Annotated in this window: 43 protein-coding genes; 9 read left to right on the top strand and 34 right to left on the bottom strand. The window is 62.1% G+C overall.

Annotated elements, in window-relative coordinates:
• Positions 1–76 precede the first annotated feature (76 nt).
• The 14 genes from rpoS to rlmD form a co-directional block, all read right to left on the bottom strand.
• Positions 77–1,054, bottom strand: coding sequence for an RNA polymerase sigma factor RpoS (rpoS, locus tag BN1119_RS06210; RefSeq protein WP_041995364.1), 978 nt, complete (start codon positions 1,052–1,054; stop codon positions 77–79).
• Positions 1,055–1,100: 46 nt separating this feature from the next.
• Positions 1,101–2,162: a peptidoglycan DD-metalloendopeptidase family protein gene (locus BN1119_RS06205; protein ID WP_041995362.1), complete on the bottom strand. Its 1,062-nt coding sequence runs from the start codon at positions 2,160–2,162 to the stop codon at positions 1,101–1,103.
• A gap of 10 nt (positions 2,163–2,172) precedes the next feature.
• Positions 2,173–2,754, bottom strand: coding sequence for a YqaA family protein (locus BN1119_RS06200; protein ID WP_041995360.1), 582 nt, complete (start codon positions 2,752–2,754; stop codon positions 2,173–2,175).
• The gene (locus BN1119_RS06195) at positions 2,751–3,368 is read right to left on the bottom strand and encodes a protein-L-isoaspartate(D-aspartate) O-methyltransferase (protein ID WP_041995358.1); all 618 of its coding nucleotides are present in this window, start codon (positions 3,366–3,368) and stop codon (positions 2,751–2,753) included. The genes BN1119_RS06200 and BN1119_RS06195 overlap by 4 nt, the downstream gene beginning before the upstream one ends.
• Positions 3,369–3,372: 4 nt before the next feature.
• Complete coding sequence (gene surE / locus BN1119_RS06190) at positions 3,373–4,119, bottom strand: 5'/3'-nucleotidase SurE (protein WP_041995356.1); 747 nt, start codon at positions 4,117–4,119, stop codon at positions 3,373–3,375.
• 44 nt (positions 4,120–4,163) lie between these two features.
• A complete protein-coding gene (gene truD, locus BN1119_RS06185; RefSeq protein ID WP_041995354.1) occupies positions 4,164–5,234 on the bottom strand; it encodes a tRNA pseudouridine(13) synthase TruD in 1,071 nt (356 codons plus the stop codon).
• On the bottom strand, positions 5,234–5,710 hold the full coding sequence (gene ispF, locus BN1119_RS06180) for a 2-C-methyl-D-erythritol 2,4-cyclodiphosphate synthase (protein ID WP_041995352.1): 477 nt from the start codon (positions 5,708–5,710) through the stop codon (positions 5,234–5,236). Before ispF ends, truD begins: the two co-directional genes overlap by 1 nt.
• Before the next feature lie 79 nt (positions 5,711–5,789).
• Complete coding sequence (gene ispD, locus BN1119_RS06175; protein WP_041995350.1) at positions 5,790–6,503, bottom strand: 2-C-methyl-D-erythritol 4-phosphate cytidylyltransferase; 714 nt, start codon at positions 6,501–6,503, stop codon at positions 5,790–5,792.
• Positions 6,496–6,804, bottom strand: coding sequence for a cell division protein FtsB (ftsB, locus tag BN1119_RS06170; protein WP_041995347.1), 309 nt, complete (start codon positions 6,802–6,804; stop codon positions 6,496–6,498). The genes ispD and ftsB overlap by 8 nt, the downstream gene beginning before the upstream one ends.
• Before the next feature lie 167 nt (positions 6,805–6,971).
• A complete protein-coding gene (gene eno, locus BN1119_RS06165) occupies positions 6,972–8,273 on the bottom strand; it encodes a phosphopyruvate hydratase (RefSeq protein ID WP_041995345.1) in 1,302 nt (433 codons plus the stop codon).
• A gap of 89 nt (positions 8,274–8,362) precedes the next feature.
• Positions 8,363–10,000 carry a glutamine hydrolyzing CTP synthase gene (pyrG, locus tag BN1119_RS06160; protein WP_041995343.1) on the bottom strand — a complete coding sequence of 546 codons (1,638 nt, stop codon included), beginning with the start codon at positions 9,998–10,000 and terminating at the stop codon, positions 8,363–8,365.
• 141 nt (positions 10,001–10,141) lie between these two features.
• A complete protein-coding gene (mazG, locus tag BN1119_RS06155; protein WP_041995341.1) occupies positions 10,142–10,939 on the bottom strand; it encodes a nucleoside triphosphate pyrophosphohydrolase in 798 nt (265 codons plus the stop codon).
• Positions 10,940–11,018: 79 nt separating this feature from the next.
• On the bottom strand, positions 11,019–13,226 hold the full coding sequence (gene relA / locus BN1119_RS06150; protein ID WP_041995340.1) for a GTP diphosphokinase: 2,208 nt from the start codon (positions 13,224–13,226) through the stop codon (positions 11,019–11,021).
• A 152-nt stretch (positions 13,227–13,378) separates the two neighbouring features.
• A complete protein-coding gene (gene rlmD, locus BN1119_RS06145) occupies positions 13,379–14,701 on the bottom strand; it encodes a 23S rRNA (uracil(1939)-C(5))-methyltransferase RlmD (protein ID WP_041995338.1) in 1,323 nt (440 codons plus the stop codon).
• A 153-nt stretch (positions 14,702–14,854) separates the two neighbouring features.
• On the opposite strand from rlmD, the gene barA reads away from it, so the two are divergent.
• From barA to BN1119_RS06130, 3 genes are all read left to right on the top strand, one after another.
• Entirely contained in the window at positions 14,855–17,563 is a 2,709-nt protein-coding gene (gene barA, locus BN1119_RS06140; protein WP_041995336.1) for a two-component sensor histidine kinase BarA, read from the top strand.
• A gap of 79 nt (positions 17,564–17,642) precedes the next feature.
• Positions 17,643–18,122: a YehS family protein gene (locus BN1119_RS06135; protein ID WP_041995334.1), complete on the top strand. Its 480-nt coding sequence runs from the start codon at positions 17,643–17,645 to the stop codon at positions 18,120–18,122.
• A gap of 3 nt (positions 18,123–18,125) precedes the next feature.
• Entirely contained in the window at positions 18,126–19,034 is a 909-nt protein-coding gene (locus BN1119_RS06130) for a peptidoglycan recognition protein family protein (RefSeq protein ID WP_084205319.1), read from the top strand.
• 130 nt (positions 19,035–19,164) lie between these two features.
• Here BN1119_RS06130 and pdxJ read toward each other — a convergent pair whose 3' ends face one another.
• The 10 genes from pdxJ to rpoE all read right to left on the bottom strand — a co-directional run bounded on the left by pdxJ (position 19,165) and on the right by rpoE (position 28,050).
• Positions 19,165–19,902 carry a pyridoxine 5'-phosphate synthase gene (pdxJ, locus tag BN1119_RS06125; RefSeq protein ID WP_041995330.1) on the bottom strand — a complete coding sequence of 246 codons (738 nt, stop codon included), beginning with the start codon at positions 19,900–19,902 and terminating at the stop codon, positions 19,165–19,167.
• A gap of 172 nt (positions 19,903–20,074) precedes the next feature.
• The gene (recO, locus tag BN1119_RS06120; RefSeq protein WP_041995328.1) at positions 20,075–20,773 is read right to left on the bottom strand and encodes a DNA repair protein RecO; all 699 of its coding nucleotides are present in this window, start codon (positions 20,771–20,773) and stop codon (positions 20,075–20,077) included.
• The gene (gene era, locus BN1119_RS06115; protein WP_041995326.1) at positions 20,774–21,679 is read right to left on the bottom strand and encodes a GTPase Era; all 906 of its coding nucleotides are present in this window, start codon (positions 21,677–21,679) and stop codon (positions 20,774–20,776) included.
• 126 nt (positions 21,680–21,805) lie between these two features.
• Complete coding sequence (gene rnc / locus BN1119_RS06110; protein ID WP_041995324.1) at positions 21,806–22,477, bottom strand: ribonuclease III; 672 nt, start codon at positions 22,475–22,477, stop codon at positions 21,806–21,808.
• Between the two features lie 2 nt (positions 22,478–22,479).
• Complete coding sequence (gene lepB / locus BN1119_RS06105) at positions 22,480–23,403, bottom strand: signal peptidase I (RefSeq protein ID WP_041995322.1); 924 nt, start codon at positions 23,401–23,403, stop codon at positions 22,480–22,482.
• A gap of 4 nt (positions 23,404–23,407) precedes the next feature.
• On the bottom strand, positions 23,408–25,201 hold the full coding sequence (lepA, locus tag BN1119_RS06100; protein ID WP_041995320.1) for a translation elongation factor 4: 1,794 nt from the start codon (positions 25,199–25,201) through the stop codon (positions 23,408–23,410).
• A 115-nt stretch (positions 25,202–25,316) separates the two neighbouring features.
• On the bottom strand, positions 25,317–25,778 hold the full coding sequence (locus BN1119_RS06095) for a SoxR reducing system RseC family protein (RefSeq protein WP_041995318.1): 462 nt from the start codon (positions 25,776–25,778) through the stop codon (positions 25,317–25,319).
• A 60-nt stretch (positions 25,779–25,838) separates the two neighbouring features.
• Complete coding sequence (locus BN1119_RS06090) at positions 25,839–26,819, bottom strand: MucB/RseB C-terminal domain-containing protein (RefSeq protein WP_041995316.1); 981 nt, start codon at positions 26,817–26,819, stop codon at positions 25,839–25,841.
• Between the two features lie 36 nt (positions 26,820–26,855).
• Entirely contained in the window at positions 26,856–27,446 is a 591-nt protein-coding gene (locus tag BN1119_RS06085) for a sigma-E factor negative regulatory protein (protein WP_041995314.1), read from the bottom strand.
• A gap of 22 nt (positions 27,447–27,468) precedes the next feature.
• Positions 27,469–28,050, bottom strand: coding sequence for an RNA polymerase sigma factor RpoE (gene rpoE / locus BN1119_RS06080; protein WP_041995312.1), 582 nt, complete (start codon positions 28,048–28,050; stop codon positions 27,469–27,471).
• Between the two features lie 182 nt (positions 28,051–28,232).
• Here rpoE and nadB point away from each other — a divergent pair, with 182 nt between their 5' ends.
• Entirely contained in the window at positions 28,233–29,840 is a 1,608-nt protein-coding gene (nadB, locus tag BN1119_RS06075; protein ID WP_041995310.1) for an L-aspartate oxidase, read from the top strand.
• Between the two features lie 56 nt (positions 29,841–29,896).
• On the opposite strand, the gene BN1119_RS06070 is transcribed toward nadB, so the two are convergent.
• Together BN1119_RS06070 and BN1119_RS06065 are read right to left on the bottom strand one after the other, a co-directional pair.
• Positions 29,897–30,283: a protein YgfX gene (locus BN1119_RS06070; RefSeq protein WP_041995432.1), complete on the bottom strand. Its 387-nt coding sequence runs from the start codon at positions 30,281–30,283 to the stop codon at positions 29,897–29,899.
• 13 nt (positions 30,284–30,296) lie between these two features.
• Positions 30,297–30,566 (bottom strand): FAD assembly factor SdhE, encoded by a 270-nt coding sequence (locus BN1119_RS06065; RefSeq protein WP_041995309.1) that lies wholly within the window; start codon positions 30,564–30,566, stop codon positions 30,297–30,299.
• A 118-nt stretch (positions 30,567–30,684) separates the two neighbouring features.
• On the opposite strand from BN1119_RS06065, the gene ygfZ reads away from it, so the two are divergent.
• On the top strand, positions 30,685–31,590 hold the full coding sequence (gene ygfZ, locus BN1119_RS06060; RefSeq protein WP_409337744.1) for a tRNA-modifying protein YgfZ: 906 nt from the start codon (positions 30,685–30,687) through the stop codon (positions 31,588–31,590).
• A gap of 72 nt (positions 31,591–31,662) precedes the next feature.
• Here the strand turns inward: ygfZ and BN1119_RS06055 are convergent, their stop codons facing one another.
• Positions 31,663–32,559, bottom strand: a complete 897-nt coding sequence (locus BN1119_RS06055) for a LysR family transcriptional regulator (protein WP_041995305.1) — start codon at positions 32,557–32,559, stop codon at positions 31,663–31,665.
• Between the two features lie 135 nt (positions 32,560–32,694).
• Between BN1119_RS06055 and BN1119_RS06050 the strand changes: the two genes are divergently transcribed.
• The gene (locus BN1119_RS06050; RefSeq protein WP_041995303.1) at positions 32,695–33,126 is read left to right on the top strand and encodes a PACE efflux transporter; all 432 of its coding nucleotides are present in this window, start codon (positions 32,695–32,697) and stop codon (positions 33,124–33,126) included.
• A gap of 87 nt (positions 33,127–33,213) precedes the next feature.
• Here BN1119_RS06050 and BN1119_RS06045 read toward each other — a convergent pair whose 3' ends face one another.
• Both BN1119_RS06045 and BN1119_RS06040 read right to left on the bottom strand, forming a co-directional pair.
• Complete coding sequence (locus tag BN1119_RS06045; RefSeq protein ID WP_041995301.1) at positions 33,214–34,476, bottom strand: dicarboxylate/amino acid:cation symporter; 1,263 nt, start codon at positions 34,474–34,476, stop codon at positions 33,214–33,216.
• 612 nt (positions 34,477–35,088) lie between these two features.
• Positions 35,089–35,430 carry a hypothetical protein gene (locus tag BN1119_RS06040; protein WP_041995299.1) on the bottom strand — a complete coding sequence of 114 codons (342 nt, stop codon included), beginning with the start codon at positions 35,428–35,430 and terminating at the stop codon, positions 35,089–35,091.
• A 186-nt stretch (positions 35,431–35,616) separates the two neighbouring features.
• Here BN1119_RS06040 and cutA point away from each other — a divergent pair, with 186 nt between their 5' ends.
• The 3 genes from cutA to BN1119_RS06025 all read left to right on the top strand — a co-directional run bounded on the left by cutA (position 35,617) and on the right by BN1119_RS06025 (position 38,280).
• Positions 35,617–35,934: a divalent-cation tolerance protein CutA gene (gene cutA, locus BN1119_RS06035; protein ID WP_041995297.1), complete on the top strand. Its 318-nt coding sequence runs from the start codon at positions 35,617–35,619 to the stop codon at positions 35,932–35,934.
• A complete protein-coding gene (locus tag BN1119_RS06030; RefSeq protein WP_041995295.1) occupies positions 35,931–37,712 on the top strand; it encodes a protein-disulfide reductase DsbD in 1,782 nt (593 codons plus the stop codon). The genes cutA and BN1119_RS06030 overlap by 4 nt, the downstream gene beginning before the upstream one ends.
• A gap of 133 nt (positions 37,713–37,845) precedes the next feature.
• Positions 37,846–38,280, top strand: coding sequence for a hypothetical protein (locus tag BN1119_RS06025; RefSeq protein ID WP_041995293.1), 435 nt, complete (start codon positions 37,846–37,848; stop codon positions 38,278–38,280).
• Between the two features lies 1 nt (position 38,281).
• On the opposite strand, the gene BN1119_RS06020 is transcribed toward BN1119_RS06025, so the two are convergent.
• The 5 genes from BN1119_RS06020 to BN1119_RS06000 all read right to left on the bottom strand — a co-directional run.
• Positions 38,282–39,583, bottom strand: coding sequence for an NAD(P)/FAD-dependent oxidoreductase (locus tag BN1119_RS06020; RefSeq protein WP_041995291.1), 1,302 nt, complete (start codon positions 39,581–39,583; stop codon positions 38,282–38,284).
• 153 nt (positions 39,584–39,736) lie between these two features.
• Complete coding sequence (gene fbaA / locus BN1119_RS06015) at positions 39,737–40,816, bottom strand: class II fructose-bisphosphate aldolase (RefSeq protein ID WP_041995289.1); 1,080 nt, start codon at positions 40,814–40,816, stop codon at positions 39,737–39,739.
• A 115-nt stretch (positions 40,817–40,931) separates the two neighbouring features.
• Positions 40,932–42,095, bottom strand: coding sequence for a phosphoglycerate kinase (locus tag BN1119_RS06010; protein WP_041995287.1), 1,164 nt, complete (start codon positions 42,093–42,095; stop codon positions 40,932–40,934).
• A gap of 66 nt (positions 42,096–42,161) precedes the next feature.
• Positions 42,162–43,172 carry an erythrose-4-phosphate dehydrogenase gene (epd, locus tag BN1119_RS06005; protein ID WP_041995285.1) on the bottom strand — a complete coding sequence of 337 codons (1,011 nt, stop codon included), beginning with the start codon at positions 43,170–43,172 and terminating at the stop codon, positions 42,162–42,164.
• A gap of 46 nt (positions 43,173–43,218) precedes the next feature.
• A partial coding sequence (locus BN1119_RS06000; RefSeq protein WP_041995282.1) for an ROK family protein occupies positions 43,219–44,032 on the bottom strand: 814 nt, incomplete at its 5' end.

Genomic DNA, 44,032 nt, shown 5'->3' with positions numbered 1-44,032 from the left:
GGCCCGCGGGCCCCTTCTTGCATCCGCCCATCTGACGATGGCAACGGCACAGCATAGTCCTGTTACGGTGCAAGCATCAGCTGCTGCGAAACAGGGCCTCGATGGAGAGCCCCTGGCCCACCATGATTTCCCGCAGACGACGCAGCCCCTCGACCTGGATCTGGCGTACCCGCTCCCGGGTCAGGCCTATCTCTGCACCGACATCTTCCAGGGTGGCGGGCTCGTAGCCAAGCAAGCCGAAACGACGTGCCAGCACCTCGCGCTGCTTGGGATTGAGCTCCTCCAGCCAGTGGACAATGCTGCTGCGCATGTCATCTTCCTGAGACTCCAGCTCGGGGCCCATGCCGCGCTCGTCCGAGAGCACATCCAGCAGGGCCTTGTCGCGATCGCCCCCGATCGGCGTATCGACCGAGGTGATCTTCTCGTTGAGCTTGAGCATGCGGTTGACGTCATCGACCGAACGATCCAGCGCGAAGGCGATGTCTTCGGCGGTCGGCTCATGGTCGAGGCGATGGGACAATTCACGGGCGGTACGCAGGTAAACGTTGAGTTCCTTGACCACGTGAATGGGCAGGCGAATGGTACGCGTCTGATTCATGATGGCTCGCTCTATGGTCTGGCGGATCCACCAGGTCGCATAGGTCGAGAAGCGAAACCCTCGTTCCGGGTCGAACTTTTCCACGGCGCGGATGAGGCCGAGGTTACCCTCTTCAATCAAATCGAGCAGCACCAGACCGCGATTGTTGTAGCGTCTGGCAATCTTGACCACGAGACGCAGATTGGATTCAATCATGCGCTTGCGTGCCGCCTTGTCGCCACGCAGGGCGCGGCGGGCGTAGTAGACCTCTTCCTCGGCGGTGAGCAAGGGAGAGAATCCTATCTCTCCCAGATAGAGCTGGGTCGCATCCATCACCTTGTGCAGATCCGGTGCCAACAGCTCCTCGGAGATGACCTCCTCGGGCTCGGCTGCGACCGCCTCGACTACCTCCGCCTCTTCAACCTCCAGTTCCTCATCGAACTCTGCATCCTGCATAACCAGTTCTTCTTGGCTCATGGTGTGTCTCCCTGACCTGAACCAGAGTTAGCACTACGCTCTGGGGTTAACGCTTTGGCAAGTATCCCATGGGATTGATTGACTTGCCTCGGTACCGGATTTCAAAGTGCAAGCGCACATCCGGCGCATCCGTGCTTCCCATATCGGCAATGACGGCTCCTCCCTTGACCACATCCCCTTCCCGTACCCGCAGCGCATCGTTGTGCGCATAGGCCGAGAGGTAATCGTCGTCATGTTTGAGGATCACGAGCTTGCCGTAGCCTCTCAAGGCACTTCCGGCATAGACCACTTTACCGCCGCTGGCCGCGTAGACGGGTTGCCCCTTGGTACCAGCTATGTCTATGCCCTTGTTCCCCTGCTCCGCAACAGAGAAGCCTTCCACAATGCGGCCCTTTGCGGGCCAATGCCAGGCGAGGTGCGATGAGGAGGCATTGTTATTGTTCTGTATGACACTGTTGTTATTTTGTACTGCCGTGCCAGCGTATGCTTTTGACGCAGGCTGGGCAACGCTTTTATTGGTGACGAACGCACTGGTCGTACCTGAACTGGCCGTGGTCAGGGGGCGGCTGGTCGACGCCGTCACCATAGGCATGCTGGTCGCGGCCGCCCCGCCCACATTGAGGGTCTGGCCCACATTCAGGTTGTAGGGGGCGCTCAGATTGTTGCGCTGAGCCAGGGTCTGATTGGACACGCCAAACTGGCGACCAATGCTGCTCAGGGTATCACCACGGCGGACCTGATAGGTACGGGCGGCCCCGCTGCTCATGCTGCTGGCGCTGATCGGCGCCATGGCAGCGCCCCCGTCCAGGCGCAACACCTGACCAGGGTAGATCCCGTAGGGGGGGCTGATGCCATTGAGCCTGGCCAGGGAGGGCACATCGTTGCCCGAGTTGAAGGCGATGGAGTAGAGGGTATCGCCGCGCTTGACCGTGTAGCTGCGTCCCTGGATGCTCGGCTTGCTCGCACCACTCTGCCGGCTTGGCACACCACGGACGAAACCATCATTGGACAGGCCCTGCACCGGGGCCGGCGTCGTGCTGGAGGAACAGGCCGCCAGCAAACCGGATAAGAGGGTGGCGGCGCACCCTCGCCATATGTGCCCATTCATAGAGACATCCTCAACGACTAAACCAGAAATAGGCAGCCACGGCCAGGACGATACAGATCCATCCGAGCACATCCACATAGTGCATCAGCTTGCGCTCCATCTTCTCCCCTCCCCAGCGCATCAGACCCGCCACCAGGAAGAAGCGCATGCCCCGCCCTATGATGGAGGTCACGATGAAGGGAAGGAGCGCCATATGGAGCAAACCTGCCGTGACGGTAAAGACCTTGTAGGGGATGGGGGTGAAGCTGGCGATGAAAATCACCCAGATGCCCCATTGCTCGAACCAGTGCTGGGCCAGGGCTATCTTGTCCTCATAGCCGACGGAGACCACCAGGGGTTGCACCACCGGCTCCCAGAGCGCATAGCCCAGACCATAACCGACCACGGCCCCCAGCACGGAGAACAGGGTCGCCAGGGTCGCATAACGCCAGGCCTTCTCCGGCTTGGCCAGCGCCATGGGCGCCAGCATGACATCGACCGGAATGGGCCAGAATACCGACTCGATGAAGGCGGTGATCGAGAGGTAATAGGGGGCATATTTATGGCGGGCCCACTGCATCACCAACACATACAGGCGAGAAAACAACTTCACTCAACATCTCCATCGACAAGGGGGACGAAACGCACCGGCTCCAGGACTCGACTGGTCAACTGGGAACCATTGCGCTCGATGAGTTGCAGGGTCTGATGACTGTCCCCCACGGGTAATATCATGCGGCCGCCATCGGCCAGTTGATCCGTCAGCGCGGTCGGTACTTCGCTTGCCGCCGCCGTGACCAGGATGGCATCGAAAGGACCCTTGCTGGGCCAGCCGAGCCAGCCGTTGCCGTGCTTGGCCGACACATTGTGCAGATCCAGCTGCCTGAGTCTGCGCCTGGCCTGGAATTGCAGTAATTTTATCCGCTCCACCGTATAGACCCGCTCCACCAGATTGGCGAGCACGGCGGTCTGATAGCCGGAGCCCGTGCCGATCTCCAGTACGTGGGCGGGATCGTTTTGCATCAGCAGCTCTGTCATCCGCGCCACTATGTAGGGCTGGGAGATGGTCTGACCCTGGCCGATGGGCAGGGCGGTATTGTCCCAGGCCTTGTGGGCCATGGCCTCATCCACGAACAGCTGACGCGGTACCTTGGCCAGGGCCGCGAGCACACGAAAATCGCTGATCCCCTGGGCGATGAGTTGATTTAAAAGGCGTTGCACTATCACACCTTCATCCCTGCAGATCCAGCCATGCCCCCAGACCCGCCAGACTGTCGTAGGCAGTCATATCTATGGTCAGAGGGGTAATGGAGACATATCCCTGCTCGATGGCAGCGAAATCCGTGCCCTCCCCCGCATCCTGCTGGGAGCCGGGCGGTCCTATCCAGTAGATGGGCTGACCCCGGGGATCCTCGGTGCGGATCACCGCCTCGGCCCGATGACGGTTGCCGAGCCGGGTGATCTTGATCCCCTTGATCTCGTCAAGAGGCAGGTCGGGCACATTGACGTTGAGGATCTGGTTGGCCGGCAGGGGAAACTGCATCAGGCCCTTCACCAGCTGCACCGCATAATGGGCCGCCGAGGCGAAATGGGTCTTGCCCACCAGGGAGATGGCGATGGAGGGGAAGCCGAGGTGGCGCCCCTCGGTCGCCGCGGCGACCGTGCCCGAATAGATGACATCATCCCCCAGGTTGGCGCCATGATTGATCCCCGCCACCACCATGTCGGGCTCAGGGCTCAGCAGCTCGTTGACCGCCAGGTGCACGCAGTCGGTCGGCGTGCCCTTGACCGAGTGATAGCCGGTTTGCGGGATGCGGCTGACCCGCAGCGGCACCTCCAGGGTCAGGGAGTGGCTCGCCCCGCTGCGGTTGCGATCCGGCGCCACCACCGTCACCTCGCCACAGGCGCGCAGCGCCTCGCTCAAGGCGTGGATCCCCTCGGCATGCACGCCGTCGTCATTACTCACCAGAATGCGCATCTATGCCCTTCCTGAAACCATAAACAAGGCTGCCTGCTGCATCGTCATGACTGCGCAGGTTGCAGATCATTGCCATCCGCCTGACCCTTGAAGCCATGGTCGGCCTCTTCGGCCAGCATCAGCTCGCGTACCAGGCTGGTGGCAAACGCCCCGGCCGGCAGGAAGAACGACAGGGTCAGCGCCGCATCATCCAGCTGCCAGCTCATCTGCTCCGGCTTGAGCAGCAGCGGACGCCTGTCCTGATCCAGCCCGGCCTTCTCCAGCCCCTCGCACCACTCGCCGTAAGGGGCCAGCACCCCTTGTTCGAACTCGGCGGCGGCGCCCTGGCTCGCCAGTCGGCCACGGCCCCACTGGGGGGCGGTGAGCTGCACGTCGCCGGAGGCGAGCCGCGCCTCCAGCTCGGGGGTCACACTCTCTTCGCTGAAGATGGAGTGGCTGCCCCTCAGCATCAGGCAGTCGCCGGCCAGCAGCTGGCTGGCCAGCCCCTGCTCGATGCGGGCGCTGACGATGGCGTTGAACAACATGCTGCGGGCGGCGGAGAGATAGAGGGAGCGCTTGTTGCGATCCTTGATGCGCTTGCCGGCGAACATCGCCTTGGCCGCCTCCAGGTTGTTGCCGCCGCGGCCAAAGCGCTGCTCGCCATAGTAGTTCGGCACCCCCTGGGTGGCGATGGCCTGCAGCCGGGCCTCCAGCCCCTCGGACTGTTCGAGCCCGGTGAGGCGCAGGCGGAAGTGGTTGCCCTTGAGATAACCGACCCGCAGCTTCTTGTTGTGGCGTCTGGTCTGCAGGACCTGGATGCTGTCGCTCTCGATGACCGACAGATCCGGTTCACCCTTGCCCGGCAGGTGGATCCCGAACCACTGTTCAGTCACCGCGTGGCGATCTTTGAGCCCAGCCCAGGTCACCGCATTGCGGGCAACCCCGGCCGCATCGGCCAGCAAGCCGGCGACCCAGGCGGTATTCTCGCCGGTTTTGCGCACCCGGACGAAGATATGCTCCCCCTCGCCGCAGGGTTCGAAGCCCAGATCCTCGACCACCATGAAATCAGCGGCCTCGGCCTTGAGGATGCCACGGGCGGTGGGGGCGCCGTGCAGGTATGCGAGTTGTTGCAGCATTATGTTCTTACCAATAAGACGACGGCTTCGGTGGCAATGCCTTCCTTGCGCCCCGTAAACCCGAGTTGTTCTGTGGTGGTCGCCTTGACGTTCACCCGGTTCAAATCACATTGCAGATCGGTGGCCAGTACCGCGCACATGGCATCGATATGGGGCGCCATCTTGGGGGCCTGGGCTATGATGGTCACGTCCAGGTTGCCGATGGCGTAGCCCGCCTCTTGTACTCGGGCAAACACGTCCCGCAGCAGGATCCGGCTGTCGATATCCTTGAATTGCGCGGCAGTATCGGGGAAATGGCGGCCGATGTCACCGGCCCCTATGGCCCCGAGCAGGGCATCGCTCACCGCATGCAGCACCACATCCCCATCGGAGTGGGCCAGCAGTCCCTGTTCGTAGGGAACAGCGACCCCACCCAGCATACAGGGGCCCACGCCCCCGAACTTGTGCACGTCAAAACCATGTCCAATTCGCATCATGCCTGATCCCCCCTCAATACACAGAAATCTGTCTCATCAAAATCATGTCCAATGCGGATCATGCGGGCCCCTCTGCGGGTCAATCGGGTCGCGCCTGCTGGCGCGCACTCTGTTGCTGTAAAAAGAGCTCGGCCAGGGAGAGATCTTCCGGGCGGGTCACCTTGATGTTGTCGGCACGCCCCTCCACCATCTTCACGGTAAAACCGGCGCGCTCCATGGCGGAGGCTTCGTCCGTGATGAGGGCGCCCAGGGCCAGTCCCTCTTCCAGCGCCCGCTTCAGGGTGCCGGTGGGAAACATCTGCGGCGTCAGGGCATGCCACAAGCCGTCGCGATCGACGGTCGCCACTATGTTGCCTGCCCCGTCGGTGCGTTTCATGGTGTCGCGCACCCGGCTGCCGAGGATGGCGCCGCCACTGCCCATGGCGGCGGCGATCAACTCATCGAGGTCGCCATGGGTCAGGCAGGGGCGCGCCGCATCATGGACCAGCACCCACGGTCCCGTCGTCACATGAAGGGCGTTGAGCACAGAGTAAGCGCGCTCCGCGCCGCCCTGAACCCGCAGGATACGCGGATCCCTCGCCACGGACAGGGTCTCGAACCAGGTATCATTAGGCGCCAGTGCGACTATGACCTGGGCAATGGCCGAGTGGCTCAGAAGAGCGTCCAGGGTGTGTTCCAAAATCGTCTTGCCTGCCAACGGCAGGTACTGCTTGGGGCAGGAGGCTCCCATGCGGCTGCCGATGCCGGCGGCAGGCACCACGGCCGTCAGACCCGGTGAGGCGGCTTCACTCATCCGTGTCACCGTCGGCAGGCTCATCCTGCTTATTCGGGATGATCCGGTAGAAGGTCTCCCCCTGCTTGATATAACCGAGATCGTTGCGCGCCAGCTCTTCGATCGCCTCAAGGCCGGATGTCAGATCGTCTATCTCGCGGTAAATCAAATTATTACGTTCCTTGAGCGCCTGATTGTCCTGCTCTTGCCGAGCAATGGCATCGGACCTCTCTTGGTAATCGGACAGGCCGTTTTTCCCCAGCCAGAGGTGGTATTGCAGGCCTCCCAGCAGGAGGAACAGGATCAGGGTGAATAGCCGCATGCACTAGGTCTCCATCAAGCGGCTTAGTTTCCCATATTCGCGGGAAAGACAAAAGAAAGCAGACACATCCGCGCACCGACCGGCACAGAAAAGCCGTGCGGTGCCCCCGGGAATGAAAAAACCCCGCCGAGGTGGCGGGGTTTTGAGCGGTGGAAGGACGGCTGGAATTACGCCTGGCCTTTCACTTCTTTCAGGCCGTTGAACGGCGCCTTGGCACCCAGGGCTTCTTCGATACGGATCAGCTGGTTGTACTTGGCGACACGGTCAGAGCGGCTCATGGAACCGGTCTTGATCTGGCCAGCAGCGGTACCCACAGCCAGGTCGGCGATGGTGGCGTCTTCGGTCTCACCGGAGCGGTGGGAGATGACGGCGGTGTAGCCGGCGTCCTTGGCCATCTTGATGGCAGCCAGGGTTTCGGTCAGGGAACCGATCTGGTTGAACTTGATCAGGATGGAGTTGGCGATGCCGTTGTCGATACCGCGCTTGAGGATCTTGGTGTTGGTTACGAACAGGTCGTCACCCACGATCTGGATCTTCTTGCCCAGCTCGGCAGTCTGGTAGGCGAAGCCTTCCCAGTCAGATTCGTCCAGGCCATCTTCGATGGAGACGATCGGGAACTTGGTGGTCAGGTCGGCCAGGAAGTCGGTGAAACCGTTGGAGGTGAAGATGCGACCTTCGCCTTTCAGGTTGTACTCTTTCTTCTCGGCGTCGTAGAACTCGGACGCGGCGCAGTCCATGGCCAGGGTGATGTCGGTGCCCAGCTTGTAACCGGCAGCGGCAACGGCCTCGGCGATCACTTCCAGCGCTTCGGCGTTGGATTTCAGGTTGGGAGCGAAGCCACCCTCATCACCGACGGCAGTGTTGTAGCCCTTGGACTTCAGCACCTTGGCCAGGTTGTGGAACACTTCGGCGCCCATGCGGACGGCTTCTTTCAGGGTCTTGGCGCCAACCGGCTGGATCATGAACTCCTGGATGTCGACGTTGTTGTCGGCGTGCTCACCACCGTTGATGATGTTCATCATGGGCAGCGGCATGGAGTAGACACCCGGGGTGCCGTTCAGCTCGGCGATGTGAGCGTACAGCGGCAGGCCTTTGGCAGCAGCGGCGGCTTTGGCGTTGGCCAGGGACACGGCCAGGATGGCGTTGGCGCCAAACTTGGATTTGTTCTCGGTGCCGTCGAGGTCGATCATGATCTGGTCGATAGCGGCCTGGTCCTTGGCATCTTTACCCAGCAGAGCCTGAGCGATCGGGCCGTTGACGGCTTCGAGGGCTTTGAGCACGCCTTTACCCAGGAAACGACTCTTGTCGCCGTCACGCAGTTCCAGCGCTTCGCGGGAACCGGTGGACGCGCCAGACGGAGCGGCTGCCATACCAACAAAACCACCTTCCAGGTGAACTTCGGCCTCAACGGTCGGGTTACCACGGGAGTCGATGATTTCACGACCGATCACTTTAACGATCTTGGACATGTGTATTTCCTCAGGTTTCGTAAAAAAACAACAAAAATATGCCAAAAAAAGCGGCTGTGGCCCAGAGCCCCAACCGCATTTATTTTCAATTACTTCAGATTACGCTTCTGATACTCGCCCGCCGCCTTCACAAAACCGGCGAACAGGGCGTGGCCATCACGGGGAGTCGAGGTGAACTCCGGGTGGAACTGCGCGGCCACGAACCAGGGGTGATCCGGGATCTCGATGATTTCCACCAACTTCTTGTCGGCGGAGAGACCGGTCACCTTCAGACCTGCCGCCTCGATCTGCGGCAGCAGCTTGTTGTTCACTTCATAGCGATGACGGTGGCGCTCGTAAATGGTCGGGCTGCCGTACATCTGACGCACCTTGGAATCGTCGACCAGGTGGCAGAGCTGGGAACCCAGGCGCATGGTGCCGCCCAGATCGGACTTCTCGGTCCGGGTCTCCACGTTGCCTTCTTCATCCACCCACTCGGTGATGAGGCCGACCACAGGATAGGTGCAGTCTTTCTTGAATTCGGAGGAGTGAGCCCCTTCCAGACCCGCCACGTTGCGAGCGAACTCGATCAACGCCACCTGCATGCCGAGACAGATGCCGAGGTAGGGGATCTTGTTCTCGCGGGCATAACGGGCCGCCAGGATCTTGCCTTCCACGCCACGCTCGCCGAAGCCACCCGGGACCAGGATGGCATCCAGCCCTTCCAGCAGCTCTTCACCGCGGGTTTCGATGTCCTGGGAATCGATGTACTTGATGTGGACGGAGAGACGATTCTTCAGGCCGCCGTGCTTGAGCGCCTCGTTGACGGACTTGTAGGCATCCGGCAGGGAGACATACTTGCCCACCATGCCGATGGTCACTTCCGCAGTCGGGTTGGCCTCTTCATAGATGACCTGTTCCCACTCGGACAAGTCCGCTTCCTTGCACTCCAGACCGAAGCGCTCGATGAAGTAGGTGTCCAGGTTCTGGGACTTGAGCAGGGCCGGGATCTTGTAGATGGAGTCGACGTCTTTCATGGAGATGACGGCGCGCTCTGGCACGTTGCAGAACAGGGCGATCTTGGCGCGCTCAACGGCCGGGATGGCGCGATCGGAGCGGCAGATCAGCACATCCGGCTGGATACCGATGGAGAGCAGCTCCTTGACGGAGTGCTGGGTCGGCTTGGTCTTCACCTCGCCGGCGGCGGCCAGGTAGGGAACCAGGGTCAGGTGCATGAACATGGCGTTGTTGCGACCCACTTCCGCGGCCAGCTGGCGCAGGGCCTCGAGGAACGGCAGGGACTCGATATCGCCCACGGTACCGCCCACTTCGACGATGGCCACCTGATGGCCCTCGGCACCGGCGATCACCCGCTCCTTGATGGCGTTGGTGATGTGGGGGATCACCTGGATGGTGGCACCCAGGTAGTCACCACGACGCTCCTTGCGCAGCACGTCGGCGTAGATGCGGCCGGTGGTGAAGTTGTTGCGGCGGGTCATCTTGGTACGGATGAAGCGCTCGTAGTGGCCCAGATCCAGATCGGTCTCGGCCCCGTCCTCGGTCACGAATACTTCACCGTGCTGGGTCGGGCTCATGGTGCCCGGATCCACGTTGATATAGGGGTCCAGTTTCATGATGGTCACATCCAGACCACGGGCTTCCAGAATGGCTGCCAGAGAAGCTGCGGCAATGCCTTTGCCGAGGGATGAAACAACGCCACCAGTTACAAAAATATATTTTGTCGTCATGCTGAACCTGAAAGAAGTTTAGGGATTTTTAAGGGGTGCTTCGGGGATGAAGCAGGACGGGGAAACAGTATACCAAAACCCCCTCTCCCAAACAATGAACAAAAATCTATCAGGCCCGCACGCCAGGCGCCTTGCGCCAAATCAACTTTGCTCGGTTTGCTTGGCTCTGTCCCAGGCCCCATCGAGTTTTTCCAGGGAACAGTCGGTCATCTTGAGCCCTTCGGCGGCGATAAACTGCTCAACCTGACGAAAGCGGCGCTCGAACTTGGCATTGGCGCCCCGCAGCACCTGCTCCGGATCCTTGCCCAGATGGCGCACCAGGTTGACGGTGGCAAACAGCAGATCGCCGAGCTCGTCACTCACCCGCGCCTCGTCCACATCGGCCATCAGCGCCTCTTCCATCACCTCGTCCAGCTCTTCGTGGATCTTGTCCACCACAGGGCCGAGCGTCTTCCAGTCGAAACCGACGCTGGCGCAGCGCTTCTGGATCTTGGCGGCCCGGGTCAGGGCGGGCAGCGAGAGAGGGATATCGTCCAGCACACTCTCTTTGTCGCGCGCCGCCCGCTCCTTGGCTTTCTCTGCCTCCCAGTTCGCTTTCACCGCCTGCTCGTCGCCAAGATCGGCATCGGAGAAGACGTGGGGGTGGCGGCGGATCAGCTTCTCGCTCACCGCATCGACGATGTCGGCGAAATCAAACAGCCCCTGCTCCTTGCCGATCTGGGCGTAGAAGACCACCTGGAACAGCAGATCCCCGAGCTCCCCCTTCAAACCTTGCCAATCTTCGGTCTCGATGGCGTCGGCCACCTCATAGGCTTCTTCGAGGGTGTGGGGCACTATGGTCTGGAAACTCTGCTTGAGATCCCAGGGGCAACCCCCTTGCGGATCCCGCAGGCGAGCCATGATTTCGAGCAATTGTGGGAGGTCGTAACGTTGGGACATGGGATCTTCGCTTTCGATTCGTTCAAGAAGGTTCATAAAGAACAACCGGCCACAGGGGCCGGTCACTTTTTATCAGCGATCAGAGGCGCTTGGCGCTGATCACGTCGTTGAGCTGGCTGAGCTTGGCCAGGGCCCGATTGAAGGCATTGATGTTGTAGATCTCCAGCTCCATGTCGATCTCGGCGGTCTGATCCTTGACGTTGGAGCGCGAGCGCACCCCCATGACGTTGATCTTCTCGTTGGCGAGCACTGTGGTGATGTCTCGCAGCAGACCGGATCTGTCATTGGAGAGGATGCGGATGGTGAGGCCATAGCCGCCGGAGTAGTTCTCCCCCCACACCGCATCGATCAGTCGTTCCGGGTTGCGACGGGACAGCTCCTTGAGCTGCTCGCAGTCGTCCCTGTGGATGGAGACGCCACGCCCCATGGTGATGAAGCCCTGGATGGCATCCCCCGGGATCGGCTGGCAGCAGCGGGCGATGTGGGTCATCAGGTTGCCCACCCCTTCCACCACGATGTGATCCTTGGGCTTGGGTCGGAACGGCGTATTGGCCTTCTGCTCCAGCTTCGCCAGCAGGCGGCGATCTTCCTCCTCCGCCGTCGGCTTGTTGTAGCGGGTGTCAAGGTAGTTGAGCAGCTGGTTGATGCGGATGTCGCCGCTGCCGATCCCCGCCAGCAGATCGTCGAGCTCCTCGGCATTGAATCGCTCCAGCACCACCTTGTCCACCTTGGAGAGGGTGAGATTGTGTCTGTCCAGCTCCTTGTCGAGCAGCTCCTTGCCGGCGGCGACATTCTTGTCCCGATCCAGCTTGCGAAACCAGGTGGCGACCTTGGCACGGGCACGGCTGGAACGCAGGAAACCGGCATTCGGGTTCATCCAGTCGCGGCTCGGGTTCGGCTCCTTCTGGGTGATCACCTCCACCTGATCACCGGTCTGCAGCGTATAGGTGAAGGGCACGATGCGGCCATCTATCTTGGTGCCGATGCAGCGGTGGCCGATCATGCTGTGGACGTGATAGGCAAAATCGAGGGGTGTCGCGCCGGCGGGCAGGTCGATGACATCCCCCTTAGGAGTGAACACATAGACCCGCTCCTCGAACACCTGGCTGCGCAGATCCTCGAGCAGGGAGCCGCTCTCGGAGAGATCTTCCTGCCAGGCGAGCAGCTTGCGCAGCCACTCGATCTTGTCTTCGAAATTGGTGGTCTTGCTGGCCTGGGCCCCTTCCTTGTAGCGCCAGTGGGCGGCGACGCCGAGCTCGGCATCCTGGTGCATCTGGTCGGTACGGATCTGGATCTCCACCGCCTTGCCCTCGTTGCCCACCACCACGGTATGGATGGATTGATAACCGTTGGGCTTGGGGTTGGCGACATAGTCGTCAAACTCGCGGGGAATGTGGTGGAAATGGGTGTGAACTATACCGAGCGCCGCATAGCAGTCCTGCAGCCGCTTGGTGATGACCCGCACCGCGCGCACGTCGAACAGTTCGTTGAATTCGAGATGCTTCTTCTGCATCTTGCGCCAGATGCTGTAGATGTGTTTCGGGCGGCCGTAGACTTCCGCCTCGACACCGGCCTCGGCAAGGGCATCGCGCAGGGACTGCACGAACTCGCGGATATAGCGCTCCCGATCGAGTCGCTTCTCGTCGAGCTGTTTGGCAATCTGCTTGTAGGTCTCCGGGTGCAGGTAGCGAAAGGCCAGATCCTCGAGTTCCCACTTGAGCTGACCTATGCCGAGCCGGTTGGCCAAGGGCGCATAGATGTTGGTGATCTCCTGGGCCATCAGCACCCGGGTCTCCTCATCCGCCAGCTTGGCCTCCCGCAGGCAGGCGATCCGCTCCGCCAGCTTGATCACCACGGCGCGCACATCCTCCACCATGGCGAGCAACATGCGCCGCACATTGTCCACCTGCTCCGGGGAAGTTTCGCTGCGGTGCAAGGTCTGCAGGGAGCGGATGGCTTCCATCTCCAGCACCCCTTCCACCAGCTTGGCGATCTTGGAGCCAAAATCCTCCTCCATCCGGGCCGCCGGGATCAGGCCCGCCTCGACGAAGGGGTAGAGGATGGCCGCCTTGAGGGTGGCGACATCCATGTTGAGCATCATCAGGATGCCCACCATCTCCACACCGCGCACCAGCAGGCGGGAGGTGAGTGCTTCCTCCCCCTGGCTCACGCAATACTGGTATGCGGTTCGCAGCTGATCCTTTTCAGCCTCACCGAGGGAGAGGGAGCTGACCCACTCATCCAGGGTGAAGTTGTCTTTCAAGTGAATATCGCGAACCGCAACCATGGTATCAATCCTTAATTGTTGGGGCCCAGGCTAGCACCTGACCCCGCACTTTGACGAGACTCGCCTCAAATGGGGACGCAACAACCCGATTTCAAGCCGGCGTAGCTGGCCGACCACCGTTGTTCTCCCGGCGAGGCATCAGATTACTGCATTCATCCCAGCTCGAACAACGCCATGGATTCGAGATGACCGGTATGGGGGAACATGTCCAGCATGCCGAGGCGGCTGAGACGATAACCCCCCTCCACCAGCACCTTGCTGTCCCGGGCCAGGGTGACCGGATTGCAGGAAACGTAGACCACCCGCCTGGGGGAAAGTTTCACCACATGGTCCATCACCTCCAGCGCACCGGGTCGCGCGGGATCCAGCAGCACCAGATCGAACCCTTCCCGGGCCCAGGACATGCCGGCGATGTCGCCACTCAAATCCGCCTTGTAGAAGCGGGCATTGTCGATGCCATTGCGCTTTGCGTTCTGGCTGGCCCGAGCCACCATGGCAAGCTCCCCTTCCACCCCGACCACTTCACGGGCCTTGCGCGCCAGAGGCAGGGTGAAGTTGCCTATGCCGCAGAACAGATCCAGCACCTTGTCACCGGCACCGACGCCGAGCCAGTCGATGGCCTGGGCCACCATGGCCTGATTGATGCCGCCATTGATCTGGATGAAGTCAGCGGGAGCAAACGCAAGAGTCAGGCCATCCAACGAGTAAGCGGGCTCAAACTGCTGGCTCAGGGGCTCGATGCGCTCATCGGCCGCCTGCAGGTAGAGATCAATCCCCTGGGCCTGGGCAAACGCCACCAGCAGGGCGCGATCCGCCTCGTTGGGGCGACCGGTATGACGCAGCAGCATCAGGATCCCTTGCTCGGCCTGGATGAGCTCCGCATGGCCCAGCTCCCGCTGGCTCTTGAGGCGGTTGAGACACTCGCGCAGCGGCGTGATCAGGGCCGAGAGCGGATCGACCAGCACGGGGCAAGCCCCTATCTCCACCAGGTCGCTGGATTGACGACGACGAAAGCCGACCCGAGTGCAGCGGCCGTTCTTGTCAAACTTGATGGCCAGGCGACAGACTCGGCGATAGGCACGGGATTCCCCGCTCAGCACCGGAGCCAGGGCGGGCGCCTGGATGTTGCCAAGGCGCTCGAACAGACTGACCAGCCCGGCCTGCTTGGCCGTTTGCTGGTCGGCCTGGGACATGTGCTGGGCATTGCAACCACCACATTCGCGGTAATGGTCGCAGAAGGGAGGGATGCGGTTGTCGGCTGGCTGTACCACCTGCTGCAAGGCACCGTGGCCATAGTGCTTCTTGTCATCGACGATGCGAGCCTTGACCCGCTCGCCGGGCAGCGCCCCTTCGACGAAGATGGCCTTGCCCTGATGGCGGCCGATGCCGACACAGTGATGGTCCAGACTGTCTACCGTAAATTCAATGCGTTGGGGCTGGATGGATTTCTTTTGGGGCTTGAAAAACTGGGCCATAAAACTTGGTGCCTATAGGTGGCTATGTCATGATTGTGGAATCTGCAGCAGGCTATTGTCCCACAAGAATAATAGTATGACCAAATACGGCCTGAGAGCCCGCCCTCGCTCATTTACCCTATTGTCCTCCCTGCTCATCGGGGGGGCTCTCCAATGACCAAATACGGCCTGCGGGCTCGCGTGCTCGCCTTCACCATATTGCCGACCCTGATCATCGGCGGCCTGATGGCCGGTTATTTCACCTTCCACCGTTATCAGCAGCTGGAAAACAACCTCATCGATCAGGGGATCAACATCATAGAGCCCCTGGCGATCGCCAGCGAATACGGCATGACCCAGCACAGCCGTGAGTCGCTCAAGCGGCTGATCGGCCTGACCCATCGCAAGAACTCGCCGCTCATCAAGTCCATCGCCGTCTTCACCCAGGACAATCAGCTGTTCGTGACGTCCAACTACCATCGCGACTTCACCCGGCTGCGCTTGCCGGATGGCCGCCCCATCCCCGAGCTGACCAGCGTCAGCCGCTATGGCGACGACATCATACTGCGCACCCCGATCCAGGCAGAGACCAGTCTGGACGGCTTCCCGCTGCCCAGCGATCTCGACCCCCCGGTCATCGGCTACATCTCGATGCAGATGACCATGGACAGGGCCATGATACTGCAGTACCGAGACACCTTCTTCGCGGTGATCATGGTGCTGATCGGCATCGCCGTCAGCGCCCTGTTCGGCTTTCGCCTGGTCAAGAGCGTGACCCAGCCCATCACCGACATGGTGAAGGCGGTGCACAAGATCAGGGAGGGGCGGCTCGATACCCGGGTCAGCGGCCAGCTCACCGGCGAGCTGGACATGCTGAAAAACGGCATCAACGCCATGGCCAAGGCGTTGTCGGAATACCACGAGGAGATGCAGCAGAACATCGATCAGGCGACCTCGGATCTGCGGGAAACCCTCGAACAGATAGAGATCCAGAACGTCGAGCTCGACATGGCCAAGAAGCGGGCCCAGGAGGCGGCCAGGGTCAAATCCGAATTTCTGGCCAACATGTCCCACGAGCTGCGCACCCCGCTCAACGGTGTCATCGGTTTCACCCGCCAACTGCTCAAGACGGCGCTGACCCCGAGCCAGACCGACTACATGCAGACCATAGAGAAGTCGGCCCGCAACCTGCTCAGCATCATCAACGACATCCTCGACTTCTCCAAGCTGGAGGCGGGCAAGCTGCAGCTGGAGCACATCCCCTTCAGCCTGCGCGACACCCTCAACGAGACCATGCACCTGCTGGGACCGAGCGCCCACGACAAGCAGCTGGAGCTCTCATTACGGATCGATGCCGAGGTGCCGGATCACCTCACCGGCGATCCCATGCGCCTGCAGCAGGTGATCACCAACCTGGCCGGCAACGCCATCAAGTTCACCGAACAGGGCAATGTGGACGTCCACATCAGCCAGAGCGGCCCCCTGCACCAGGGCAAGTGCCGCCTCAATGTGCAGATCCGCGACACCGGCATCGGCATCTCGCCAGATCAGCAACGCCAGCTGTTCCAGGCCTTCAACCAGGCGGACTCCTCCATCTCCCGCCGCTACGGCGGCACAGGGCTTGGCCTGGTCATCACCCAGAAGCTGGTGCAGCAGATGGGCGGCCTCATCCGCTTCGAGTCCGAGCTCGGCCAGGGATCCGTGTTCACCTTCAGCCTGGACCTGGAGGTTTCCCTCCTGCCCCAGGCGGATCAGCTGCCGCTGGATCGCATCCGGGGTCGCCGGGTCTGGCTGCTGGAGCCGGATCCCTTCACCCGGGCGGCCCTCTGCGCCCTGCTGGAGGAGTGGCGGCTGGATGTCACCCTGGTCGAGCCCGATGCTCCCTGGCCCGCCATCGCCGACCAGGACATGGTGATCATCGGCAGCAGCCAGCGCCACGGTTCCGAATCCGTGCTGGCTCGGCTCGATGGCCTCAAGGGACGGCAGAATCGCATCGTGCTGCTCAGCAGTCACGAGCCTGCCCTGTATGAGGAAATGCACCAACATGGGGCCCTGCATTGTCTCTCCAAGCCCGTCAATCATCGCAAACTGCTGCACGCCCTGCTCTCCCCCGAGGCGACCAAGAACGAGCTGCTGCCCGCTCCCCAACCACGCCATATCGAAGACATACGGGTGCTGGCGGTGGACGACAATGCCGCCAACCTCAAGCTCATCGCCGCCATGCTCAAGGAGATGGTGAGCCAGGTGGTGGTGTGCAAGAACGGCAAGGAGGCGGTCCATCAGGCCCAGAGTCAGGGCTTTGACATCATCTTCATGGATATACAGATGCCCATCATGGATGGCATCAGCGCCACCCAGGCCATTCGCAGCCAGTCCCTCAACACCGAGACCCCCATAGTCGCGGTCACCGCCCATGCCATTCCGGGCGAGCGGGAGCGGCTGATCCGCCAGGGGATGGATGACTACCTGGCCAAACCCATCGACGAGGCCATGCTGGCCCAGCTCATCAAGGACTTCGCCCATCGCCGTCACCAGAGCAGCGGCCCCCAGCAGATAGACTGGACCCTGGCGGTGCGCCAGGCCGCCAGCAAGCCGGAACTGGCCCAGGAGATGCTGACCATGCTGCTCATCAGTTTCGACGAGGTGGACGCCCTGCTCGAGGCCGCCATCCGGGGCGAGGCCCCCTCCCAGGAGGTACTGGATCAGCTGCACCGCCTCAACGGCGGCTGCGCCTACTCGGGGGTGCCCGGCCTGCAGCGGCTGCTCTCCCAGCTGGAGCAGCAGCTGCGCGATGGTGTCGCCGTCGCCGAGCTCGAGCCCGAGCTGCTGGAGCTGCAGGACGCCATCGAACAGGTGCGGGCCGAGGCGCCCCGCTACCTTTAGCAAAGAGGCAGCAGGGCGGCGCTTTTTCTGACGCCATCCCCGCCAAGTGATACAGTTGCCCGCTTTTACAGGAGTCACCATGACCAACAACGATATACTGCGTCGCCTGCGCTACGCCCTCAACATCAGCAACGATCAGATGGTCGAGATGTTTGCCAAAGGCAATCTGACTGTCAGCCACGCCCAGCTGCACAGCTGGCTGATGAAGGAAGCCGAGGAAGGGGAAGAGCAGGAAGCGGGCTTTGCCGCCTGCCCGGACTCGGCCCTCAGCCAGTTCCTCGACGGCATGATCGCCGTGCGCCGCGGCGTGAAAGAAGACGCGCCGCCCCAGCAGATCCCCAACCGGATCAACAACAACCTCATCCTGAGGAAGCTGCGTATCGCCCTGAACTTCAAGGAAGAGGAGATGCTCGCCACCCTCAAGGCCGCCAATTTCAAGCTCTCCAAGTCCGAGCTGAGCGCCCTGTTTCGCGCCAAGGATCACAAGCATTACCAGGACTGCGGGGATCAGATCCTGCGCAACTTCCTGCTCGGCCTGACCGCACAACTGCGCGGCTGAGCCATGGCCGCGCCATCGCTCCTTCCCCTGCATCGGCCCCCAGGCCGAGTGGGGAGCGCGGCGCGGCGCCCCTCCCTTGCCTGGGCCCTGCTCCTGCTGGTCATCCTCGCCCTGCAGGGCTGCCAGCCCGCCAGTTACCGCCTCGATCACCGCCATCACAGTGCCAGCCAGGATGATCGCATCGCCTTCATCATCCTCCATTACACGGACGAGGATGACGCCAACTCCCTGCGCCTGCTGACCCGGGCCCGCCACAAGGTGAGCGCCCACTATCTGGTACCCCGCGAGCCCACCGTCTCCCCCCTGCCCGTCTATCAGCTGGTGCCGGACAGCCAGCGAGCCTGGCATGCGGGGCGCAGCCGCTGGCATCACCAGGCCGGGCTCAATGCCAGCTCCCTGGGCATAGAGATAGTCAACCTGGGCTACGATGCCCGGGAAGCGCACCTGGCCATCGATCGCCGTCACTGGCAGCCGTTCACCGAACCCCAGATCGCCGCCGTGGGGGCCCTGGTACGAGACCTCGTGGCCCGCTACCGGATAGCGCCGACCCAGGTGCTGGCCCACAGCGATGTGGCGCCGACCCGCAAGCTGGATCCCGGTCCCCGCTTCCCCTGGCGACGGCTCTACTTCGAGTACGGCGTCGGCGCCTGGCCCGATGAGTCCCGGGTTGCCGCCCTGCGCGCCGAGCTGGCGCGCTCCCCGTCCGCCCGCTGGGATGCCGGTCGCTGGCAGCAGGCCCTCGCCCGCTATGGCTATGATCTGCCCGCCACTGGCCTGTGGGATGCGCCGAGCCGGGATGCCCTGCGCGCCTTCCAGCTCCACTTTCGCCAGGAGCAGGTGGACAGCGAGCCCGATCCCGAGAGTCAGGCCATCCTCACCGCCCTGCTGGAAAAGTACTATCCGGCGCCCTGACCCCTATTGCGCGCCCAGGACGCCCCCAGCCTGAGGCGCCAAGTCTGCCAGACCCCACCAGCCCCAAAAAAGAAGCCGCCGGCAGTCTCCCTGCCGGCGGCTCGCTCATGGATACCTCACCCTGGCGGGATCAGACGTTGGTGCGGGCTTCCTGCATCAGGGCACGCATGTCGGCGACCGCCTTGGCCAGGCCGTCGAAGGCGGCGCGGCCTATGATGGCGTGGCCGATATTGAGCTCATAGATCTCGGGGATGGCGGCGATCGCCTGCACATTGTGATAGTGCAGGCCGTGGCCGGCATTGACCTTGAGCCCCTTGTCGGCGGCATAGGAGGCGCCGGCGGCGATCCGCTTGAACTCGGCGTTGCGCTCGGCATCCGTGGTGGCATCGGCATAGCGGCCGGTGTGGATCTCAATGAAGGGGGCGCCACTCAGCACGGCTGCATCGATCTGCTGGTAGTCCGCGTCGATGAAGAGCGATACCTTGGCACCCACCTCGCTCAGGCGGCGCACGGCATCGCTCACCTTGTCCAGCTGACCGGCCACGTCCAGGCCCCCCTCGGTGGTCACCTCGGTACGCTTCTCCGGCACCAGGCAGACGAAATGGGGCTTGATGCGGCAGGCGATGGCGATCATCTCCTCGGTGACCGCCATTTCCAGATTCATTCTGGTCTGAATGGTCTGGCGCAGGATCTCGACGTCACGGTCGGTGATGTGGCGGCGATCTTCCCGCAGATGGACGGTAATGCCATCGGCTCCGGCCTGCTCGGCCACGAAGGCGGCCTGAACCGGATCCGGATACTGGGTGCCACGGGCATTGCGCAGGGTGGCGATGTGATCGATGTTCACACCCAGATAGATTTCGCTCATTGATAACTCCTTGAAAGTCCGTGTTGAAATCCGTTGAAGGTCTCGAGGTCGACGGCTCGACGCCAGGGGCCTGCCTGTCTCACTGCGGGGTTGTCGCACTTTGCGTCAAAACAGCCCCCGGCTCTTTAGCTAGCGCTTGCTGACAGTTGGGAGGTTGCAGCGCCAATCGGTGTTAGCTTTTTCGCTTCAAAAACAGCTCCCGGCTCTTCAACTGGCGTTTACCCAGATAAGGTTGCAGCGCCAGCCGGCTGAAACGCTTGGCCGCCTGCAACAAGGGAGGGGTATCGAACCGCCCCTCGGCGAAGGCCAGTAGATGGGCACCGAGAAACAGGGTACGGGGATCCGGCGCCCGCTCGCAAGCGACGAAGCCAAGCTCCCGCTCGAAGCCATAGAGCAGCTCGGGCTGGATCCGGGCCTCGTCGTCGGCGGCATATTCGAAGTCCACCGCATAGCCCAGGGCCTGCAACAGCAGAAACTCGAAGCGACGCAGGGGAAGCTCCGGGGTTTCACCGTCGGTGAGCGCCATCAGCGCATGGGCATAGGCGTCGAATACCTCGGGGAAGGGGGTGTTCGCCTCGAGCAGGTAGTAGACCAGCTCGTTCAGATAGAGGCCGTAGAACAGCAGATCGCCACCGAGGCGCAGGGAGTGATCCGGGCATTCGACCTGGACCAGGTTCTTGAGATCCCCCTTGCCGCGCCAGCTGAGGGCGAGCAGGGAGAAGGGTTGCAGCAGCCCCTTGAGAGGGGAACGTGGCCCGCGGGAACCGCGAGCCACCAGGGTGAATCGGCCACTATCCTGGGTGAAGACCTCGACCAGCTGGCTGGTCTCCCGATAGGGCCGACTGTGGATGACGAAGGCTGGGCTCAGCAATCAGTCATCACCATAACCCAGGCTGCGCAGGGCCCGCTCGTCGTCGGCCCAGCCCGCCTTGACCTTGACCCACAGCTCCAGGTGCACCTTGTTCTGGAACAGGCGTTCCATGTCGATGCGCGCCTCTGTGCCTATGGTCTTGATCTTTTCCCCCTTGTTGCCGATGACCATCTTCTTCTGGCCATCCCGCTCCACCAGGATCAGGGCGTTGATGTGATAGATGCCGCTCTCTTCCACCTTGAAGCGCTCTATCTCCACCGTCACCGAGTAGGGCAGCTCCTCGCCGGTGAAGCGCATCAGCTTCTCGCGGATGATCTCCGAGGCCATAAAGCGGGAGGAGCGGTCGGTCACGTAATCTTCCGGGAAGAAGTGGACGTTTTCCGGCAGCAGATCCTTGGCCCACTCGCGGATCTTGGCCACGTTGGTGCCCTTCTCGGCGCTGATGGGCAGTATGTGGGCGAAGTTCATCTGCTGGCCCAGCCACTCCAGGTGGGGCAGCAGATCCTCTTTCTCCTTGACGTTGTCGATCTTGTTGACCGCCAGCACCACGGGGCACTTGAGGTGGCGCAGCTTGCCCAGCACCATCTCGTCATCCTTGGTCCAGTGGGTACCGTCCACCACGAACACCACCATGGCCACATCTCCCAGGGAGCTGGTGGCGGCGCGGTTCATCAGGCGGTTGATGGCCCGCTTCTCTTCGATGTGCAGGCCCGGGGTATCCACATAGATGGTCTGGTAGTGATCCTCGGTGTCGATCCCCAGGATCCGGTGACGGGTGGTCTGGGGCTTCTTCGAGGTGATGCTGACCTTCTGGCCGAGCAGCTTGTTGAGCAGGGTAGACTTGCCCACGTTGGGGCGGCCCACGATGGCGACAAAGCCGCAATAGGTGGTATCTGTATCCGTCATGACAGTTTTTCCAATGCTTGTTGTGTTGAAAGACAGCGGCCTGTTACATCAACAATCCCTGTCATGACAGTCTTTCCAATGCTTGCTGTGTTGAAAGACAGCGGCCTGTTACATCAACAATCCCTGTCATGACAGCCTTTCCAATGCTTGCTGCGCAGCGGCCTGTTCGGCCTTGCGGCGGCTGGTGCCGACCCCGATGAGGGGCTCAGCCAGGCCTTCGACGTCGCACTGGACGGTGAACTCCTGGTTGTGGGCCTCCCCCTTGACCTTGGTCACGGTATAGGTCGGCAGGGATTTGCGGCTTCCCTGCAATATTTCTTGCAGACGGGTCTTGGGATCCTTCTGCTCTATACCCGGCTTGATCTCCTCCAGGCGGCTGGCGTACCAGCCGAGCAGCAATCCACGTACCGTCTCAAGGTCGGTATCCAGATAGATGGCGCCGATCATTGCCTCGACCGTGTCCGCCAGGATGGACTCGCGGCGATAGCCGCCGCTCTTGAGCTCGCCCGGGCCCAGGATCAGATGATCCCCGAGCTCGAATTCGCGGCCCAGTTCGGCCAGTGTCTTCTCCCGCACCAGGGTGGCGCGCATCCGGCTGAGATCCCCTTCCGCCGCCTGCGGGAAGCGGTGGAACAGGTCATCGGCAATCACCAGACTGAGGATGGAGTCCCCGAGGAACTCCAGTCGCTCGTTGTGGCGGGACCCGGCACTGCGGTGCGTCAGGGCCCGGGTCAACATATCCTTGTCCGAAAAGACATGCCCGAGACGGGACTGCAGTCTGTTCATCTTGATATTCATCATCACTCGATTCCGCCAATGCGGTTGAAGCGCACGCCGGTCGGCACCCAGCCAGGCAGCCAGGAGCTCTCGTCGCGCTCAAATTCGAAACTGATCCAGATGGCGACCGCCTTGCCCACCAGGTTCTGCTCGGGCACGAAGCCCCAGAAACGGCTGTCGGTGCTGTTGTCGCGGTTGTCCCCCATCACGAAGTAGTGACCCTCGGGCACCACCCACTCGTCCGGGTAGGTACCGGGCTGGCGATAGTAGCGATCCACCAGGTCCGGCATCATGGGATTGCGCAGGGTATCGTGGCTCACCGCACCCAGTTGCTCGGTGAAGCGATCCAGGGGGATCCCCATCTGGCTGAACTCACCCCGCTTGTCGAAGGTGACGTCGAGCTTCTGGAAGCCCGGGCAGGTTTTCCCTTCCTGTTCCTCGCACTTGGGCCGGATCATGATCTGCTTGTTGCGATAGATGACCCTATCCCCCGGCATGCCGACCACCCGTTTGATGTAGTCGACCCGGGTATCCAGCGGATACTTGAACACCACCACGTCTCCCCGTGACGGTTCACCCGTCTCGAGGAACTTGGTGTTGGTCACGGGATCCTTGAGGCCATAGGCAAACTTCTCCACCAGGATGAAGTCTCCCACCAGCAGGGTGGGCATCATGGATCCCGACGGGATCTGGAACGGCTCGAACAGGAAGGAGCGCAGGATCAGCACCAGGGTGATGACGGGGAAGATCCCCGCCGTCTGTTCTATCCATACCGGCACCGGCGCCACCTTGGCCAGGGTCTTCTCGTCCAGGCCAGCACCGCCATGGGCACGGGCCACGGCGATCTTGGCGGCCCGCTGCTTGGACCACACCAGTTTGTCGACACACCAGATGACGCCGGTCACCAGACAGACGATGACCAGGATCAGGGAAAACGTGCTTGCCATCAGATCAATCCTTTCCTACATGGAGAATGGCGAGGAAGGCCTCCTGGGGCACATCGACACGGCCCAGGGACTTCATCCGCTTCTTGCCTTCTTTCTGCTTGTTCAACAGCTTCTTCTTGCGGCTCACGTCGCCGCCGTAGCACTTGGCGGTCACGTCCTTGCGCAGGGCCTTGACCGTGCTGCGAGCGATGATCTGGTTGCCGATAGAAGCCTGGATCGCGATGTCGAACATCTGGCGCGGGATCAGCTCACGCATCTTCTCCACCACCTGGCGACCGCGGAACTGGGCGTTCTCCTTGTGGGTGATGATGGCCAGGGCATCGACCCGTTCGCCGTTGATCATGATGTCCAGACGCACCATGTCGGAGGTCTGGAAGTGCTTGAAGCCGTAATCTAGGGAGGCATAGCCGCGGCTGGTGGATTTCAGGCGATCGAAGAAGTCGAGCACCACTTCCGCCATGGGGATTTCATAGGTCAGTGCCACCTGCTTGCCGTGATAGACCATGTTGGTCTGCACGCCGCGCTTCTCGATGCACAGAGTGATGACGTTGCCCATGTACTCCTGGGGCAACAAGATGTTGCACTCGGCGATGGGCTCGCGCATCTCCTTGATGTTGTTCACCGGCGGCATGGCGGCCGGGCTGTCGATGTGGATGGTCGAACCGTCGTTGAGTTCGATTTCATACACGACGGTCGGCGCCGTGGTGATGAGGTCCAGATCGTATTCCCGCTCCAGACGTTCCTGGATGATCTCCATGTGCAGCATGCCGAGGAAGCCGCAACGGAAGCCAAAGCCCAAGGCGGTGGAACTCTCCGGCTCGAAGAACAGGGAAGCGTCGTTGAGGGAGAGCTTGTCCAGGGCGTCACGGAAGGACTCGTAGTCATCGCTGGAGATGGGGAACAGGCCCGCATAGACCTGGGGCTTCACCTTCTTGAAACCGGCCAGCGCCTTGTCGGCACCGTGCTTGGCCTGGGTCAGGGTATCGCCCACGGGGGCGCCGTGGATGTCCTTGATGCCGCAGACCACCCAACCTACCTCGCCACAACCCAGACCCTGGGTATCGACCTGCTTGGGCGTGAAGATACCGATACGATCGACACCCCACACCTGACCGGTACTCATCACCTTGATCTTGTCGTTCTTCTTGAGGGAACCGTTCTTGATCCGCACGAGCGACACGACCCCCAGGTAGGAGTCGAACCAGGAGTCGATGATCAGCGCCTGCAGCGGGGCGTCCGGGTCACCTTCCGGGGCCGGGATCTTGGCGACGATCTCTTCCAGCACCAGATCGACGCCCAGGCCGGTCTTGGCGGAGCAACGCACCGCATCGACGGCATCGATGCCGACTATGTCTTCGATCTCCTCGGCAACCCGCTCGGGCTCGGCGGCAGGCAGGTCGATCTTGTTGAGCACAGGCACCACTTCCAGCTCCATTTCCATGGCGGTGTAGCAGTTGGCCAGAGTCTGTGCCTCAACCCCCTGACCGGCATCGACCACCAGCAGCGCCCCTTCACAGGCAGCCAGCGAGCGGGATACCTCATAGGAGAAGTCCACGTGACCCGGGGTGTCGATAAAGTTCAGCTGGTAGGTGTTACCGTCTTTGGCCTGGTAGTTCAGGGTCACACTCTGCGCTTTGATGGTAATGCCGCGCTCGCGTTCCAGATCCATGGAGTCAAGCACCTGAGCCTGCATCTCGCGGTCGGACAGGCCGCCACAAGTCTGGATCAGACGGTCCGACAGGGTCGATTTACCGTGGTCAATGTGCGCAATAATCGAAAAGTTACGAATGTATTTCATCGAGCAGGGATCACTCAAATTAGGTTAGGGCCGGATATGGAGGCAGGATTTTACTGGATAACCCGCTAAACGGCCAATCTTTAGTCGGCGGGTCAATCAAGGGGGGCCAACATGGTTAAACAAGGGAGCGAGTGGTGAGCACGGCTCCCAGAATACGGGGGCCATAAGCCCCCCGATCGAGACGGTTCGAATAAAAACGTACCAGCAAGAAACCCAGGGCACCGCCCCCCAGACAACTGAGGATGGTGACCCCCTCCCCCGCGCCAAGCAGAGGAGCCAGCCAGAGCTGGCCGAACAGGGCGCCCACCAGCAGGCAGAACAGCGGCAGCACATAGACCAGAGCCGCCCCCCGCAGCAGGCTCTGCCGGGGAATGCCAAGGCGCACCTGCTGGCCCACCGCCAGCGTCATGGTGCGGGCGACCCGGATCCGCTGGTGACCCTGGGGAAAGGCCTTGGCCACAGTACCGGTGCCGCAATGGGGCTGCTGCTGGCAACCACTGCAGGCGGAGCGCCGCTCACACTCGACCCAGACGTGCCGATCGTCGATGGCGACCACGGTCGCCAGCTCTTCGCTCATTTCATCCAAGGTGTCACTCCTGCGCCATGGGATCCCGCCCACCATACGTCATGGGCGTCCTTACTGCACCGTCTCATTGCGAGAGAGCGGCCGTACCGACTCGGCGATGCGCTTGGCGGTGTCGGCCGGGATCTCCCCCACCACGGTGATTTCGACCCCGACATCGTTGACGAAGCTGACCAGGGAGGTGGCCCCCTGGCGGATCAATTGCTGACGCACCGCCTGATCCGGGTCGACCCTGGCCACATAGACGGAGAGATCCACCAGGCCATCGGAGAGCATCATATAGTCCACCGGGGTGCTGGTGGTCACCAGCTGATGCTTGTCTTGCGATAGCAGCTTGAAGCCTTCCGGCAACCAGGTCACCTGCCAGTTGAGCACCTGCTGGGGGGCGGGGTAGGCATCCTCCAGCGTCAGGGCATGGGGCAGCTTGCTGTTGGCCAGGGTGACCAGCCAGGGGGACGGCGCCGACATCAGATCGAGATCCACCCCAAGCACCTGCTCCACCAGATTGCCTTCCTTGTCGATCATGTCCGACCTAAGCAGCAAATGACTCTCTTCATCGAGCCAGAGCACGAAACCATACTTGTCCGCCTCCTTGGGCACCATGCGGACCACCTGGGAGACCCGACCCGCCACCCGGCTGCGACCGGCCACCACCAGATCATAACTGGCCAGCACCCGCGCCAGCGGCATGTTGACCAGGGTGGACCAGATGCCGGGGAAGCGCCCCCCCTTGAGCGTGTATGGCTCGTGGGTGTTCTCGAAGAAGGTGAACTCATCCTGGCGCTGCAGATATTCCACCGCCTTGCCATCCAGATAACTGAGGTGGGCAACTTCCTTGCCGTCGATGATGGCATGGCTGATCCGGATCGGCTCGAGCCGTCCCTGTCTCGCCTTGACCATGGCGAGTTCGAAATTCTGTTGGGTGGCGGCTCTCTGCATCTGCTGCAACAAGGCCTCGGCCGACATTTCGTCGGCCGAGGCCTTGGCACAAATCAACAGGGCAGAGGCCAGCAGGATACGGCTGAACTGGCGCACGATAACATTCCTGAGAGAGTGATGGCTGACAGGCCCTTATTCTTGGACCTGCTTGTCTTGCAACAGGCGCTGCTGCAACTGGTGATCGCGCAGGAACGCATTGATCCTGGCTCTTTGCTCATTCACCTGTTGCTCGCTCAGGGCCTGCTGGCGGGCATTGCGCTCAGCATCCTGAGGGTAATGCACGCTCACCGGCGAGGCGCTGCCCCCTATGGGTATGGTATTGAGCACAGGATTGCTCTGCAGTGCCGGATCCTGACCCTGATACTGCTGCACCCCGAAGATGACGGCGGCGGCGACCGAGGCGGCGATGGCATACTGGCCAAACTGTTGACCCGCCCGGCGCAAGAAGGGAAGGACCCGGGCCGTCTGCCGCGCTGGCACAACCTGAGGGGCAGGTGCCGCTACGGGAGCCAGTATGGTCGGCTCCTCATCGAGGGCCATGGCTATCTTGTCGCTGAGATCCAGCCGCAGATTGAGCGGCAGATCTCCCCGCATGGCATCACCGATCAGATGGTAACGGCTCCAGGTATCCCGTCCCTCGGCATCCATCGCCAGGGCATCGAGTTCCTGAACATCACTCAGGTCACCATCCATCAGGGCCGAGATTTGCTGTTTGTTCGCCATAAGTTAACCTGTCTTCCCCAGTTTAATTCTCAGTCAGAGGTTTCAGCTTTTTGTCGATTGCGTCCCTCGCCCTGAAGATGCGGGATCTGACCGTACCCACAGGGCAATCCATGATTTCGGCAATCTCTTCATAACTCAGCCCTTCCAGTTCACGAAGGGTGATGGCTGTCCTCAAGTCCTCAGGCAGCGCCTCTATGGCGGCAAACACTGTCCGCTTGATCTCGTCGGTCAGTGCCAGATTCTCCGGGGTGGCGACCTCTTGCAGGGCCTCTCCACCGCCGTAGTATTCTGCCTCGTCGGCCTCCACGTCACTGCTGGGCGGCCTGCGCCCTTGGGAGGTGATGTAATTCTTGGCCGTATTGACGGCAATTCGGTACAACCAGGTGTAAAACGCACTCTCACCACGGAATGTCGGCAGCGCCCGATAGGCTTTGATAAAGGCCTCTTGCGCTACGTCCGGCACATCACCGGGATTGTTGACATACCTGGCCACCAGGTTGACCACCTTGTGCTGGTATTTCGTTACCAACAGGTTGAACGCGTTTTTATCGCCACGTTGGACTCGCTCAACCAGCTGTTCGTCCAGTAAATTCTGGTCGCTCATCAGGCCGTAAGACCCCCATTAAGGTTATCGTTCTTCTTTTCCGGCCTTTCCTAAGCGCACAAGTTCAGACAGGGAAAATCAGAGAAAGTTCGCTTTAGTTTAAAAAAAGGTGATGTGGGCTGCATCGTTACCCTCGCTTGGGCTACCATGGTGCCAGTTCTTTATCCAGGCCAATGATACTTATGAAAGCAAGTGTTGAATACCTTTGCGACGTGCTCATCATTGGCAGCGGTGCCGCCGGTCTGTCCCTCGCCTTGCGATTGGCAGATCAGGCCAAGGTCCTGGTTCTGAGCAAGGGGCCCATCAGTGAGGGGGCCACCTTCTATGCGCAAGGAGGCATCGCTGCCGTGTTTGACGAAACCGACAGCATCGAATCCCATGTCAGTGACACGCTCAACGCAGGCGCCGGCCTGTGCGACCCGGGGGTCGTCGAGTTCACCGCCCGCCACGCCCGCGACTCCATTCAGTGGTTGATCCAGCAGGGGGTCCCCTTCGATCAGGAGGAGGACGACCACGGCGAGCCCCACTATCACCTGACCCGGGAAGGGGGCCACAGCCATCGCCGCATCTTCCATGCGGCGGACGCCACCGGCAAGGCGGTGCAGACCACGCTGGTCGACCAGGTGCGCGCCCACCCCAATATCCAGCTGATGGAGCGCTTCAACGCGGTCGATCTCATCACCACCCGCAAGCTGGGTCTGCCGGGCAACCGGGTGCTGGGAGCCTATGTCTGGAACCGCAACGCCGAACAGGTCGAGGTGATCCGCGCCCGCTTCGTGGCCCTGGCCACCGGCGGCGCCTCCAAGGTGTACCAATACACCTCCAACCCGGATGTGAGCTCGGGGGATGGCATCGCCATGGCCTGGCGTGCCGGCTGCCGGGTGGCGAACCTGGAATTCAACCAGTTCCACCCCACCAGCCTGTACCACCCGGACGACCCCAACTTCCTGCTGACCGAAGCCCTGCGTGGCGAGGGGGCCTATCTGCGCCGCCCGGACGGCAGCCGTTTCATGGAAGATTTTGACGAGCGGGCCGAGCTGGCGCCGCGAGACATCGTCGCCCGCGCCATCGACCACGAGATGAAGCGCCTGGGCGCCGACTGCATGTATCTGGACATCAGCCACAAGCCGGCGGAGTTCATCATCAAGCACTTCCCGACCATTTATGAGCGTTGCATGGCGGTCGGTATCGACATCACCAGGGAGGCGATGCCCATAGTCCCGGCGGCCCACTACACCTGTGGCGGCGTGATGATAGACAACAACGGCCAGACCGACATTCCCGGGCTCTATGCCATCGGCGAAGTGACCTATACCGGTCTGCACGGCGCCAACCGCATGGCCTCCAACTCCCTGCTCGAATGCGTGGTCTATGCCCATCAGGCGGGGGCCGACATCCTGGCCAAGCTGCCCATGAGCGTGGAGCCCCCGGCCCTGCCCGCCTGGGACGAGAGCCTGGTGGACGATTCGGACGAGCAGGTGGTGATCCAGCACAACTGGCACGAGCTGCGACTGATGATGTGGGACTATGTGGGGATAGTGCGTACCAACAAGCGGCTCGAACGGGCCAAGCGCCGCATCGATCTGCTCAAGCAGGAGGTGCAGGAGTACTACGCCAACTTCCGGGTCTCCAACAACCTGCTGGAGCTGCGCAACCTGCTGCAGGTGGCCGAGCTCATCGTCAACTGCGCCCTGCAGCGCAAGGAGTCTCGCGGCCTGCACTACAACCTGGACTTCCCGGACATGCAGGCCAACCCCAGGCCGACCGTGTTGACCCCGGACAGGGATTGATCCGCAGCGCCATCACCACAGACCCCGCCGAGTGCGGGGTCTGTCATTCTGGCCAGTCAGCGGTTCCCCTTGCGGGCCGGATTGAGGTGCACGGCCCGGGCCAGGGCGCGATAGTGTTCGGGGGCCAGGGCATCGGCGAACAACCAGAGCCGGGCTTGTCCGCCCTGCTCCCCCAGCAGCTGGAGCCAGAGCGCGCCGGGCAGGATGCAGCTGCGCGGTCCGATCCGGTAGCGCCCGCCCTGCCAGCTCAGCCACTCCCGCTCCCAGAGCAGTGGCGCGCTCACCCGGCGCGACTGGCGCAGGGCCAGGGTCAGGCCCAGGGCCCAGACCGGCAGAAACAGTCCCCACAAGCCGCCCTGGATCAGCGCAGACACAGGCCAGAGCATCCCCAAGAACAACGCCAGCAGACAGAGCTGCTGGCGCCGGGAGACGATGACGGGGATCTGCATGCCGACCTTACAACTTGGCGTCGTGGCGAGCCTGGTTGCGCGCCAGGATCAGGGGGATCATGGCGGCAAAATCGGGATCATCCGGCACCCCGTGGCCCATGCTCCAGCGAAACAGCTCGGGATCCTCGCACGCCAGCAAACGGATGAAGGTCTGCTGCTCGGCCTCGCTCAGGGAGTCGAACTCGTGTTCGAAAAAGGGCATAAAGATCACATCCAGCTCGAGCATGCCACGACGGCAGGCCCACTTCAGGCGGGATTTCTCGATGGGGCTCAACATGGCTCTCTCCTTACAAAGACCCGGGGATGGTAACAGCAGGATTTTCCGGCTGACAAACATTCCTTACGTCTTTACCATGCAGGTCACATACTTTTGTCCCAGGAATGCGATCGTGAGCCTGCAAGCCCCTGTTTTCCCTGCCGAGCCTACCCAATTCCCCCTGACCGGCCTGGCTCTGGTCCGCCTCACCGGCGAAGAGAGAGCCAAATACCTGCAAGGTCAGGTCACCTGTGACGTCAATGCCCTCGCCCCCGGCCAGAGCACCCTGGGCGGCCACTGCGATGCCAAGGGCAAGCTGTGGGGCGATTTTCGCCTCTACTGCCTGCAAGAGAGCCTGCTGTTGCAGACCAGGGCCTCCCTGCTGGCACGCCAGCTGCCTGAGCTCAAGAAATTTGCCGTGTTCGCCCGGGTCGATATCCAGCCGTGCGACTGGACCAGCCTGGCCATCGCGGGCACGGGCACGGATGCCTGGATCGCCACCGAGTTCGGTCTCAGCGACACGGGACTGACCCCCTCTGGCATGGCAGCCCGGGTCGCCCCCGACCGCTGGCTGCTGGTGAGCGAGCAGGATCCCGCCCTGGCCCTGCCGCAGGCCAGCCAGGATCTCTGGTGGGCCCTGGACATAGCCGCCGGCATCCCTCACCTGGAGGCGGTCCATCAGGGGGAATACATTCCCCAGATGATCAACCTGCAGGCCCTCGGCGGCATCAGCTTCACCAAGGGCTGCTACATGGGCCAGGAGACGGTGGCCCGTGCCAAGTATCGCGGCGCCAGCAACCGGGCCCTGTTCGTGCTGGCCGGCGAGGCCAGTGCCACGGTCGCCAGCGGCGATACCCTGGAGCGGCAGCTCGGCGAGCACTGGCGCCGCAGCGGCCTGGTGCTCAATGCCTGGCAGCAGGATGGTCAGGTCTGGCTCACCGCCGTGCTGCCCAAGGATACCGAGGCCGACGCCCTGTTTCGCCTCAAGCAGGAGGAGGGGTCACGGCTGCACCTGCAACCCCTGCCCTACGCGCTGGACGACTGAGCCGCGCCACTCGTATCAAGGCCCGCAAGGGCCTTTTTGCTGCCACCCACCTGGCGGTGAAACCGACTCTGCTTACCCCCTGAACACCTGACGGGCATGGATCACCAGCGCCTCCCTGAGCCAGCGGCCCGCCGGCCCCAGCGGCTGATCCCGCCGCCACAGCAGCTCCAGTCCCATGCTCCACTGCTGCTCGAGAAAATCCACCGGCAGCACCACCACCTCCCCCCTGGCCAGGGGCCCCTGCAACAGGTATTCGGGCACGGAACCCCAACCCAGACCCCGCTTGATGAGCTCGAGCACGCCCCAGTCCCCCTCCACCCACCAGACGCTCGGCGCGAAGCGAAAACGCTCCCGCTCCCCGCCGCCCCGCTGGCCGGTGACCATCAGCTGGCGCTCCCCCTTGAGATCGCCGAGCCCGACCCGCGCCAACCGGGCCAGGGGATGAGCCGGTGCCACGACGATGGGCAGGCGCAGGCGACCCAAGGCATGAAACTCCAGATCCCGGCTCGCTTGCAGCCGCTCGTAACTGATGCCGAGCTGGGCCCGCCCCTCCCGCAGCAGATGGGTGAGATCTTCGAGCATGGGAAACAGCAGCTCCAGCTCGATGGCGGGGAAGGTCTGGGCGAAGCGATCCAGCACCTCGGCGACCCAGGGCAGCTGGGAATCGTCGTCGATGGCCAGGGTCAGCCTGGCCTCCACCCCGCCATGGAGCTCGTGGGCCACCGCCTGCAACTGCTCGCTGCTGGCGAGCACGGCCCTGGCCTCCACCAGCAATCGCTCACCGGCCGCGGTCAGCACCGGATAGCGGCCGCGGCGATCGAACAGTTCGACCCCCAGATCTATCTCCAGATTGGCGATGGCGCTGCTCACCACGGATTGCGCCTTGCCGAGGCGGCGGGCCGCGGCGGAGAAAGAGCCGGTCTCGGCCGCCGCCAGCAAGGCCTTGAGCTGTTCCAAAGAGAGATTCATGGGGAGATTCCTTGCCAGTGCTGGCCCAGCATCAGGGCCATGATGTATCTACAAAACAGATGGATACCAACGTGAAACTATCGCAGTTTAGCGATAGATTTCTGCCCATATCAACACCTGAAGAGAGAGATAGAGATGCGTACCGTCCGTGATCGTCTGCGCCACGCCATCGGCTTTGAATTGATTGGCCTGCTGATCGCCGCCCCCCTCGCCAGCTGGTTGACCGGGGTGGCCCTGAGCCACATGGGGCCACTTGCCCTCTTCTTCTCCGTGCTGGCCACCCTCTGGAACTATGTCTACAACCTCGGATTTGACCGTTTGCTGCAACAACGCCAGGGGCATACGCGCAAGAGCCTGTGGCAGCGGGTATGGCACGCCATCGGGTTCGAAGGGGGCCTGCTGACCGTGGCCCTGCCCGCCATGGCCTGGTGGCTGGAGATCAGCCTGCTGGAGGCTCTGGTGCTGGATCTGGGCTTCGTGCTCTTCTATCTGGTCTATGCCTTCGTCTACAACCTGCTCTACGACAGGGTCTTTCCCATCCCGGTTCAGACGGCGCAGGGCATCTGACCCCCAGGCTCCCATGAAAAAGGTCCACCCCGAGGTGGACCTTTCGATGACCCAGCCCGGCCGCTCGGCCGGGGCAGTGACGCGGTATCAGGCCGCCGCCTGCTCGGGCTGAGCCTCTTCCACCCCGATACCATTCTCGGACTTGGCCACCACCACGCAGACCGCGGTATCCCCCACCACGTTGGAGGAGGTGCAGAACATGTCATTGATACGATCCACCGCCATGATGATGGCGAGCGCCTCCATGGGCAGGCCGAGTTGCATCAGCATCACCCCTATCATGACCACGCCACCGCCGGGCACGCCCCCCGCGCCGATGGAGAGGATCAGCACGGTGAAGCCGATGGAGAGCAGATCCGCGCTGTTGATGCTGGCGCCGGTGGCGTTGGCCACGAACAGGGTCGCCAGCGTGATGTAGATGGAGACACCTGACATGTTCATGGTGGCCCCGAGCGGCACGCCGAAGCCCGCGATGGACTTGCTGACCCCAAACTTCTCGGTGAGGGTGCGCATGGTCACCGGAATGGTAGCGTTGGAGCTGGCGGTCGACAGGGAGAAGAGCACCTGCTCGCGTGTCTTGCGACGAAACTCGGCAGGCTTGATCCCGGTCAGCAACCAGACCAGCAGCGGATAGACCAGGAAGATCCAGCCCACCAGCATGGCCACCACCAGCAGCACATAACTGGCCACCGACATCAGGGTATCGGCCGCCATGGTGGCGCCCAGCTGCACCATGAGGGCGAACACGCCGTACGGTGCCAGCTTCATCACCAGGCCCACCAGTTTCATCATCACCTCGTTGGCGATGCGAAACGCGTTGACCGCAGGGCCGCCGCGCTTGTCCAGGGCCTGAATGGCCAGACCGGTCAGGATCGCCATGAAGATAATCTGCAGCATGTCGCCGGAGGCAAACGCCTGGATCGGGTTGCTCGGCACTATGTTCATGATCATCTTGCCGATGTCAGGGGTGCTGGTGTTGCCTATGTCCACCGCCTCTGCGGCCAGGGGCAGATGGGCCCCCAGACCGGGTTGCAGCAGCAGGCCCACCGTCAGGGCGGCCGTGATGGCCAGCACGGTATTGCCTATGTAGAGCAGCAGTGTCTTGGTGCCGAGGCGACCGAAACTCGCCACGTCTTTCAGCTCGCATACCCCGCAGACGATGGAGATGTAGACCAGGGGGATGACCATCAGCTTGATCAGGGAGACGAACATGCCCCCTATGCCGCTGGCGCTGCCGACGACCCAGGTATCCAGCAATGGCTGGCCGGGGAAGAGATACTGGATGGCACTGCCCAGCACCAGGCCGGCAAACAGGCCGACGAAGATGCGGGACGAGAGAGACTTATCCATGGGACTGCTCCTGTGTGTGATTGTCTGTCTTGTATTGTTTTTGTAGTCAATATCACTATCGCGATCTGACGAAGGCAGACTCTACACCCAAGAAACATTTTTGCTACAAATGGTATATATCACTGTCAAAGCCTGTGACTTGGATCAAAAGTTCAGCATTTACCGCCACTTTCGGCAGAAATACAGAGCTTTGACTCAAATAAAGCCACAGCGGCATCAACCTATAAATTTGTTTAAAAGATGAGATATTAGATACATGACGAGATTTAACACCAAGCAATCAGACCATAATCACTGATTTTTGCCTGAGTCACGGAATTAAATGCCAGCAGCAAAGATGATACACAGGCCTCCCAACAGGCAGGCAAGGCGATAGTGCAATATGCTGCCAGAACGCCAACAGGCAGCAGCCTGGCTAGATAAAGATCCCGAAGCAGAAAGCCAGACAGGGGATATGGCCGCCATGGACGTCAAGCCCAGGATCAACAGAGCACAAGGAATGCAGGGCAGCAACAGGCCGGGTCAAGACGGCGGAGGGGACTCGGAAAATGCCGATGAAGGGAAGGAGGGCCAGAGGCGGCAGCAAGTCTGCCTCTGGCTCGGGGAGAGGGATCAGGCCTGGGCAGTGGCGAGGGGCGCCTCTTCTGGCTGTGCACTCGCCTCCTTGCCCGATACGGCGGCGATCTCCTGCTGGTACTGGCTCAGCAGACGCTGGGCCGCCACCATGTCCCCCTTGTGCAAACGCTCGAACAGATGATGCTGGACCACGCCGCTCAGGTATTCGACCGTGATGGGCTGCTCCAGGGTCTCCAGCAGCTCTTCCTTGCCGAGTTCGGCATTGATCTCGTCCGCACAGCTGCGCAGCAGGCCCGACAACTGGGTCAACATCCGGCGCTCACCATCGCGTAGCAGGCTCAGCATGCGAGTCTTCTGCTGCTCGTTCTGTTGGGTCATACATATCCTTACGTCTAGGGGAACAGGCCCGCTCATTTTGCCCTGTCCGCTCAAGAGCGTCCATCCCGCACGACACTCTTATTTACCCCCGGGCCCCGCGCGCCCTGCTGTGCTTTTTGGGGCGCATCTCGGTATAGTGAGCGGGGCCTGTCGCCCTGTCGTACGACCCACGGAGACCCTTGCCCCATGACGGATGCCATCTTGCTGCTCTGTACCTGCCCGGATCAGGCGAGCGCCGACCTCATCAGCGAGCAGCTGCTCGAGCGCCGCCTCGCGGCCTGCATCAACCAGCTGCCCGGGGTGCGCTCCCTCTACCGCTGGCAGGGGAAGGTTGAGCGCGCCAGCGAAATCCAGCTCATCATCAAGTCCCGAATGCCGCTGTTTGCCGCCATCGAGCAGGCGATCCTGGCCCTGCATCCCTATGACACCCCCGAGCTGATCACCCTGCCCGTCACGGGCGGCCATGGGCCCTATCTTGACTGGCTGACACAGGAAACCTCATGACCCGCCTTCTTTCCCCGCTCCTGCTGCTCACTGCCCTGCTGACCGGGCTGGCCCCCGCCCTCGTCAGGGCCAATGTGGATCCCCTTGCCTTGCTCGGCCTGGGCCAGCAGGCCCCCCGCTTTCTCAAGGTCGATGAGGCCTTCGCCCTCGATGCCGTGCAAGAGGGGGCCCAACTGACGGTGCGCCTGCAGATTGCCGAGGGTTACTACCTCTATCGCCACCGCTTCGCCTTCAAGGGGGAGAACGCCGACGTCGCCCCCCCTGCGCTCCCGCCGGGCACGGACCATGAGGATGACTTCTTCGGCAAGACTCAGGTCTACTACCGGCAGGTGGAGATCCCACTGCAACTCACCCGGGTCGATGAAGGGGGTCGGCTGCACGTCAGCTATCAGGGCTGCACCGAGGGGCTCTGCTACCCCCCCACCGACAAGGTGATCGCCCTGAGCCCCCTTGGCGCCGCGGACGAGCCGGCGATCCGGCCCGGCACCCTGACCGGCGCCGCCACTCAGGATGCCACCGCCAGCCAGCAGGACCGGCTGGCCGCCGCCCTCGGCAGCCAGGGCTTCTGGCTCAGCGTCGTCGCCTTCTTTGCACTCGGCCTCGGCCTTGCCTTCACCCCCTGCGTCTTCCCCATGTATCCCATCCTCACCGGCATCATCGCAGGGGCGGGGCACCGCCTCTCCACCCGACGCGCCTTCCTGCTCTCCTTCGTCTATGTGCAGGGGATGGCGCTCACCTACACCCTGCTCGGGCTGGTGGTGGCGTCGGCCGGGTTGCAATTCCAGGCGGCCCTGCAGCACCCCTATGTGCTGATCGGCCTCTCCGTCATGTTCGTGCTGCTGGCCCTCTCCATGTTCGGGCTCTACAGCCTGCAACTGCCGAGCAGCCTGCAGACCCGTCTCTCGGGCCTCTCCAACCGCCAGCAGGGCGGCTCGGTCGCCGGTGTCGCCATCATGGGGGCGATCTCGGGACTGGTCTGCTCCCCCTGCACCACGGCCCCCCTCTCCGGCGCCCTCATCTACGTGGCCCAGAGCGGCGATCTCTGGCTCGGCGGCGCGGCCCTCTACGCCCTGTCGCTGGGCATGGGGCTACCCCTGCTGCTGCTCGGCACCTCGGGGGGCAGGCTGCTGCCCAAGGCGGGGGCCTGGATGGATGTGGTCAAGCAGCTGTTTGGTTTTGCGCTGCTGGCGGTGCCCATACTGCTGCTGTCACGGCTGTGGAGCGATCAGGTCACCAACCTGGCCTGGCTCGGCTTGGGGCTGGCGCTGTGTGGTTACCTCTATCATCACAATCAGGGGAGCGAGCATGGCCCTGGCAAGAGCCTGCGCGGCTTTGCCCTGCTGCTGGCCATGATGGGCGCCATGGTCGCGGGCAAGGATCTGCTGCTGCCGACCCCAAGCGGTGTGAGTGCCGACATCCAGGCCCCCCGATTCATCCGCATCAAGACCCAGGATGATCTCAAGACGCAACTGGTCGCCGCCCGCGGCAAGCCGGTGCTGCTGGATCTCTACGCCGACTGGTGCGTGGCCTGCAAGGAGTTCGAGCACAAGACCTTCAGCGACCCCGAGGTGCGGGCGCGCTTTGCTGACATGGTGCTGCTGCAGGCAGACGTCACCGCCAACGACGACGCCGATGTTGAGCTGCTCAATGGCCTGAACGTGCTGGGATTGCCGACCCTGATCTTCTTCGATCGCGATGGCAACGAGGTGAACGGCCAGCGGGTGACCGGCTTCATGGGGCCCGCCGAGTTCCTCGGCCAGCTCGACAGGATCCGTTAGCAACGAGGGCTCAGGGGAGCAAACTGGGCCCTCGGTTTCTGGCATCCACGCCGATTTTTCCCGCCATCCCTTGTTTATGGTGCGTGCCATGGCAAAATTCGCCTTTTCCCGTCTCGCATCGTCCGGAGTCTTGATGAAAAAGTGGTTCATCCCCCTGCTGGCCCTCTGGCTGGCAGCCTGCAGCGCCGGGCCCGCCGCCGATGAGATAGAAGGCCAGATCAGGGCCAGACTGCACGGGAGCGCCGATGCCCAGCTGTTTGATATCAGTGATTTTCAGGTGCTGGACAAGACACAGCGAGAGGAAGGCGTCTATCTCGTCAGCGTCAGCTACCGGATCCATTTCAAGCAGGGACTGGCAGAGCTCCGGGTGCTGCAGGACGAGGATCTGATCTATGACAGAGCCGGCCCCTTCCAGCAGGAGATGGGGCTGATGGAGCTGGAGCGAAAATATGGCGAGTTCGAGGCAGGCCAGGCGCTGGCGCAGCAGGTCCAGGTGTGGATGGTCAGGACGGAGCAGGGCTGGCGCCTGGCCGAGCCCGCCCAGGGAGTACACAGTCCCGCCGCCTGATCTAGAGCAGATCCTTCATCCTGTGCCACAGCATACCGAGCGCCAGCAAGGGTGAACGCAGGGCCGGACCGCCAGGAAAGGTCATGTGGGGCACGCGGCTGAACAGATCAAAGCCCCGGCTCTCCCCCTTTATCGCCTCCGCCACCAGCTTGCCCGCCATGTGGGTGGCGTTGAGGCCGTGACCCGAATAGGCCTGGGCGTAGAAGACGTTGGGGTGATCAGCCAGGCGGCCTATCTGCGGCAGCCGGTTGGCACCAATCCCTATCATGCCCCCCCACTGGAACTCGATGGCGGTGCCCGCGAGCTCGGGGAAGACCCGCAGCAGCTTGGGCAGCATGAAGGCCTTGATATCCCTGGGATCCCTTCCTGAGTAGTTGCAGGCGCCGCCAAACAGCAGCCGGCCATCGGCCGAGAGGCGGTAGTAGTCCAGCGCCACGTTCTGATCGCACACCGCCATGTTTTGCGGCAGCAATCGCTGGCGCAGCCGCTTCTCCAGCACCTGGGTGGCGAGTATGTAGGAGCCCGCCGGCAGCACCTTGCCCCCCAGCTCCGGATTGAGTTCGTTGAGATAGGCGTTGCAGCCTATCACCAGATAATCGCTGCTCACCCGACCGTGGGCCGTGGTCACCTCGACCCGCTCGCCGTAGTCGATGTGGGTCACCCTGGAGTGCTCGAACAGGGCGACGCCGAGGCTGGCCGCCGCGCGCGCCTCTCCCAGAGCCAGGTTGAGGGGGTGCAGGTGGCCGGAGCCCATGTCGATCATGCCGCCGATGTAGCGATCCGATCCCACCACGGTATGGATATCTTCGCGCGCCACCAGCGTCAACTCATGCTCATAACCCAGGTTCGCCAGGTGCTGCGCATCCTCCTCGAACCCTTTCAGGTGGCGTGCCTTGGTGGCAAGATCGCAATAGCCCCAGGTGAGATCGCAGTCGATGTCGAAACGCTCGACCCGATCCCGCACCAGCTGTACCGCTTCGATCCCCATCCGATCCAGCTCCCGTACGCCCTCCTCACCGATGTAACGGGCGAACTGGCTGGTATCGTGGCCTATGCCGCGAATGAGCTGGCCGCCGTTGCGCCCCGACGCCCCCCAGCCGATGCGGTTGGCTTCAAGCAGCACCACCTTGTAGCCCGCCTGGGCCAGATTGATGGCGGTGTTGAGGCCGGTAAAACCGCCACCGATGACGCAGACGTCCGCATCCAGCTCACCACTGAGCTCGGGCCACTGCCGATGGTCGTTGCGGGTGGCCGCGTAATAGGAGGCCACGTGTTCCTGATGTCCCTGTCTTCCTGTCTGCATGCTCAGCATCCTGCCTGGTTGCATTCGTTTACTAAATTAAACGGGTGTCATCGATAATACCCAGCCCCCCATCGTCAATCCAGCCCGCCAGGATCACAGAAATGCAAAAGGCGCCCCGAAGGGCGCCTTTTCATGCAATCGAGGTGCTGTGAATTACAGTACGTCGACGGCGTTCAGGTCGGAGAAGGCCTTCTCCAGACGGGCGATCATGGAAGTCTGACCGGCACGTACCCAGACGCGCGGATCGTAGAACTTCTTGTTCGGCTTGTCGGCACCTTCCGGGTTGCCCAGCTGGCCTTGCAGGTAGGCTTCGTTGGCCTTGTAGAAGCCCAGCACGCCTTCCCAGGTCGCCCACTGGGTGTCGGTGTCGATGTTCATCTTCACCACACCGTAGGAGATGGATTCGCGGATCTCTTCCAGGGTGGAACCTGAGCCACCGTGGAACACGAAGTCCAGGGACTTGGCAGGCAGACCGAATTTCTCGGAGACGTACTTCTGGGAAGCATCCAGGATGGTCGGGGTCAGCTTGACGTTACCCGGCTTGTACACACCGTGCACGTTGCCGAAGGAGGCAGCGATGGTGAAGCGCGGGCTGATCTTGGACAGACGCTCGTAAGCGTAGGCCACGTCTTCCGGCTGGGTGTACAGGGAGGATTGATCCAGGTGGCTGTTGTCCACGCCGTCTTCTTCACCGCCGGTGCAGCCCAGTTCCAGCTCCAGGGTCATGTCCAGCTTGGCCATGCGGGTCAGGTACTCGCAGCAGATGTCGATGTTCTCTTCCAGCGGCTCTTCGGACAGATCCAGCATGTGGGAGGAGAACAGCGGCTTGCCGGTTTCGGCGAAGTGCTTCTCCCCCGCATCCAGCAGACCGTCGATCCACGGCAGCAGCTTCTTGGCGGCATGGTCGGTGTGCAGGATCACGGGAACACCGTAGGCTTCGGCCACGGCGTGCACGTGCTTGGCGCCGGAGATGGCACCCAGGATGGCAGCTTGCTGGCCTTCCAGCTTCAGACCCTTGCCGGCGGTGAACACGGCACCACCGTTGGAGAACTGCACGATGACCGGGGCTTTGACCTTGGCGGCAGCTTCCAGCACGGCGTTGACGGAGTCGGTACCGACGCAGTTGACGGCCGGCAGAGCGAAGCCGTTTTCCTTGGCGATGGCGAACACTTTCTGAACGTCATCACCAGTGATCACGCCGGGTTTTACGAAGTCGAAAATTTTCTTAGACATGTTTAATCGTCCTGTCTCGTATGCCGTTAATAAAAAGTGGGGGGTTCATCATGAACCGGCACAGCGGCCACATGATAAACGAAACGGGAGGCTTTTGCCCCCCGTCCCGGGTCAATTAGGCTTTGGCGCGCTCTTCGAGAATCGCGACAGCCGGCAGTACCTTGCCTTCTACGAACTCCAGGAAGGCGCCGCCGCCGGTGGAGATGTAGGAGACCTTGTCGGCGATGCCGAACTTGTCGATGGCGGCCAGGGTGTCACCACCGCCAGCGATGGAGAAGGCCGGGGAAGCGGCGATGGCTTCGGCGATCACCTTGGTGCCTGCGGCGAACTGGTCGAACTCGAACACGCCGACCGGGCCGTTCCACAGTATGGTCTTGGCGTTCATGATGATGTCGGCCAGGGCCTTGGCAGAGTCAGGGCCGATGTCGAAGATCATGTCGCCGTCGGTCACATCGCTCACGGACTTGATGGTGGCCGGGGTGGACTCGGAGAACTCGGCACCGACCACCACGTCTGTGGTCACCGGAATGTTGGTCTCGGCAGCCAGCTTCTTGGCGGTATCGATCAGGTCGTGCTCGCACAGGGACTTGCCGACGTTGTGACCGGCAGCGGCGATGAAGGTGTTGGCGATGCCACCACCGACAACCAGCTGGTCAGCGATCTTGGAGAGGGATTCCAGCACGGTCAGCTTGGTGGAGACCTTGGAGCCGCCAACGATGGCAACCATGGGGCGCTCGGGCTTGAGCATGGCCTTGCCCAGGGCGTCCAGTTCACCGGCCAGCAGGGGGCCGGCACAGGCGACCGGGGCGAACTGGGCCACACCGTAGGTGGAGCCTTCGGCGCGGTGAGCAGTACCGAATGCATCCATTACAAAGACGTCACACAGGGCGGCGTATTTTTTGGCCAGATCGATGGCGTTCTTCTTCTCGCCCTTGTTGAAGCGGCAGTTTTCCAGCACGACCAGCTCGCCGGCGGCGACGTCTACGCCATCCAGGTAATCCTTGGCCAGGCGGACCGGGCAGGACAGTGCGTCTTTCAGATAGTTGACGACCGGGGCCAGGGAGAATTCTTCGTTGTATTCACCCTCGGTCGGACGACCCAGGTGGGAGGTGATCATCAGCTTGGCGCCCTTTTCCAGAGCCAGCTTGATGGTCGGCAGAGTCGCCTTGATCCGTGCATCTGAAGTGACCTTGCCGTCTTTTACCGGCACGTTCAGGTCAGCACGGATCAGCACGCGTTTACCCGCCAGATCCAGGTCGGTCATCTTGATAACAGACATATTCAGTCCTCTATATATTTTCAGGTAATGTTAAAAAAACAGTAACCTTGCGCCCGGTGCAGGCTCTCAGCCTGCGGCCATCATGGCCCGGGTGGTATCCAGCATGCGGTTGGCGAAGCCCCATTCGTTATCGCACCACATCAACATCTTGACGAGGTTGGCATCGCTCACCCGGGTCTGGGTACCATCAATGATGCAGGAGTGTGCATCATGATTGAAGTCTACGGAGACCAGCGGCTCTTCCGTGTAGTCCAGGATACCCTGTAATGTACCTCTGGATGCCCGTTGCAGGGCTTGATTTACGTCAGTAACCGTCACTTTTTTACGAACAGTAATGCTCAGATCCATGGCGGTTACATTGATGGTCGGCACCCGCACCGCGATCGCCTCGAACTTGCCGGCGAAATGGGGCAGGATCCGCTCCAGCCCCTTTGCCAGCTTGGTATCCACCGGGATGATGGACTGACTGGCGGCCCGGGTTCGACGCAAGTCGCTGTGGTAGGCATCGATGACTTGCTGGTCGTGCATGGCCGAATGAATTGTCGTAATAGTACCACAATTTATCTCGAATTCTCGATGCAATGTTTCGATGACGGGCACCACGCAGTTGGTGGTACAGGAGGCATTGGAGACGATCCGCTCCCGTCCCGTCAGGGTCTGGTGGTTCACCCCGAAAACGATTGTCGCGTCCACGTCCGCATCCGCCGGATGGGAGAAGAGCACCTTGCCCGCCCCCGCATTCAGATGGCGCTCGGCATCGGCCCGGGAGCCGAAGACCCCGGTGCAGTCCAGCACCACGTCCACCCCCAGTGCCCGCCAGGGCAGATTGGCCGGATCCCGCTCGGCAAACAGGGCGATGAGATCCTCCCCCACCTGCATGCGGCTTCCCGCCAGCTGTACCGGATGACCGAAGCGACCATGGCTGGTGTCGAAGCGGGTGAGGTGCACCATGGCCTCGGGGGCAGCCAGCTCGTTGATGGCGACTATCTTGATGGTCTTGTCACGGCCGCTCTCGTAGAGGGCCCGCAGCACGTTGCGCCCGATGCGGCCATAGCCGTTGATGGCAATCTTGATCATGGAGATTGAGTGTCCTTACCTGCGACGAGGAGAAGATGGGGAGGCATCATGAGAGTTGCGCCTCCCGGAAGGTGCCACGGGCCAGCAGTGCGGCACCGAATACCCCGGCGCTGTCCCCCAGGGCCGGCGCTATCATGGGGGTGGCGAAACGGGGGTTGAACAGGAAGGGCAATAGCGTCTCGCGCCCGGCGCGATAGAGGCTCTGCACATTGCCCACGCCGCCACCGATGACGATCACATCCGGATCGAGAATATTGACCACGTTGGCGAGGGCCTGGCCGAACAATAGGTGCAACCGATCCAGGGTGAGTCTGGCAACGTGGTCGTGGGCGGTCGCCGCCGCTATCCGTGCCAGGGACAGATGGCGTTTGGCCTTGGCCTCATACCAGGCCTCCAGCGCAGGGCCGCTGATGAGGGTTTCGACACAGCCACGCTTGCCGCAGTAGCACTCGGGCCCATCCGGCAGCAGGACATTGTGACCCCACTCCCCGGCGATACCATGGTGGCCGTTGAGGATCTGGCCGTTGATGACGATGCCGGCCCCCACTCCCGTGCCCATGATGATGCCAAACACTACCTTGGCATCGGGATGGTGCTGGCGCACCGCCCCCAGGTGGGTCTCCGCCAGGGCGAAGCAGTTGGCGTCGTTGGCGATGAGCACGGGCACGCCCAGCCTGCGCGCCAGATCCTCCTTGAGGGGCTTGCCATTCAACTCGGTGGTGTTGCAGTTCTTCATCAGGCCGGTCTGGGGATCTCGCGCCCCCGGGGTGCCCATGCCGATGAGAACAGGGCGCTGGCCGAGCCGCTCGGCGCACTCGTCCACCAGCCTGGCGATCTGACCGAGTATGTGCTCGTAACCG

The sequence above is a fragment of the Aeromonas bivalvium genome, assembly GCF_000819765.1.
Lineage (GTDB): Bacteria > Pseudomonadota > Gammaproteobacteria > Enterobacterales > Aeromonadaceae > Aeromonas > Aeromonas bivalvium.
Note: the sequence above shows the minus strand (reverse complement) of the source record. Positions and strands in the feature narration are given on the sequence as shown.

What these genes read in the sequence shown, in the direction of transcription:
- cutA (WP_041995297.1), top strand. Translation starts at nt 35,617, where the DNA reads ATGACGGATGCCATCTTGCTGCTCTGTACCTGCCCGGATCAGGCGAGC.
- ispF (WP_041995352.1), bottom strand. Translation starts at nt 5,710, where the DNA reads ATGATGCGAATTGGACATGGTTTTGACGTGCACAAGTTCGGGGGCGTG.
- era (WP_041995326.1), bottom strand. Translation starts at nt 21,679, where the DNA reads ATGACGGATACAGATACCACCTATTGCGGCTTTGTCGCCATCGTGGGC.
- pdxJ (WP_041995330.1), bottom strand. Translation starts at nt 19,902, where the DNA reads ATGAGCGAAATCTATCTGGGTGTGAACATCGATCACATCGCCACCCTG.
- BN1119_RS06025 (WP_041995293.1), top strand. Translation starts at nt 37,846, where the DNA reads ATGAAAAAGTGGTTCATCCCCCTGCTGGCCCTCTGGCTGGCAGCCTGC.
- BN1119_RS06135 (WP_041995334.1), top strand. Translation starts at nt 17,643, where the DNA reads ATGACCAACAACGATATACTGCGTCGCCTGCGCTACGCCCTCAACATC.
- BN1119_RS06095 (WP_041995318.1), bottom strand. Translation starts at nt 25,778, where the DNA reads ATGAGCGAAGAGCTGGCGACCGTGGTCGCCATCGACGATCGGCACGTC.
- rpoS (WP_041995364.1), bottom strand. Translation starts at nt 1,054, where the DNA reads ATGAGCCAAGAAGAACTGGTTATGCAGGATGCAGAGTTCGATGAGGAA.
- BN1119_RS06205 (WP_041995362.1), bottom strand. Translation starts at nt 2,162, where the DNA reads ATGAATGGGCACATATGGCGAGGGTGCGCCGCCACCCTCTTATCCGGT.
- ftsB (WP_041995347.1), bottom strand. Translation starts at nt 6,804, where the DNA reads ATGCGGCTATTCACCCTGATCCTGTTCCTCCTGCTGGGAGGCCTGCAA.
- rlmD (WP_041995338.1), bottom strand. Translation starts at nt 14,701, where the DNA reads ATGGCCCAGTTTTTCAAGCCCCAAAAGAAATCCATCCAGCCCCAACGC.
- BN1119_RS06045 (WP_041995301.1), bottom strand. Translation starts at nt 34,476, where the DNA reads ATGGATAAGTCTCTCTCGTCCCGCATCTTCGTCGGCCTGTTTGCCGGC.
- rpoE (WP_041995312.1), bottom strand. Translation starts at nt 28,050, where the DNA reads ATGAGCGACCAGAATTTACTGGACGAACAGCTGGTTGAGCGAGTCCAA.
- fbaA (WP_041995289.1), bottom strand. Translation starts at nt 40,816, where the DNA reads ATGTCTAAGAAAATTTTCGACTTCGTAAAACCCGGCGTGATCACTGGT.
- BN1119_RS06010 (WP_041995287.1), bottom strand. Translation starts at nt 42,095, where the DNA reads ATGTCTGTTATCAAGATGACCGACCTGGATCTGGCGGGTAAACGCGTG.
- epd (WP_041995285.1), bottom strand. Translation starts at nt 43,172, where the DNA reads ATGATCAAGATTGCCATCAACGGCTATGGCCGCATCGGGCGCAACGTG.
- BN1119_RS06030 (WP_041995295.1), top strand. Translation starts at nt 35,931, where the DNA reads ATGACCCGCCTTCTTTCCCCGCTCCTGCTGCTCACTGCCCTGCTGACC.
- BN1119_RS06085 (WP_041995314.1), bottom strand. Translation starts at nt 27,446, where the DNA reads ATGGCGAACAAACAGCAAATCTCGGCCCTGATGGATGGTGACCTGAGT.
- barA (WP_041995336.1), top strand. Translation starts at nt 14,855, where the DNA reads ATGACCAAATACGGCCTGCGGGCTCGCGTGCTCGCCTTCACCATATTG.
- lepB (WP_041995322.1), bottom strand. Translation starts at nt 23,403, where the DNA reads ATGGCAAGCACGTTTTCCCTGATCCTGGTCATCGTCTGTCTGGTGACC.
- BN1119_RS06040 (WP_041995299.1), bottom strand. Translation starts at nt 35,430, where the DNA reads ATGACCCAACAGAACGAGCAGCAGAAGACTCGCATGCTGAGCCTGCTA.
- BN1119_RS06055 (WP_041995305.1), bottom strand. Translation starts at nt 32,559, where the DNA reads ATGAATCTCTCTTTGGAACAGCTCAAGGCCTTGCTGGCGGCGGCCGAG.
- rnc (WP_041995324.1), bottom strand. Translation starts at nt 22,477, where the DNA reads ATGAATATCAAGATGAACAGACTGCAGTCCCGTCTCGGGCATGTCTTT.
- BN1119_RS06020 (WP_041995291.1), bottom strand. Translation starts at nt 39,583, where the DNA reads ATGCAGACAGGAAGACAGGGACATCAGGAACACGTGGCCTCCTATTAC.
- surE (WP_041995356.1), bottom strand. Translation starts at nt 4,119, where the DNA reads ATGCGCATTCTGGTGAGTAATGACGACGGCGTGCATGCCGAGGGGATC.
- BN1119_RS06130 (WP_084205319.1), top strand. Translation starts at nt 18,126, where the DNA reads ATGGCCGCGCCATCGCTCCTTCCCCTGCATCGGCCCCCAGGCCGAGTG.
- truD (WP_041995354.1), bottom strand. Translation starts at nt 5,234, where the DNA reads ATGCTGCAACAACTCGCATACCTGCACGGCGCCCCCACCGCCCGTGGC.
- mazG (WP_041995341.1), bottom strand. Translation starts at nt 10,939, where the DNA reads ATGTCCCAACGTTACGACCTCCCACAATTGCTCGAAATCATGGCTCGC.
- lepA (WP_041995320.1), bottom strand. Translation starts at nt 25,201, where the DNA reads ATGAAATACATTCGTAACTTTTCGATTATTGCGCACATTGACCACGGT.
- ispD (WP_041995350.1), bottom strand. Translation starts at nt 6,503, where the DNA reads ATGAGTGAAGCCGCCTCACCGGGTCTGACGGCCGTGGTGCCTGCCGCC.
- eno (WP_041995345.1), bottom strand. Translation starts at nt 8,273, where the DNA reads ATGTCCAAGATCGTTAAAGTGATCGGTCGTGAAATCATCGACTCCCGT.
- nadB (WP_041995310.1), top strand. Translation starts at nt 28,233, where the DNA reads ATGAAAGCAAGTGTTGAATACCTTTGCGACGTGCTCATCATTGGCAGC.
- pyrG (WP_041995343.1), bottom strand. Translation starts at nt 10,000, where the DNA reads ATGACGACAAAATATATTTTTGTAACTGGTGGCGTTGTTTCATCCCTC.
- BN1119_RS06050 (WP_041995303.1), top strand. Translation starts at nt 32,695, where the DNA reads ATGCGTACCGTCCGTGATCGTCTGCGCCACGCCATCGGCTTTGAATTG.
- BN1119_RS06065 (WP_041995309.1), bottom strand. Translation starts at nt 30,566, where the DNA reads ATGTTGAGCCCCATCGAGAAATCCCGCCTGAAGTGGGCCTGCCGTCGT.
- relA (WP_041995340.1), bottom strand. Translation starts at nt 13,226, where the DNA reads ATGGTTGCGGTTCGCGATATTCACTTGAAAGACAACTTCACCCTGGAT.